The 55,697-nt window shown below is 73.7% G+C and carries 57 protein-coding genes (2 of these 57 running past the window's edge); 17 read left to right on the forward strand and 40 right to left on the reverse strand.

The features are described from left to right. On the reverse strand, positions 1-510 hold the start of the coding sequence (aceA, locus tag KPL60_RS17830) for an isocitrate lyase (protein WP_226366533.1). It extends 795 nt beyond the left edge of the window; 510 of the gene's 1,305 nt are visible here — the first part of the coding sequence; it begins with the start codon at positions 508-510; its stop codon lies beyond the left edge, outside the window. 210 nt (positions 511-720) lie between these two features. On the opposite strand from aceA, the gene KPL60_RS17835 reads away from it, so the two are divergent. Continuing rightward, the gene (locus tag KPL60_RS17835) at positions 721-2,148 is read left to right on the forward strand and encodes a short-chain fatty acyl-CoA regulator family protein (protein ID WP_226366534.1); all 1,428 of its coding nucleotides are present in this window, start codon (positions 721-723) and stop codon (positions 2,146-2,148) included. Positions 2,149-2,166: 18 nt separating this feature from the next. Here KPL60_RS17835 and KPL60_RS17840 read toward each other — a convergent pair whose 3' ends face one another. The 24 genes from KPL60_RS17840 to KPL60_RS17955 form a co-directional block, all read right to left on the reverse strand. Continuing rightward, positions 2,167-2,973 (reverse strand): enoyl-CoA hydratase/isomerase family protein, encoded by an 807-nt coding sequence (locus KPL60_RS17840; protein WP_226366535.1) that lies wholly within the window; start codon positions 2,971-2,973, stop codon positions 2,167-2,169. A 99-nt stretch (positions 2,974-3,072) separates the two neighbouring features. After that, complete coding sequence (locus tag KPL60_RS17845) at positions 3,073-4,200, reverse strand: bifunctional 2-methylcitrate synthase/citrate synthase (RefSeq protein WP_226350418.1); 1,128 nt, start codon at positions 4,198-4,200, stop codon at positions 3,073-3,075. Beyond that, positions 4,197-5,102, reverse strand: a complete 906-nt coding sequence (gene prpB, locus KPL60_RS17850; RefSeq protein ID WP_226366536.1) for a methylisocitrate lyase — start codon at positions 5,100-5,102, stop codon at positions 4,197-4,199. Before prpB ends, KPL60_RS17845 begins: the two co-directional genes overlap by 4 nt. Beyond that, the gene (locus KPL60_RS17855; RefSeq protein ID WP_226366537.1) at positions 5,102-6,613 is read right to left on the reverse strand and encodes an MmgE/PrpD family protein; all 1,512 of its coding nucleotides are present in this window, start codon (positions 6,611-6,613) and stop codon (positions 5,102-5,104) included. The genes prpB and KPL60_RS17855 overlap by 1 nt, the downstream gene beginning before the upstream one ends. 137 nt (positions 6,614-6,750) lie before the next feature. Beyond that, positions 6,751-7,542 (reverse strand): ABC transporter ATP-binding protein, encoded by a 792-nt coding sequence (locus KPL60_RS17860; protein ID WP_226366538.1) that lies wholly within the window; start codon positions 7,540-7,542, stop codon positions 6,751-6,753. Further along, positions 7,539-8,576, reverse strand: a complete 1,038-nt coding sequence (locus tag KPL60_RS17865; RefSeq protein ID WP_226350414.1) for an iron chelate uptake ABC transporter family permease subunit — start codon at positions 8,574-8,576, stop codon at positions 7,539-7,541. Before KPL60_RS17865 ends, KPL60_RS17860 begins: the two co-directional genes overlap by 4 nt. Beyond that, on the reverse strand, positions 8,573-9,589 hold the full coding sequence (locus tag KPL60_RS17870; protein ID WP_226366539.1) for an iron ABC transporter permease: 1,017 nt from the start codon (positions 9,587-9,589) through the stop codon (positions 8,573-8,575). Before KPL60_RS17870 ends, KPL60_RS17865 begins: the two co-directional genes overlap by 4 nt. Continuing rightward, positions 9,586-10,614, reverse strand: coding sequence for an ABC transporter substrate-binding protein (locus tag KPL60_RS17875; RefSeq protein ID WP_226350412.1), 1,029 nt, complete (start codon positions 10,612-10,614; stop codon positions 9,586-9,588). Before KPL60_RS17875 ends, KPL60_RS17870 begins: the two co-directional genes overlap by 4 nt. A gap of 116 nt (positions 10,615-10,730) precedes the next feature. Then, positions 10,731-11,804, reverse strand: a complete 1,074-nt coding sequence (locus tag KPL60_RS17880; protein ID WP_226350411.1) for an ABC transporter ATP-binding protein — start codon at positions 11,802-11,804, stop codon at positions 10,731-10,733. A 21-nt stretch (positions 11,805-11,825) separates the two neighbouring features. Continuing rightward, entirely contained in the window at positions 11,826-12,479 is a 654-nt protein-coding gene (locus KPL60_RS17885; protein ID WP_226350410.1) for a hypothetical protein, read from the reverse strand. Then, entirely contained in the window at positions 12,476-13,135 is a 660-nt protein-coding gene (locus tag KPL60_RS17890; RefSeq protein ID WP_226366540.1) for a hypothetical protein, read from the reverse strand. Before KPL60_RS17890 ends, KPL60_RS17885 begins: the two co-directional genes overlap by 4 nt. After that, entirely contained in the window at positions 13,132-13,692 is a 561-nt protein-coding gene (locus KPL60_RS17895; RefSeq protein WP_226366541.1) for a hypothetical protein, read from the reverse strand. The genes KPL60_RS17890 and KPL60_RS17895 overlap by 4 nt, the downstream gene beginning before the upstream one ends. Continuing rightward, positions 13,689-14,186, reverse strand: coding sequence for a hypothetical protein (locus KPL60_RS17900; protein ID WP_226350407.1), 498 nt, complete (start codon positions 14,184-14,186; stop codon positions 13,689-13,691). Before KPL60_RS17900 ends, KPL60_RS17895 begins: the two co-directional genes overlap by 4 nt. Then, complete coding sequence (locus KPL60_RS17905) at positions 14,183-15,688, reverse strand: MCE family protein (protein WP_226350406.1); 1,506 nt, start codon at positions 15,686-15,688, stop codon at positions 14,183-14,185. Before KPL60_RS17905 ends, KPL60_RS17900 begins: the two co-directional genes overlap by 4 nt. Beyond that, on the reverse strand, positions 15,685-16,920 hold the full coding sequence (locus KPL60_RS17910; protein ID WP_226366542.1) for an MCE family protein: 1,236 nt from the start codon (positions 16,918-16,920) through the stop codon (positions 15,685-15,687). Before KPL60_RS17910 ends, KPL60_RS17905 begins: the two co-directional genes overlap by 4 nt. Then, positions 16,920-18,083 (reverse strand): MCE family protein, encoded by a 1,164-nt coding sequence (locus KPL60_RS17915; RefSeq protein WP_226366543.1) that lies wholly within the window; start codon positions 18,081-18,083, stop codon positions 16,920-16,922. Before KPL60_RS17915 ends, KPL60_RS17910 begins: the two co-directional genes overlap by 1 nt. After that, entirely contained in the window at positions 18,083-19,147 is a 1,065-nt protein-coding gene (locus KPL60_RS17920) for an MCE family protein (RefSeq protein WP_178373040.1), read from the reverse strand. The genes KPL60_RS17915 and KPL60_RS17920 overlap by 1 nt, the downstream gene beginning before the upstream one ends. Further along, a complete protein-coding gene (locus KPL60_RS17925) occupies positions 19,135-20,157 on the reverse strand; it encodes an MCE family protein (RefSeq protein ID WP_226366544.1) in 1,023 nt (340 codons plus the stop codon). The genes KPL60_RS17920 and KPL60_RS17925 overlap by 13 nt, the downstream gene beginning before the upstream one ends. Then, positions 20,154-21,401 (reverse strand): MCE family protein, encoded by a 1,248-nt coding sequence (locus tag KPL60_RS17930; RefSeq protein ID WP_226366545.1) that lies wholly within the window; start codon positions 21,399-21,401, stop codon positions 20,154-20,156. The genes KPL60_RS17925 and KPL60_RS17930 overlap by 4 nt, the downstream gene beginning before the upstream one ends. Continuing rightward, entirely contained in the window at positions 21,398-22,240 is an 843-nt protein-coding gene (locus KPL60_RS17935) for an ABC transporter permease (RefSeq protein ID WP_178373043.1), read from the reverse strand. Before KPL60_RS17935 ends, KPL60_RS17930 begins: the two co-directional genes overlap by 4 nt. A 10-nt stretch (positions 22,241-22,250) precedes the next feature. After that, positions 22,251-23,033, reverse strand: coding sequence for an ABC transporter permease (locus tag KPL60_RS17940; protein WP_202968228.1), 783 nt, complete (start codon positions 23,031-23,033; stop codon positions 22,251-22,253). Between the two features lie 415 nt (positions 23,034-23,448). Then, the gene (locus tag KPL60_RS17945; protein ID WP_226350402.1) at positions 23,449-23,712 is read right to left on the reverse strand and encodes a cytochrome C oxidase subunit IV family protein; all 264 of its coding nucleotides are present in this window, start codon (positions 23,710-23,712) and stop codon (positions 23,449-23,451) included. Next, positions 23,709-24,359: a cytochrome c oxidase subunit 3 gene (locus KPL60_RS17950; RefSeq protein ID WP_226366546.1), complete on the reverse strand. Its 651-nt coding sequence runs from the start codon at positions 24,357-24,359 to the stop codon at positions 23,709-23,711. The genes KPL60_RS17945 and KPL60_RS17950 overlap by 4 nt, the downstream gene beginning before the upstream one ends. After that, the gene (locus tag KPL60_RS17955) at positions 24,356-25,084 is read right to left on the reverse strand and encodes a hypothetical protein (RefSeq protein ID WP_226366547.1); all 729 of its coding nucleotides are present in this window, start codon (positions 25,082-25,084) and stop codon (positions 24,356-24,358) included. The genes KPL60_RS17950 and KPL60_RS17955 overlap by 4 nt, the downstream gene beginning before the upstream one ends. A 167-nt stretch (positions 25,085-25,251) precedes the next feature. On the opposite strand from KPL60_RS17955, the gene KPL60_RS17960 reads away from it, so the two are divergent. Further along, positions 25,252-26,412 (forward strand): acyl-CoA dehydrogenase family protein, encoded by a 1,161-nt coding sequence (locus tag KPL60_RS17960; protein WP_226366548.1) that lies wholly within the window; start codon positions 25,252-25,254, stop codon positions 26,410-26,412. Positions 26,413-26,506: 94 nt separating this feature from the next. Beyond that, a complete protein-coding gene (locus KPL60_RS17965; protein ID WP_226366549.1) occupies positions 26,507-27,148 on the forward strand; it encodes a TetR/AcrR family transcriptional regulator in 642 nt (213 codons plus the stop codon). A gap of 27 nt (positions 27,149-27,175) precedes the next feature. On the opposite strand, the gene KPL60_RS17970 is transcribed toward KPL60_RS17965, so the two are convergent. Further along, on the reverse strand, positions 27,176-28,714 hold the full coding sequence (locus KPL60_RS17970; RefSeq protein WP_226366550.1) for an acyl-CoA synthetase: 1,539 nt from the start codon (positions 28,712-28,714) through the stop codon (positions 27,176-27,178). A gap of 137 nt (positions 28,715-28,851) precedes the next feature. Here KPL60_RS17970 and KPL60_RS17975 point away from each other — a divergent pair, with 137 nt between their 5' ends. Continuing rightward, the gene (locus KPL60_RS17975; protein WP_226366551.1) at positions 28,852-30,036 is read left to right on the forward strand and encodes a TetR/AcrR family transcriptional regulator; all 1,185 of its coding nucleotides are present in this window, start codon (positions 28,852-28,854) and stop codon (positions 30,034-30,036) included. An 11-nt stretch (positions 30,037-30,047) separates the two neighbouring features. On the opposite strand, the gene KPL60_RS17980 is transcribed toward KPL60_RS17975, so the two are convergent. Then, positions 30,048-31,328: a cytochrome P450 gene (locus KPL60_RS17980; protein ID WP_226366552.1), complete on the reverse strand. Its 1,281-nt coding sequence runs from the start codon at positions 31,326-31,328 to the stop codon at positions 30,048-30,050. Position 31,329: 1 nt separating this feature from the next. Continuing rightward, positions 31,330-31,740 (reverse strand): SCP2 sterol-binding domain-containing protein, encoded by a 411-nt coding sequence (locus KPL60_RS17985; protein ID WP_226350394.1) that lies wholly within the window; start codon positions 31,738-31,740, stop codon positions 31,330-31,332. Positions 31,741-31,865: 125 nt separating this feature from the next. Here KPL60_RS17985 and KPL60_RS17990 point away from each other — a divergent pair, with 125 nt between their 5' ends. The 7 genes from KPL60_RS17990 to KPL60_RS18020 all read left to right on the forward strand — a co-directional run bounded on the left by KPL60_RS17990 (position 31,866) and on the right by KPL60_RS18020 (position 37,708). Continuing rightward, complete coding sequence (locus tag KPL60_RS17990) at positions 31,866-32,408, forward strand: TetR/AcrR family transcriptional regulator (RefSeq protein ID WP_226366553.1); 543 nt, start codon at positions 31,866-31,868, stop codon at positions 32,406-32,408. 65 nt (positions 32,409-32,473) lie between these two features. Then, positions 32,474-32,968 (forward strand): nuclear transport factor 2 family protein, encoded by a 495-nt coding sequence (locus tag KPL60_RS17995; protein ID WP_226350392.1) that lies wholly within the window; start codon positions 32,474-32,476, stop codon positions 32,966-32,968. A 44-nt stretch (positions 32,969-33,012) separates the two neighbouring features. After that, the gene (locus KPL60_RS18000; protein WP_226350391.1) at positions 33,013-33,774 is read left to right on the forward strand and encodes an enoyl-CoA hydratase/isomerase family protein; all 762 of its coding nucleotides are present in this window, start codon (positions 33,013-33,015) and stop codon (positions 33,772-33,774) included. 82 nt (positions 33,775-33,856) lie between these two features. Then, positions 33,857-35,497 carry a class I adenylate-forming enzyme family protein gene (locus KPL60_RS18005; protein ID WP_226350390.1) on the forward strand — a complete coding sequence of 547 codons (1,641 nt, stop codon included), beginning with the start codon at positions 33,857-33,859 and terminating at the stop codon, positions 35,495-35,497. Continuing rightward, positions 35,494-36,423: an SDR family NAD(P)-dependent oxidoreductase gene (locus KPL60_RS18010; protein WP_226366554.1), complete on the forward strand. Its 930-nt coding sequence runs from the start codon at positions 35,494-35,496 to the stop codon at positions 36,421-36,423. Before KPL60_RS18005 ends, KPL60_RS18010 begins: the two co-directional genes overlap by 4 nt. Positions 36,424-36,452: 29 nt before the next feature. Continuing rightward, on the forward strand, positions 36,453-37,247 hold the full coding sequence (locus KPL60_RS18015; RefSeq protein WP_178373052.1) for an enoyl-CoA hydratase/isomerase family protein: 795 nt from the start codon (positions 36,453-36,455) through the stop codon (positions 37,245-37,247). Continuing rightward, positions 37,244-37,708: a nuclear transport factor 2 family protein gene (locus KPL60_RS18020; protein ID WP_226366555.1), complete on the forward strand. Its 465-nt coding sequence runs from the start codon at positions 37,244-37,246 to the stop codon at positions 37,706-37,708. Before KPL60_RS18015 ends, KPL60_RS18020 begins: the two co-directional genes overlap by 4 nt. Here KPL60_RS18020 and KPL60_RS18025 read toward each other — a convergent pair. Both KPL60_RS18025 and KPL60_RS18030 read right to left on the reverse strand, forming a co-directional pair. After that, a complete protein-coding gene (locus KPL60_RS18025; RefSeq protein WP_178373054.1) occupies positions 37,614-38,696 on the reverse strand; it encodes a phosphotransferase family protein in 1,083 nt (360 codons plus the stop codon). The two genes, KPL60_RS18020 and KPL60_RS18025, sit on opposite strands and share 95 nt — an antisense overlap. Beyond that, entirely contained in the window at positions 38,693-39,940 is a 1,248-nt protein-coding gene (locus tag KPL60_RS18030) for an acyl-CoA dehydrogenase family protein (protein ID WP_226366556.1), read from the reverse strand. The genes KPL60_RS18025 and KPL60_RS18030 overlap by 4 nt, the downstream gene beginning before the upstream one ends. A gap of 138 nt (positions 39,941-40,078) precedes the next feature. On the opposite strand from KPL60_RS18030, the gene KPL60_RS18035 reads away from it, so the two are divergent. Both KPL60_RS18035 and KPL60_RS18040 read left to right on the forward strand, forming a co-directional pair. Next, complete coding sequence (locus KPL60_RS18035; RefSeq protein WP_226350386.1) at positions 40,079-40,909, forward strand: IclR family transcriptional regulator; 831 nt, start codon at positions 40,079-40,081, stop codon at positions 40,907-40,909. Beyond that, positions 40,906-42,096 (forward strand): aminoglycoside phosphotransferase family protein, encoded by a 1,191-nt coding sequence (locus tag KPL60_RS18040; protein WP_062396870.1) that lies wholly within the window; start codon positions 40,906-40,908, stop codon positions 42,094-42,096. The genes KPL60_RS18035 and KPL60_RS18040 overlap by 4 nt, the downstream gene beginning before the upstream one ends. A gap of 16 nt (positions 42,097-42,112) precedes the next feature. Here KPL60_RS18040 and KPL60_RS18045 read toward each other — a convergent pair whose 3' ends face one another. Continuing rightward, the gene (locus KPL60_RS18045; RefSeq protein WP_226350385.1) at positions 42,113-43,087 is read right to left on the reverse strand and encodes a nitronate monooxygenase family protein; all 975 of its coding nucleotides are present in this window, start codon (positions 43,085-43,087) and stop codon (positions 42,113-42,115) included. A gap of 103 nt (positions 43,088-43,190) precedes the next feature. Between KPL60_RS18045 and KPL60_RS18050 the strand changes: the two genes are divergently transcribed. After that, a complete protein-coding gene (locus KPL60_RS18050; RefSeq protein ID WP_226366557.1) occupies positions 43,191-43,982 on the forward strand; it encodes a coniferyl-alcohol dehydrogenase in 792 nt (263 codons plus the stop codon). Here the strand turns inward: KPL60_RS18050 and KPL60_RS18055 are convergent. Next, on the reverse strand, positions 43,979-45,229 hold the full coding sequence (locus KPL60_RS18055; protein ID WP_308016776.1) for a bifunctional 3,4-dihydroxy-2-butanone-4-phosphate synthase/GTP cyclohydrolase II: 1,251 nt from the start codon (positions 45,227-45,229) through the stop codon (positions 43,979-43,981). The two genes, KPL60_RS18050 and KPL60_RS18055, sit on opposite strands and share 4 nt — an antisense overlap. A 177-nt stretch (positions 45,230-45,406) precedes the next feature. Between KPL60_RS18055 and KPL60_RS18060 the strand changes: the two genes are divergently transcribed. After that, complete coding sequence (locus KPL60_RS18060) at positions 45,407-45,910, forward strand: flavin reductase family protein (RefSeq protein ID WP_062396876.1); 504 nt, start codon at positions 45,407-45,409, stop codon at positions 45,908-45,910. Here KPL60_RS18060 and KPL60_RS18065 read toward each other — a convergent pair. Together KPL60_RS18065 and KPL60_RS18070 are read right to left on the reverse strand one after the other, a co-directional pair. Next, complete coding sequence (locus KPL60_RS18065) at positions 45,899-46,894, reverse strand: helix-turn-helix domain-containing protein (protein ID WP_226350383.1); 996 nt, start codon at positions 46,892-46,894, stop codon at positions 45,899-45,901. The two genes, KPL60_RS18060 and KPL60_RS18065, sit on opposite strands and share 12 nt — an antisense overlap. Before the next feature lie 154 nt (positions 46,895-47,048). Continuing rightward, positions 47,049-48,059 carry an IS481 family transposase gene (locus tag KPL60_RS18070; protein ID WP_226366137.1) on the reverse strand — a complete coding sequence of 337 codons (1,011 nt, stop codon included), beginning with the start codon at positions 48,057-48,059 and terminating at the stop codon, positions 47,049-47,051. 191 nt (positions 48,060-48,250) lie between these two features. Between KPL60_RS18070 and KPL60_RS18075 the strand changes: the two genes are divergently transcribed. Both KPL60_RS18075 and KPL60_RS18080 read left to right on the forward strand, forming a co-directional pair. Continuing rightward, positions 48,251-49,729, forward strand: coding sequence for an aldehyde dehydrogenase (locus KPL60_RS18075; protein WP_226350382.1), 1,479 nt, complete (start codon positions 48,251-48,253; stop codon positions 49,727-49,729). Between the two features lie 50 nt (positions 49,730-49,779). Next, complete coding sequence (locus tag KPL60_RS18080; RefSeq protein WP_178373061.1) at positions 49,780-50,958, forward strand: LLM class flavin-dependent oxidoreductase; 1,179 nt, start codon at positions 49,780-49,782, stop codon at positions 50,956-50,958. On the opposite strand, the gene KPL60_RS18085 is transcribed toward KPL60_RS18080, so the two are convergent. The 6 genes in view from KPL60_RS18085 to KPL60_RS18110 are tightly spaced (at most 43 nt apart) and all read right to left on the reverse strand, a layout consistent with a single transcriptional unit that may run on beyond the window. Then, positions 50,933-51,778 carry an alpha/beta fold hydrolase gene (locus KPL60_RS18085; protein ID WP_226366558.1) on the reverse strand — a complete coding sequence of 282 codons (846 nt, stop codon included), beginning with the start codon at positions 51,776-51,778 and terminating at the stop codon, positions 50,933-50,935. The genes KPL60_RS18080 and KPL60_RS18085 overlap by 26 nt on opposite strands. Positions 51,779-51,791: 13 nt before the next feature. Beyond that, a complete protein-coding gene (locus KPL60_RS18090; RefSeq protein WP_226350380.1) occupies positions 51,792-53,180 on the reverse strand; it encodes an aldehyde dehydrogenase family protein in 1,389 nt (462 codons plus the stop codon). Between the two features lie 7 nt (positions 53,181-53,187). Further along, complete coding sequence (locus tag KPL60_RS18095; protein WP_226350379.1) at positions 53,188-54,051, reverse strand: SDR family oxidoreductase; 864 nt, start codon at positions 54,049-54,051, stop codon at positions 53,188-53,190. 43 nt (positions 54,052-54,094) lie between these two features. Then, positions 54,095-54,913: an enoyl-CoA hydratase/isomerase family protein gene (locus tag KPL60_RS18100; RefSeq protein ID WP_226366559.1), complete on the reverse strand. Its 819-nt coding sequence runs from the start codon at positions 54,911-54,913 to the stop codon at positions 54,095-54,097. After that, positions 54,910-55,683, reverse strand: coding sequence for an enoyl-CoA hydratase/isomerase family protein (locus KPL60_RS18105; RefSeq protein ID WP_226366560.1), 774 nt, complete (start codon positions 55,681-55,683; stop codon positions 54,910-54,912). Before KPL60_RS18105 ends, KPL60_RS18100 begins: the two co-directional genes overlap by 4 nt. Then, a protein-coding gene (locus KPL60_RS18110; RefSeq protein ID WP_178373065.1) for a hypothetical protein crosses the window boundary here: on the reverse strand, positions 55,680-55,697 show its end. 201 nt of this gene lie beyond the right edge of the window; the window shows 18 of its 219 coding nt (coding positions 202-219); its start codon lies beyond the right edge, outside the window — the gene reads right to left on this strand; its stop codon occupies positions 55,680-55,682. Before KPL60_RS18110 ends, KPL60_RS18105 begins: the two co-directional genes overlap by 4 nt.

Raw genomic sequence — 55,697 nt, forward strand, 5'->3', positions numbered from 1 at the left:
GAAGGCGTTGAGCGGACCGCCGAAGCCCGCCTCGGCGTCGGCGACGATCGGCACCAGCCAGTGCGGGTCGTCCCCGCCGTCGGCGGCGGCACGGCCCTCCAGGGTGCTGATCTGGTCGGCCCGCAGCAGCGCGTTGTTGATCCGGCGCACCACCGACGGCACCGAGTTCGCCGGGTAGAGGCTCTGGTCGGGGTAGGTCTGCCCGGCCAGGTTGGCGTCGGCCGCCACCTGCCAGCCGGACAGGTAGATCGCCTCCAACCCGGCGCGCACGCTCTGCACCGCCTGGTTGCCGGTCAGCGCGCCGAGTGCGTGCACGTAGTCGCGCTCGTGCAGCAGCCGCCACAGCCGCTCGGAGCCCAGACGGGCCAGGGTGTGCTCCTCGCGGACGCTGCCGGCCAGCGCCACCACCTCCTGTGCGGAGTGCCCGCGGGTGGTCCCGGCCCAGCGCGGGTCCTGCGCCCACTGCCGCTCCAGCTCGTCGATCCGCTCCTGGCGATGGGTCCCGGTCATGTCGTGCTCCTCTGCGAAGGTCTCGTCCGTGTCCGCGCTCACGGCCCGGCCGGTGGTGACCGGAGGGTGTGGCGATCTCTCGAACGGAGCGCGACCAGCATCGGAGCCGGGACCGGGGTCCGGCGACGGTGGCGACCTGCCAACTCCTGCGCATCTTCCGGCCGGATTCTGCGAAGGTTGCGAAGGGTGTCCTCGGCTACAGTCCGCAGCATGGCGACCTCAGGCATCCCGGGGACCCGGTTGCGCGCGCTGCGCGAGACCCGCTCGATGAGCCAGGCCCAGCTGGCCCGCAACCTGGAGATCTCGCCCAGCTACCTCAACCAGATCGAGCACGGCTCGCGCCCGCTGACGGTGCCGGTCCTGCTACGGATCACCGAGGTGTTCGGCGTCGACGCGGCGTTCTTCGCGGCCCGGCGGCCCGAGCGTCTCGTCGCCGAGCTGCACGAGGTGTTCGCCGAGACCACCTCGGCCGCCGGGTCGGTCCCGGTGGGCCAGATCGAACGGCTGGCCGCGGAGCTGCCCTCGGCCGCCGACGCGGTGCTGGAGCTCTACCGGCGCTGGCGGCGCGCCGACGAGCACCTGGCCGCGGCGGCCGACGGCCCGCGCGACGGCAGCGACCGGGTCCGGTCGGCGTCCCCGCACGAGCAGGTGCGCGACTACTTCTACCGGCGCCGCAACCACGTCGCCGAGCTCGACGACGCCGCCGAGACCCTGGCCACCGGGATCGGGGTCCGGCGCGGCGAGGTGCGGCGCGCGCTGGCGGAACGGCTGCGCAGCATGCACGGCGTCGGCATCGCCGGGCTGGAGGACGACCGCGGCGGCGCCGGCGAGCTGCACCGCTACGACCCCGTCGACCGGGTGCTGCGGCTCTCGCCCACGCTGCGCGCCGGGCAGCAGGCGTTCCGGATGGCGACCCAGCTCGCCCTGCTGGAACACGACGACACGATCGAGGGCCTCGCCGCGCAGGAGCCCGTCGACGCCGACACCCACACGCTCACCCGGATCGGCCTGGCCCGGTACTTCGCCGCCGCCCTGACCCTGCCCTACGGCGAGTTCCGCACGACGGCGGAGACCTTCCGCTACGACATCGAGCGCCTGTCCGACCACTTCGGACAGGGCTTCGAGACGATCGCGCACCGGCTGTCGACGCTGCAGCGCCCGTCGGAGCCCGGGGTCCCGTTCTCGTTCGTGCGGGTGGACCGGGCGGGGAACATGTCCAAGCGCCAGTCCGCGACCGGCTTCCACTTCTCCCGCGGCGGCGGGACGTGTCCGCTGTGGAACGTCTACCGCGCCTTCGCCTCCCCCGGCGAGATCGACGTGCAGGTCGCGGCCATGCCCGACGACGCCCGCTACCTCTGGGTCGCGCGCACCGTCACCGGCTCGCAGCGCCGCTGGGGGCGGCCGGGCAAGACGTTCGCGATCGCGTTGGGCTGCGAGCTGCGCCATGCCCACCGGCTCGTCTACTCCGACGGGCTCGACCTCGACAACCCCGCGGCGGCCACCCCGATCGGCGCGGGGTGCCGGGTCTGCAGCCGGACCCGCTGCCCCCAGCGGGCCTTCCCGCGGCTCGACCACGCGACCCAGATCCTGGAGGACCGCAGCACCTTCGTGCCCTATCCGGTGTCGACCGGCGGCTGAGCGGCCGGAGCAGCGGGGTCAGCGCCTGCCGAACTCCACGGGGTGGCGGTTCAGGACGCCGCAGACCGCGTGCTCGTGGTCGCGGGTCGCGGCCAGCCGGGTGAAGTGCGAGGCCTGCAGCGCGCGGGCGCCGTCGGCGTCGAGGTCGTGCGCACGGCCGACCGCGGCCTTGGTCGCCTCGACCGCCAGCGGTGCCCGCGTGGCGATCCGGTGCGCGCGCCCGCACGCGGTCCGCAGCAGGTCACGCGCCGGGACGACCGTGCCGACCAGCCCGGTCCGCAGCGCGGTCGCCGCGTCGCAGCGCTCCCCGGTCAGCAGCATCTCCCGGGCCGGACCGAGACCGATGAGCCGCGGCAGCCGCCAGACGCTCATGATCAGCCCGACGTTCACGCCCGCCGCGACGAAGAACGCGTCGTCGGCCGCGACGCGGATGTCGCAGGCCAGCGCGAGCTCGAGCCCACCGCCGACCGCTCCCCCGGTGACGGCGGCGACCACCGGGACCCGCAACTCCTCGATCCGGTCGGTGAGCCGCAGGACCCCGTCCAGGAAGTCCGCGGAGGTGCCGTCGTCGCGGGCCCGTCGTTCCTCGCCGAGGTGCCCGCCCGCACTGAAGTGGCCGACCCCGGTGAGGACGAGCGCCCGGACCGCGGTGTCGGCCTCCACCGCGTCGAGCGCGCGCCCGACCGCCGCCCGTACCGGGGCGGAGAGCGCGTTGGCGGGCGGATGGTCCAGGGTGAGGACGGCGACGTACGGGCCGTCACGGGTCAGTCGCACCCCCGGTGGGTCCACCGGGTACTCGGTCGGGGCGGTCGGGTGGAGGCTCATGGGCACCTTCCGGGCGACGGCACCCCGGCCCGCCCGTGATCGACGGGCGGGCCGGGGTGCGGGGAACCGGCGGTCGGCCGGTGGCGGGACGGCACCGGGTCAGGCCGGGCCGGGCACCTCGCGGCGGGCGGCGCCCTCGTACGCCGCGAGCGGGCGGATCAGCGAGTTCGCGGCCAGCTGCTCGGAGATGTGGGCGGTCCACCCGGTGATCCGCGACATCACGAACAGCGGCGTGAACATCGGGATGTCGAACCCCATCAGGTGGTAGAGCGGGCCCGCCGGATAGTCGAGGTTGGGGTGCAGGCCCTTCTCCCGCAGCATCGCCGCGGCCAGCGCCGAGTGGGTGGCCAGCAGCGTGCCGGCGCCGCGGAGCTCGACGACCTGTTCCAGCGCCGCCTGCAGGGTCGGCACCCGCGAGTCGCCGCGCTTGTAGACGCGGTGCCCGAAGCCCATGATCTTCTTCTTCTGCGCGAGCGCGTCGGCCAGCCACGCCTGCGCGGCGTCCGGGCCGTCGATCCCGGCGAGCATGTGCATCACGGCCTCGTTCGCGCCGCCGTGCAACGGCCCCTTGAGCGCACCGATCCCGGCGACGACGGCGCTGTAGAGGTCCGACAGCGTCGAGGTCACCACGCGCGCGGTGAACGTGGAGGCGTTGAAGCTGTGCTCGGCGTAGAGGATCATCGAGACCTCGAATGCCCGGACGACCTCCGGTTCCGGGACCTCCCCGAAGGTCATCCGGAAGAAGTTCGCCGCGTAGCCCAGGTCCGGGTCGGGCGCGATCGGGTCCAGTCCGCGCCGGCGCCGCTGGTCGATCGCGACGACGGTCGGCAGTGCGGCCAGCAGCCGCAGCGACTTCTGCGCGTCGGCGGTCGGGTCGTCCTCCTGGGCGTCCTCGGAGCCGAGCCAGCTCACCGCGGTGCGCAGGGTGTCCATCGGGTGGCAGGTGGTGGGCGTCGACAGCAGCAGCGCCTGCAGGCTGCGGTCGATCGGGCGCAGTGCCCGCTCCTGCGCCTCCAGCCGGGCCAGCGCCGCCGGGTCGGGCAGCTCGCCGTGCCACAGCAGGTGGGCGACGTCGAGGAAGCCGCGGTGCGCGCAGAGGTCCTGCACCGGGTAGCCGCGGTAGAGCAGCGAGTTCGTGTCGGCGTCGACCTTCGAGATCGCCGTGGTGTCGGCGACGACGCCGGCCAGTCCCTTGCGGACCTCGGGCGGGGTGTCGATGACGGTCATGCGGGGTCCTCCTCCTGATATCCGGCGAGGCGGGCGTCGAAGGCCGCGTACTCGTCGTAGCCGAGCAGCTCGTAGAGGCGTGCGCGGGTCTGCATCCGGTCGACGACGCCGGACTGGGTGCCGGTGCGCCGGATCTCGGCGAGCCCGGCCTCGGCGGCGCCCATGGCCAGACGCAGCAGGGTCACCGGGTAGATGACGACGTTCATCCCGAGCCGGGCCAGGGTGTCCGCCGTGAGCAGCGGGCTCCTGCCGAACTCGGTCATGTTCGCCAGCAGCGGGACGTCGAGCGCGTCGCGGAACGCCGCGTACTCGCTCTCCGAGGTCAGCGCCTCGACGAACACCATGTCCGCGCCGGCGTCCACGTAGGACCGGGCACGGGCGACGGCGGCGTCGAGCCCCTCGACGGCGCGGGCGTCGGTGCGCGCGCAGAGCACGAGGGCGTCGTCGCGGCGGCCCCGCACGGCGGCCCGGATCCGGGTGCACATGTCCTCGGTGGACACGAGCTCCTTGCCCGCGAGGTGGCCGCAGCGCTTCGGGTCGACCTGGTCCTCCAGGTGCAGGCCGGAGACGCCGGCGTCCTCGAAGGACTGCACGGTGCGCGCGACGCACGCCGGGCCGCCCCAGCCGGTGTCGGCGTCGACGAGGGTCGGCAGGTCGGTCTGCCGGGCGATCGTCGCGGCCCGGGCGGCGACCTCGGTGGCCGTCGTCAGCCCGACGTCGGGCAGCCCCAGCTCCGCCGACAGCACCGCACCGGAGACGTAGGCGCCGTCGAAGCCCTGGTCGGCGACGAGCATCGCCGACAGCGCGTTGAACGCCCCGGGGAACTGCAGCAGCCGCCCGCTCGCCAGCGCCTCGCGGAACGCCACCCGGCGCCCGTGCGCGGTGGTGGTCGTGCCGAGCATCAGAACACCCCGCGGCCCGGGGCGCCCGCGAGCGACACCGGGACGACGGTCAGCTCCCCCAGCTCGCCCGCGTCCAGCTCGGGCAGCCGCAGGGCGTGGTCGAGGAAGCGGTCCTGCTCGACGCGGTCGACGGTGTCGCGGGCCAGGTCGCGGAACTTGCCGACGTACTGCTCGCGGCCGAACGGGCGGGCGCCGAGCGGGTGCGCGTCGGCGACGGCGATCTCGTCGACCAGGGTCGACCCGTCGGTGAGGGTGATCTCCACCCGGCCGCCGAACGCCTTCTCCGCGGGGTCGTGGGAGTGGTAGCGGCGGGTCCACTCCGGATCCTCGACGGTCGAGATCGCGTGCCACAGGCGGACCAGCTCGCCGTCGGCGGCACGGTGCGGCGGGTAGGAGCGCTCGTGGTGGAAGCCGCCGTCGAGCAGCGCGACCGCGACGATGTAGGGGATCGAGTGGTCCAGGGTCTCCCGGGACGCCTGCGGATCGTACTTCTGCGGGTCCCCGGAGCCGGAGCCGATCACGTAGTGGGTGTGGTGGCTGGTGTGGATGACGATGCTGCGCACCGCGTCCGGGCCACCGGCCTCGCGCAGCCGCGGGCCGAGCCGGCGGGCCAGGTCGATCAGCGCCTGGCTCTGGTACTCGGCGGAGTGCTCCTTGGTGTAGGTCTGCAGGATCGCCTGCGGCGCCTCGCCCGGCGCCGGGAGCGGCACCGTGTAGCCGGCGTCCGGGCCGTCGAGCAGCCAGGCGATCACGCCGTCCTCGCCCTCGTAGATCGGCGACGGCGCGCCCTCCCCGAGCATCGCCCGGTCGACGGCCTCGATGGCGACCTTGCCCGCGAAGGCGGGGGCGAACGCCTTCCACGACGAGATCTCGCCCTTGCGCGACTGCCGGGTGGCGGTCGTCGTGTGCAGGGCCTGCTGCACGGCCTGGTAGGTGACCTCGGTCGGCAGGTCGAGCAGCGCGCCGATGCCCGCGGCGACCGAGGGGCCGAGGTGGGCGACGTGGTCGATCTTGTGCTGGTGCAGGCAGATCCCGGTGACGAGCGCGACCTGCACCTCGTAGGCGACCGCGATCGCCCGGGTGAGCGCGGCGCCGTCGGCACCGGTGTGCTGGGCGACGGCCAGCAGCGGCGGGATGTTGTCCCCGGGGTGGGAGTAGTCGGCCGCCAGGAACGTGTCGTGGAAGTCCAGCTCCCGCACCGCGACGCCGTTCGCCCATGCCGCCCACTCCGGCGAGACCCGCTCCCGGGTGCCGAACACGACCGAGCCCGCACGGTCCGCGGCCGCCGCGTGCCGCAGCGCCTGCGCCCGGGCGGCGACGACCGGGCCGCGGTCCAGCGACGCCGTCGCCACACCGGCGTTGTCGACGAGCCGGTTCACGACCATGTCGGCGACCTCGGCGGGCGGGGCGACCGGGTCGGCGGCCACCTCCGCGATCTTCCAGGCGAGCTGGTCGGTGCGGGCGAGGTTCTCCTCGCTGCGGTGCACCCGGACCTTGTGGTCGACGGTCATGCGGGCTCCTCCTCGTGAACGGCCGGTCGGCCGTGGGACCGACACTCGCGCAGCGGGGAGGTGGGGGGCCAGGACGTGTACGTGGTGAATCCGAACCGGGTAGCCGGGCCGATCTGCGAAGGGTGCGAAGACCCGGCTCAGGAGCGGCGGCCTCCCGGGCGGGGAAGGACCAGCGGGGTCCCGGTGAGCGGGTCCGGCATCACCAGCGCGTCCACCCCGAACACCGAGGAGACGAGCTCCTCGGTCACGACGGCGGACGGCACCCCCTCCGCGACGATCCGCCCGTCGCGCACGGCGATCAGGTGGTCGGCGTAGCGGGCGGCGAGCTCCAGGTCGTGCAGCACCATCACGACGGTGCGGCCCTGCTCGGCGTTGACCACGCGCAGCAGGTCGAGCACGTCGAGCTGGTGGGCGAGGTCGAGGAAGGTGGTCGGCTCGTCGAGCAGCATCGTCCCGGGCCCCTGGGCCAGGACCAGCGCGATCCAGGCCCGCTGCCGCTGCCCGCCGGAGAGCTCGGCGACCGGCCGGTCGGCCAGCCCGGTCAGGCCGGTCGCCGCGAGCGCGCCGGAGACGGCGGCCTCGTCCTCGGCCGACCACTGCCGGAACCAGCGCTGGTGGGGATGGCGCCCGCGTCCGACGAGGTCGGCGACGGTGATGCCGTCCGGGGTCGTCGGCTGCTGCGGGAGCACCCCGAGCCGGCGGGCCAGGTCGGTCGCCGGGAGCCGCGCGATCTCGGCGCCGTCGAGCAGGACACGTCCCGCGGCGGGCCGCAGCAGACCGGCGAGCCCCCGCAGCAGGGTGGACTTGCCCGAGGCGTTGGGCCCGACGATCACGGTGATCCGCGACGCCGGGACGGTCACGGACTGGTCGTCGATCACGACCTGCCCCGGGTGGTGGCCGAGGGTCAGCCGTTCACCGGACAGGGTCATCCGCTCGCTCCGATCCGGTTGGCGCGCACCAGCAGCGCGATGAGTACGGGCGCCCCGACGACGGCGGTGACGACCCCGACCGGCAGCTCCCGCGGCGCGAACACGGTCCGGGCCGCGAGATCGGCGACGACGACCACGAGCGCGCCCGTCCCGGCCGAGGCGAGCAGGCCGGGGCTGCGTTCCCGGAGCACCCTGCGCACGATCTGCGGCGCGACCAGCGCGACGAACCCGACCGGCCCGGCCGACGCCGTCGCCAGCGCGGACAGCCCCACCGCCGCGGCCAGCATCACGGTGCGGGCCCGCCCCGCGCGGGGGGACAGCGACCTCGCCAGGTCGTCCCCCAGCTCCAGGACCTGGAGCCGGCGGGCCGCGGCGAGCACGACGGGCAGCAGCAGGCACAGCCCCGCGGCGACCGGCGCCACGTCCGGCCACGAGCGGCCGGACAGGCTGCCGACCAGCCAGACCGCCGCCGAGTAGGCCACGTTGACGTCGGCGCGGCTCAGCAGGAACGTCGCGGCCGAGCCCAGCATCGCCGCGACGCCGATCCCGACCAGCACGAGCCGGTAGCCGGAGAACCCGCCCCGCCAGGCGACCGCGTACACGGTGAGCGCGGCGAGCAGCGCACCGGTGAGCGCACCGCCGGTCACCCACGCCGCCGAGGCCCCCCACACGACGATCATCACGACGGCGCCCGCGGACGCCCCCGCGTTGATCCCGATGACGTCCGGGCTGACCAGCGGGTTGTGGGCGAGCCGCTGCAGCACGGCCCCGGCGACGCCGAAGGCCGCGCCGACCAGGACCCCGGTCAGCGCCCGCGGGAGCCGGTGGGTGACGACGAGGTCGTAGGAGATCAGGGTGCCGTTCCCGGCGAGGGTGTCGAGCACGGTCCCGAGCGGGAGCGGGTACTCCCCGACCGTGACCGCGACCAGCCCGACGGCCACCGCCGCCGTCCACGTCGCGAGGCCCAGGACCAGGCCACGGACGCCGATCCGGGCCGACACCGGCCCGCGGCGCAGGACCAGGGTCGCGCTCACAGGGCCGCCACCCTCCGGGTCCGGACCAGGTACAGGAACGCGGGCCCGCCGAGCAGGGCCGCGGTCACCCCGAGATGGACCTCCTCGGGGGCGATGACGACCCGGCCGACGACGTCGGCGAGCAGCGCGACGCCGGCCGCGAGCAGCGCCGAGAGCGGCAGCACCCACCGGTGGGCGGCACCGACCAGCGCCCGCGCCGCGTGCGGGGCGACGAGCCCGAGGAACACGACCGGCCCGGCCAGCGCGGTCGCCGTCCCCGCCAGGACGACGACGGCGACGAGACCGGCCATCCGCGTCGGGCCGGGACGGGCGCCGAGGCCGCGCGCGGCGTCCTCCCCCAGCGCGACGGCGTCGAGGCGCCGGACCAGTGCGACCGCCAGCACGACCCCCACCAGGGCGAACGGCAGCGCCTGGCCGACGGTGGCGAGGTCCGCCCGGGCCAGCGACCCGATCACCCAGTACCGGTAGCGGGCGAACAGGTCCCGGTCCAGCAGCACGAACGCCGAGGTGACGGCCGTGAGCAGCGCGGAGACCGCGGCACCGGCCAGCGCGAGCTTGACCGGTGTCACGCCGTCGCGGCCCGACCCGCCGATCGCGTACACGGCCACCGCCGCGCACGCCCCGCCGAGGAAGCCGAACCACACGTACCCGGTGAGCGACCCGACCCCGGCGGTCATCGTCGCGATCATCGCCGCCGCCGCGCCGGCGTTGATCCCGAGCGTGTCCGGGCCGGCGAGCGGGTTGCGTGTGATGCCCTGGGCCACCGCGCCGGCGAGCCCGAGGCAGGCTCCCGCGAGCAGACCGCACAGGGTGCGGGGCAGCCGGACGTGCCGGACGACGAAGTCGGTCCGGCTCCCGGTGAAGTGCAGCAGGCCGGTCGACAGCTCGGACCAGGTCAGTGGCCGGGCCCCGACCTTCATCGACAGCACCGTGGCCACGAGGACGACGGCCACCGCGCCGGGCAGGGCCCAGGGCGCGGCGGACCGGACCCGGACCGCGGACGCCGGGCTCACTCCGGATGGACGAGGTCGGCGACCCGCTCCGCCGCGTAGGGCCCCCGGATGCCGGCGGCACGGTCGGCGAACAGGAACGGGTACACGCGTCCCTCGCGGACCGCCGTGCTCCCGGCGAGCGCCGGGTCGGCCCGGATCTGCGCCACGTCGGCCTCGCCGTCGGCGACGGTGGTGGCGGCGTCGCAGCAGGTCGAGGTCAGGATGACGTCCGGGTCCCGGGCGATCAGCTCCTCCTTGGACACCGCGACGTGCCGGCGCTCGGTGAGGTCGCCGAAGGCGTTCTCGGCACCGGCCATCTCGAGGACCCGGGTGCCGAAGTCGATGCCCGAGGCGACCCGGTAGCTGCCGTCGTCGTCGTTGAGCAGGATCGCGACGCGGGGCCGCGGCGCCCCCGCCACCCGCTCCTGCACCGCGGTGACCTTGGCCTGCAGCTCACCGACCAACTCCTCGGACCGTTCCGCGGCGCCGAGGACCCGGCCGAGCGAGCGCAGGTCGGCGTAGACCGTCTCCATCGACACCTGTCCCGGGTCGATGGCCTCGTCGGACAGCCCGTCGGCCGACGGGCACAGCGGTGCGTTGACCCAGGTCCGGACGCCCAGCGCCGCCAGGTCGGCCCGGGTGCTGATCGACTCGTCCCCGGTGGTGGCGAACACGTTGTTGTAGCCGGCGAGCACGAAGTCCGGCTCCGCCGCGAGCAGTGCCTCGCGCTGGGGCAGGTCCTGGGTGTAGGGCTTTCCCTGCTGTGCCGCGGCGTACGGCTCGACGACCTGCGCGTCGAGGAACGCGGTGCCCACCAGCCGGTCGGACAGTCCCAGGGCGTGGACGGTCTCGATCGCGGGCTGGTAGAGCGCGTAGATGCGCTCGGGCGGCGCCGGGACCGTCACCTCGATCCCGCAGTTGACCTCGGTGACGGCACCGGCCGCGTCCGGCGCGGCCGCCGGGGCAGGCGGCCCGCCGCAGGCGGACAGGGCGAGCACCGCGGCGGACAGGACGGCGACCGGCAGGACCCGGCGGGGGACGGACATCGCAGCTCCTCGTCGATCGGCGACAGCCGAAGGTTGACGAACTGTTCATATGTCACGGTGTGGTGCGGGCGCCACCGTTCCCGGATGTCCGGAACATCACTCCTGTCCGGCTGCGGTCAGCCGCTGACCCGCGGGTGGACGTCGGTGGGCCAGTTGTCGTCCGCCGCCCCGCGCGCCTCCTGCCGGGTCGTCCCGTCCCGCGACGGGTCGGTGGACGCGGCGTCGGCGTCGGCGTACTGCTCCCGGATCGCCTCCTGCGCCGACTCCGGCAGCTCGTGCAGCATCGCCTGGACCCGCTCACGGCGGCGGTGCACCGCCTGCCGGTCCGGCATCCCGGTCGAGGCCACGAGCTGCGGCTTCATCTCGGGACGCCCCTCCAGCTCACCGCCGGCCTCCTCCATCTCCCGGGCGGCCTGGGCGGCGTCCTTCTCCTCCGACATCCCGATCGGCCCCTCGCGACGCCCGTTGAGGAACTGCGCCACGACCGGCTCGTCGGAGGTCAGCAGCACCTCCCGCGGACCGAACATCGACAGGTGCTTGCGGTAGAGCAGCCCGATGTTGTCCGGGACCGTCTGCGCCGAGTTGATGTCGTGGGTGACGATCAGGAACGTCGAGTCCGTCATCGCGTTCAGATCGATGATCAGCTGGTTCAGGTACGCCGTCCGCACCGGGTCCAGACCCGAGTCCGGCTCGTCGAACAGAATGATCTTCGGATCCAGCACCAACGCCCGCGCCAGCCCCGCCCGCTTACGCATACCGCCCGAGATCTCACCCGGCAGCTTGCCCTCGGCACCGACCAGACCGACCATGTCGATCTTCTCCATGACGATGTCGCGGATCGCCGACTCCGACTTGCGCGTGTGCTCCCGCAACGGGAACGCGATGTTGTCGAACAGGTTCATCGACCCGAACAACGCACCGTCCTGGAACAGCACCCCGAACAGCTTCCGGATCTCGTACAGCTCGGACTCCGAGCACTTGCACAGGTCGACGCCCTCGATCACGATCGACCCCCGCTCCGGCTTGAGCAGCCCGATCAGGGACTTCAGGAACACCGACTTACCGGTACCCGACGGTCCGAGCAGCACCGACACCTCGCCCGCGGGCAGCGTCAGGGTCACGTCCGACCAGATGTTGGCCCGACCGAAGGACTTCGTCAGTCCCTCGACCTTCACCTCGACACCCGTCATGGGGTCACGTCTCCTTCTCGCCTAGAAGTTGCGCAGGTCGGACACGAGCCACCGGCCGTCGACCCGCTGGACCGTGACCTCGGCGCGGCCCGCGGTGGTGCGCGGCGGCTCGCCGGTGCGGGCGGCCTCCTGCGTGAAGTAGAGCAGGGCGGTGACCCGGTCGGCGTCGGCGGACACCACGCCGGCCCGGGTGACGACGGTCCGTGTCCCCACCCCGCGGTCCAGGGCCGGTCGGACGACGGAGTCGAGCACCGAGTCGAACTGGCGTCCGAAGTCGCCGGTGACCAGGCCGCGGGCGCGTGCGACGTCGGCGTCCTTCGACGCCGGCTGGTAGCTGAGGACCTGCTCGACACCGGTGCGGGCCGCCGCCAGTCCGTCCACCCGGGCCTGTTCGGTCTGCTGCGCAGGCCGGACGACGGCGGCGTACAGCACCGCCGCGGCCACGAGCAGCAGCACGGAGACCACCGTCGTCGTCCACAGCAGCGTCCGGCGACGCCGGGACAGGCCGCGCCGGGCGGCGCCGAGCGCGGCGCGCAGGCGGGCACCGCGGCCGGGACGGGTCCCGGTGGTGTCCCCGCCCCCGCCGGCGTCCGCGGCGGGGGTCGTGGCGGGCCCGGGGTCGGTCACCGCGACCGCACCGGCGCGGTCCGTGCCGGTCTCGTCGTCGTGCGTCACGGGGCCACCTCCACGGTCGACACCTTCCACGCCCCGTCCTCGTGCCGCAGCCCGAGCAGCAGCCGGAAGTCGCGCGGGGCGCCGTTGGGGACCTCGGTGTTGCGGACCGTGGTGCTGGCGCTGACCAGCACGGTCGCCGTGTCGGCGTCGATGTGCTCGATGCCCACCGCGTCGATCCCTCCCTCGGCCTTGACCTTCCCCTGCGCCAGGATGGCCCCGAACACCTCCGAGAAGCGACCCAGCTCGGTCCGGAACGGGTCGGTCGCGACGGCGAGCATGTTGTCGACGTTGCCCTTCGCGTTGTCGGCGTCGATGCCGATGAAGTCCCGCACGACCTGCGACGCGACGGCGGTCGCCTCGTCCCGGTCGGCGACGGTGCCGGCGGTGCCCCGCCACGCCAACACCGACAGGACCGCCGCGGCGAGGGCGACGACCAGCAGCAGCGCGACGGCCGCCACGGCGAGCCGCCCGCGCCGTCGCGGGGCGTCCGCGGGAGCGGCCCCGTCCGGCTCCGCACCGACCGGGCCGGCGCCGGCGGGCGCGGTGTCCGTCGGGTCGGTGTCCGTCGGGTCGGCGTCCGTCGGGGCGGCGTCCGCCGTGTCGGCGTCCGTCGGGGCGGCGTCCGCCGTGTCGGGGTCGGTCGCCGTGTCGGTCACACCTGGTCCAGTCCGGCGATCAGCCATCGGCCGTCCACCTCCCGCATCGTGAGCGTCGCCTGGACGGTGTCCACGCGCTCGCCGGCGTTCGTCGTCGTGCTCTGGTTCAGGAACACCAGCACCTGGGCGTCCGAGCCGGACCAGCCGACCCAGCCGGCCCCGACGACCCGGGCGATCGTCCGCGCGCCGAGCCGTTCCGCGTTGGGCCGGACCTTCTCGTCGAACAGACGCCGGTAGTCGTCGTGGAAGTTCCCGGTCGTGGTGTCGTCGACGACGGTGGACGCCGCGTCGAGCTTGCGTCCGTCGTAGGACAGCAGGGTCTGGGCGCCGGCCGTGGCCGCGGCCAGGACGTCGTCGCGGGTGCGCTGGTCGTCCGACCGCGCGACGAGCAGCCACGCGCACACCCCGGCGGCGACGGCGAGCAGCGCGATCACCACGAGCAGTGCCACCACGAGGCCCCGTCGCGAGCGCGGCCGCGCCCCCGGGCCCGGGGTGTCCGCGGCGTCGGTGTCCGGCGCGCCCGCGGTGTCCGTGCCCGTCGTGTCCGCGCCGGTCACGGCACGAACTCCAGCCTCGACACCAGCCATCGTCCGTCCTCCTGCTCGACCGTCATCCGCATCCGGTACTGGCGGGGTTCGCCGTCGGGGACCTGCGCGTTGTGCACCGTGGAGTCGGCGGACACCAGCACGACCGCGCGGCCGGGTCCGCGTTCGGCGACGCCGGCCGCGGACACCTCACCGGTCGAGCTCACCTTCGCGTCGCGGATGGTCCCGGCGAAGGTCCCGGACCGGCTGCCCAGCTGCTCGTGGAACTCCCCCGTCGTCGCGTCCTCCAGCCGGCGCAGCGTCGCGTCCGCGGTGTCCGGGGCGATGGTGAGCAGGTCGGTCGCGGTCTGCCGGGCCGCGACCAGTGCCGGCTCGTCGTCGCCGGTCCCGCCGACGAGACGGACGGCCAGCACCGTGACCAGCGCGGCGAGCAGGAGCGCGACCACGCCCAGCCCGATCGGCAGGGCGAGCGACCGCGGCGGCAGCCGGAACCGGGGGCGGCTCATCCCTCCACCCCCAGCGGGTCGAGCACGATGGCCTGCCACCCGCGGTTCGACGACCGGACCCTGTTCCCGTCGACGATCGGGGTGTTGCTGCCGGGGGCGAGGAAGACGCCGTCCAGCGACGCGGCGTCGGAGGGGGTGTAGCCCTCCTCCCCCGGCGAGAACGGCTGGTTCTCCTCCGGGTTCGTGTTCCCGTCACCGGTGGTCGGCAGGTTCCCGGGTCGCAACGGGTTGTCCTCGACCCGGTCACTCTGGCGGCCCGCCACCTCGAGCTGGGTCGCGACCGCCGCCTCGCGCGCCGCGGCCGCCTCCTCCGGGCTCTGGAAGCGGAAGCCGCAGGACGCGGCGTCGGGGCCGCGGCCGTCGGGGATCGGGGAGCCCGGCGGGCAGAGGTAGGCCTTCCCGCCACGGGCCGCCTTGAGCGGGTCCGGGTCGGTGCAGCGCACGCCCACGCCCGGGCGGGCCGGGGAGACGTCGGTCGGCGGCCGCCGGTCGACGATGAACCCGTCCAGGCAGGGCGCCGGGTCGTTCACCTGCGTCTGCAGGTTGATCATGATCGTGCCCGGGACGGGCGAGCCGCTGACCGCGCCGATCGAGGCGTCGAAGGTCGACGGCAGCAGGGTCAGCGTCTGCTCCAGGTGCGGGACGTAGACGCGGGCGACCTCGCCGACCGAGGTCAGGTTGTTCAGCAGGTCCGGGAGCGGGTCCCCGATCTGCTTCACGAACCCGGCCACCTCGTCGAGCGCCGGCGGGAAGCGGTCGAGGGTGCCGCGCAGCGCGGGGTCGGCCTCGGTCAGCCGCCCGGTGAACGACGCCAGGTTCGCGACGTAGGTGCGGATGTCGCCGGAGGTCGCGTTCTGGGTGGCGAGGACCGGGTCGAGGTCGTCGATCAGCCGCACCGTCGGGTCGAGGTTGGCGGTCGCCTCCCGGGTCAGCAGGTCGAAGGAGTCGATCAGGCGGCCGAGGTCCTCGCCGCCACCGGCGAACGCCTCGCCGAGCTCACCGACCGTGGTGTTCAGCTTCTGCCCCGGCACCGACGCGGCGAGCGCGTTGGCCTGCGAGAGCAGCTCCCCCGTCGTCGTCGGGAGGGAGACCTGCTGCACCGGGACGACCGCGCCGTCGGTCAGGAACGGGCCGCCCGTCGTGCGCGGCTCGAAGTTGATGTACTGCTCGCCGACCGCGGAGATGCTGCGGACCTCGACCGCGGAGTCCACCGGGATCGGGTGGTCGTCGAGCACCTGGATGTCGGCCTCGACACCGTCGCGGGTCAGCCGCACCGCGTCGACCTGGCCGACGGTCACCCCGCGCAGGCTCACCACGCCGTTGACGTAGAGGCCCGCGCCGGCGGGGAGCTGGACGGTGACCGCGTTCCGCCCGATGCCCAGCATCCGCGGGACGTTGAGGTAGGTGACCGCGCCCCAGCCGACGGCGATCGCGGCGATCACCAGGAAGGCGACCAGCTTGCGTGCGGTCGTGCGGGAGATCCGCACCGACGAGGCCCTCATCGGCCACCTCCCAGGAGTCCGCCGAGGATGCCGTCGGACCCGGACCCGGACCCGTCCGGCGGGTCCGCGGGCCGGTCGGCGCCCGGCAGCGGCAGCACGCCGTCGAGCGGCTTCGTCAGGTCCTGGAACGGGGCCAGTGGCGCCGTCAGGGCCGGCGGCGCGCCCAGCGGCGGGACGGCCAGCACGCCGGGCCCGTCCGGGCCGGGCAGCTGGAAGCCGTCGAGCAGGTTGCGCCGCAGGACCTCCGGGGTGAGGTCCAGGGTCAGGAACAGGTTGCCGTAGTCGCCCTTGAACATTCCCGGGAACGCGGTCGACGCCGGGAACGGGAAGGTGAGCAGCAGCTCGATGCCCTGGGTGAGGTCGGTGCCCGCGTCGGCCAGCCGGGCGACGGCGGGCCGGATCTGCCGCAGGTTCGCCAGCAGGTCCTCCTTGGACCGGTCGGACAGCGTCCCGACCGCGGAGTCGAGCCGCTGCACCTGCTCCAGGGTGCGGACCAGGTTCTCCCGGTCCTCGTTGAGCACCTTCAGCGCCCCGGGGATCGTGTCGATGCCGCGGGCGAGGGTGGCGTTGTCGGCGTTCAGCGTGCCGCCGAGCCGGTTCACCGCGTCGAGGGCGCGGACGATGTCGTCGCGCTGGGCGTCGAGCCCGCCGACGAACTGCTCCAGGTTCCCCACGAGGGAGCGCAGGTCGTCCTGGCGACCGTCGAACACCCGGTTGAGCTCGGTGGTGATCGTGCGGACCTGCTGCAGCCCGCTGCCGTTGAGCACGACCGACAGCGCGCCGAGGAGCTCCTCGGTCTCGGGGTAGCGCCCCGACCGGTCGAGCCCGATCACGGCGCCGTCGGTGAGGCGGCCCTCGGGGGCGGCCCCGTCCGGCGGGGCCAGCTCGAGGTACTCGGCGCCGAGCAGGCTCTTCTGCGCGACCCGGGCGACGGCGTTGGCCGGCAGCACGGCGGCCTTGTCCAGGCTGACGGTGAGGACCGCCTTCCAGTCCTTCACCTCGGTGCGCACGACCGACCCGACGGGCACGTCGGCGACCATGACCTCCGCGTTCGGGACGAGGTTCGCGACCTGCTCCATCTCCACGGTGACCTGGTAGGCGTCCGGGCCCGTCCCGGCACGCAGCGGGAGGGGCAGCTCGCCCAGGCTGGAGAACCCGCAGGCACTCGTCGCGACGGCGACGGTGGCCAGGGCCGCCACCACCCGGGCGGTGCGCGCGGCTCGGCGCGTCATCAGTTGCCTCCCAGCGACGGGATGGACGGGAGCGCCGGGGCCGACGGGTCGCCGTACTGCAGCGGGTTGACCGCCACCGGCGGCGAGTCGACCCGGGCGAGGTCGAGCAGCGGGCCCAGGCCCGCCCGGCAGGCGTAGGCCGCGGCCGGGTCGGCCTCGCGGGACGGCGCGACGGCGGCCGCCGCGTCGCAGACGAACGCGGCCGGGCTGCGCAGGTTGGTCACGGCGACGTTCGCGGTGACCGCGCCGGTCTTCTCGTCGATGAAGTTGGCGAAGTTCGACACCAGGAACGGCGCCTTCTGCAGGAGGTCGCCCAGCGCCTGCCGGTTCTGCGACACGGTGCGGACGACGTCGTCGGCCTTGCGCAGGTCCTCGGTGAGCTGGTCGCGGTTGTCGGCGACGAAGCGCTGCACGACGGGCGCGGCCCGGTCGAGGCTCTCCAGCACCCTGGCCAGGGCGTCGCGGTTGTCGGCGAGGATCCCCGACACGTCCGCGAGCTGGCCCTGGAAGCGCTGGACCTGGGCGTCGGCGTCCTTGAGCGCGGTGACGAAGGTCTGCAGGTTCCGGACGGTGGCGAAGATGTCCTCGCGTCCGTTCGCCAGCGTCGACGCCGCGTCGGAGAGCTTCCGGATGGTGTCGCGGATCAGCGGGCCCTGGCCCTGCAGGTTCGCCGAGGTCGTGTCGAGGAGCCGGTTCAGCGCACCCTCGGTCTCGGCGGACTGCGGCGCGAGCGCCTTCGCCAGCCCGGCGACCTCGGTCTTGATCCGGTCGAACTCGACCGGGGCGACCGTGCGCTCGCGGGGGATCTCGGCGTCGTCGGCGAGCTGCGGGCCGCCGTCGTAGGGCGGTCCGAGCTGCACGTACCGGACGCCCACCAGGGTCGGGGAGATGATCGCCGCGGTCGCGTCGGCCGGGAGCGGGACGTCGGCGTCGTAGCTCATGACGACCTTCACCGCGTCCGGCCGCGGCTCCACCGACTCGATGGTGCCGACCTGCACGCCGAGGACGCGGACCTCGTCGTGCGGGTAGAGGTTCACGGTCTGGTCGAAGTACGCGGTGACGGTGCGGGTACCGGGGCTCACCAGGGCCCAGACGGCCGCACCGGCCGCGACGACGAGGACCACCACGAGCAGCAGCACGCGGTTGCGGGTCACGAGGGCCATCAGTTCCCGCCTCCCTGCGGGGTACCCGGCGCCGGGCCGACGGCCGGGGAGACCGGGGTCAGCTGGTCGAGCACCGAGGGCAGGTTCTGCTGGGCCAGGTTCGTGGGCACCAGGTTCGGCACGAGGGCGAAGAACCACGGTCCGCTGGAGATCGCCTCGCCGAGGCTGCCGGCGTAGGTGTCCAGGCCGGTGATCGCGGCGGCGAGGTTGCGGTCGTTGGCCCGCAGCAGGTCGAGGGTCTTCTCCAGCTCGTCGAGCATCGGGCGCAACTGCTGCTGGTTGTCGCGGGCGAGCCCCTCGACCTCCTGGACGGCGCCGGTGACGTTCAGCAGCAGCGACCGGATCACCTCGCGACGGGCCCGCAGCTCCTCGAGCAGCAGGTTCCCGTCCGAGACGAGCGTGGTGATGGAGCTGCTCCGCTCGGCGAGGACGCCGGAGACGCTCGCGGTGTGCGAGAGCAGCTCCTGCAGCTCCGCGTCCCGCGAGGAGATCGTCTGGGACAGCCTGCCCAGCCCCTCCAGCGCCGAGCGCAGCTCCGGCGGGGTGTCGGCGAAGGTGTCGGCGACGGTGTTCAGGGACTCCGCGACGCGGGGGACGTCGAGGTCCTCGGTCTTGCGGGTGAGGGTGTCCAGCAGCTCCTGGACGTCGTAGGGCGCGGACGTCCGGTCGAGCGGGATCTGCGCCCCGTCGTCCAGCCGTCCCGGCCCGGACGGGCGGACCTCGAGGAACTTCGCGCCGAGCACCGTCGCCGTCTTGATCGACGCGCCGGTGGACTCGCCGAGGGTGCTGCCGTCGAAGACGGTGAACCCCACGTCGACGGCCTTGCCGGCGAGCTCGACGGAGTCGACCTTGCCGACGACGACGCCGGCCAGCCGGACCTCGTCGCCGGTCTTGAGGCCCGCGGCCTCGGAGAACAGCGCGGAGTAGGTGCCGGAGGTGAGCTGGCGGTAGAGGTAGCCGGAGTTCAGCGCGGTGACGGTCGCGACCACCGCGATCACCAGCGCGACGGCCCCGATCCTGAGGAGGTTCATCTCCTCGAAGCGGCGGCGGGTCAGAACTGGCATCTCGCCTCCTGGCTCGCGATGGTGTCGGTCATGATCGGCGGGCCGACCCCGGGGTCGAGGCGGACCTGCACGCCGCAGAGGTAGAACTGGAAGCCCTGCTGGTAGATCCCGGCGCGGCCGAGCAGCTGGTAGTAGCCGGGCAGCTGCTGGAAGTAGACGTTGAGCCGGTCGGAGTCGTCGTTGACCAGCCGGGTCAGGCGGTCGAGCTCGTGCACGGTGCCGGCGACGGCGGGCCGGGCCTCGCGGACCAGGCTCTCGACGGTGCCGGCCAGGTGGTCGGCGCGCTCCAGCGACCGCCCGATCGAGCCGCGGTCGGCGGCGAGCCCGCTGACCAGCGTCTGCAGCTGGGTGACCAGCTCGTGCACGTTGTCCTTGCGCGCGTCGAGCGTGCCGAGCACACCGTTGAGGTTGGTGACGACCTCGCCGATGACGCGGTCGCGGTCGGCCAGGGTGCCGGTCAGCGTGCCGATCTGGCCGAGCAGCGTGCGGACGGAGCCGCCCTGCCCCTGCAGCACCGAGATCAGCGACTCGGCGAGCTGGTTGACCTGCGCCGGCTGGAGGCCCTCGAACAGCGGGGTGAAGCCGTTGTAGAGCTCGTCGAGGTCGATCGCGGGCCGGGTCCGGGACGCCGGGATCACGCCGCCGTCGGCCAGCTGCGGGGTCGGCTGTGCGCCCCGCAGCAGCTCCAGGTAGCGCTGCCCGAGCAGGTTCTTGTAGCGGACCGCGCCCTCCGACGCCTGCTCGACGGGGACGTCGGAGCGCAGCGAGAACTCGACCCGAGCGAGGTTGTCGGCGCCGACGTCGACGGACTCGACACGACCGACGGTCACGCCGGCCACCCGGACGTCGTCCTTGGCCTTCAGGCCGGAGGCGTCGACGAACTCGGCGGTGTAGCGGGCCGTCTCGCCGAACCGGACCGAGCCGTAGGCGACGACGACGAAGGCCGCGCACAGGGCCGCGACCACGGCGAAGACCACGACCCGGACGAGGTTGCCCCGGATGCCGCTCATCGGCCTCCTCCTTCCGCGGTCGGGCCGGCGGGGGCGGTGAGCGCACCGAGTGCGGCCGGGGCCCCGCCGAGGCGTTCCTGGATGGTCGGGCCGAGCTCGTCGCCGCCGATCAGGACCGCGATCGGGGTGTCCCGGACCTGCACCGGTGCGTCGCGGGTGTCCAGACGCGGGGAGCCGTCGGGGTAGAAGGCGTGCCGCGGGAACGTGCCCGGTGCGGGGATCCCGGTGCCGCAGTTGGGCTGGTCGATGCCGAGGGACGGCGCGTTCTCGGGGGTGTAGCCCTGCTCGCCCGGCTGGAACGTGGTGAGCGAGCGCAGGCCCGGCTGGGCGCCGCCGAAGGTCGGCAGCAGCAGCTTCTGCAGGTAGTTGAGGCTGTCGAAGGTGCAGGGGAAGGTCGGCGCGTAGCGGCCGAGCACCTCGGTGGTCGGGCGGAGCGTCTTCAGGGTCCGGTCGAGGCCGTCGGTGTTGGCCTCCAGCACCCCGGAGACGTCGGTCGCGAACATCGACAGCGACGCGAGCGTGGCGTCGATCCCCGCCTGCTTCTCGACGATGGTGCCGCCGGTGGTCGTGACGTTGCGGACCACGTCGAGCAGCTGCGGGCTGACGTCGGCGTAGGTGTCGAACACCGGGGCCGCGGCCTGCAGGTCGCGCTGCAGCGCGGGCAGCGACGGGTTGATCCGCTCCAGGTACCGGTTGAACGACACCAGCGTGGCGCCGAGCTTGTCGCCGCGGCCGTTGAGCGAGGTCGACAGGGCGCCCAGCGCCGTGTTGACCTTCGCCGGGTCGATCGTGGTGAGCAACCGGTTCAGGTTGTCGAAGACCAGGTTGGCCTCGGTCTGCACCGCGGCGGCCGGGACGACGGCGCCGGCGGCCAGGGTCGTCGTCGACGGCGAGGCCGGCGGGACGAGGTCGACGTACTTGGGGCCGAACACCGTCGGCGAGATGATCTGCGCGGTCACGTCGCCCGGGATGAGGTCCAGCTTGGACGAGTCGATCGCGAGGCTGACCACCGCGCCGCCGTTCCCGTCCGGCTCGACGGCCGAGACGCGCCCGACCCGCACGTCGCGCAGGGCGACGTCGGCGTCGGGCTGCATCAGCAGACCGGCCCGGTCGGTGCGGACGGTGGCGGGCACACCCGGGGTGAAGACGTCCAGGTAGGACGCCACCACGAGCGCGGCGCACAGCAGCAGCACCCCGATCGCGGCGAGGCCGCGGACCTCGTGCCGTGTCTCCGCCCCGCTCATCGGGACAGGTGGAGGGTCTCGGGGTCCGCGTAGAGCAGGACCGCGGTCACCAGCGCCGTCACCATGACCGCGATCAGCGACAGCCGGACCGCGCGCCCGACCGCGGCGCCCACCCCGGCGGGACCGCCGGAGGCGGTGAAGCCGTAGAAGGCGTGGATCGACATCACCACGAAGGCGATCAGGGTGACCTGCAGGACCGAGGTGAGCACGTCGGTCGGGACCAGGAAGGTGGAGAAGTAGTGGTTGTAGGTGCCGACCGACTGGCCGTAGCCGAGCACCACGATCAGCTGAGTGGTGGCGAAGCAGGCGATCAGCGCCAGTGCGTAGAGCGGGACGATCGCGATCGTGCCGGCCAGGATCCGGGTCGTGACCAGGTAGGGCACGGCGGGGACCGCCATGACCTCGATCGCGTCGATCTCCTCGCTGATCCGCTGGGCGCCGATCTCGGCGGTGAACGCGGCACCGATGGTGGAGACCAGCGCGACCCCGCCGATCAGCGGGGCGGCCAGCCGGATGTTGATGTAGCTGGCGAGGAAGCCGGTCAGGGCGTCGGTGCCGACGGCGTTCAGGGCCTCGTAGCCCTGGAGGCCGACGATCGCGCCGGCGCTCGCGGTCAGGATCGACACGACGACGACGCTGCCGCCGATCAGGACCAGCGCGCCGGTGCCGAAGCTGATGGCGGTGAGCTGGCGCAGCACCTCGCCGAGGTAGCGGCGGACCACGACCGGGATGCCGGCGTAGGCCTTCAGGTAGAACTCGACCTGCTCGCCGACGACGCGCAGGCCGGCCCGGGGGCGGTCCACGGCGCGCCGCAGGGCGGAGCCTTCGGATGTGTTCACGAGCGGGTCCTCAGATCCTTTCCAGCTTCAGCTGGATGTCGACCGCGGTCAGCAGGGCGTTGATGATGAAGAGCAGGACGAAGGAGATGACGACGGTCTCGGTGACGGCCTGGCCGACGCCCTTCGGGCCGCCCTCGGTCTTGAGCCCGCGGTAGGAGGCGACGAGACCGGCCAGGGTGCCGAACAGCAGCGCCTTGAACGAGCTGACCAGGAAGTCACCCTCGTCGGTGAGCAGCGTCAGCGTCGCGACGAACTGCCCGGCCGAGGCGCCCTGCAGCCCGACCGACACCACGTAGGCCACGATCTCGCCGACCACGGTGATCACCGCGTTGAGGCAGAGGGCGACCACCGCCGAGGCCAGCACGCGGGGCATCACGAGCCGGTGCAGCGGGTCGATGCCCATGACGTTCATGGCGTCGATCTCGTCGCGGATCTTGCGGGCGCCCAGGTCCGCCGCGATCGCGGTGGCGCCGGCGCCCGCGGTGACGAGCACCGCGGCGACGGGTCCGATCTGGCGGAGCACCGCGAGGCCGGTCACCGCGCCCGCCACGTCCAGCGCACCGATCTCGGCGAGCAGCTGGTTGATCAGCAGGATGACGACGCCGACGAACGGGATCGTCACCATGATCGCCGGCGCGAGGGAGACCGAGGCGATGAACCGCGTCTGGGACAGGAACTCGCCCAGCGGGAACGGCCGCTTGGTCACCGTGCGGGCGGTGTCCAGGACGAACGCGGTGAAGCTGCCGGTCGTCTGCACGATCCCCCGCAGCGACGGCGCCCGGGTGCCGCTCACCGGCGACCCCCCGTCGTCGCCCCGCGGGGAGTCCCCGTGGGGGCGGTACGCGTCCTCGTCATCGAGTGACCTCCGTCATCGGCCCGGCCTAGTCCTGACTTCTTAAACGAGGATTAGATTCGGGGGTTACGGCGGCCGCGGAGGTTTTTCCGTGCGGCCGCTTGTTCACCCGACGGTGTCGCGCGACGGGCCGCCGGTCCGGCGGAGCGGACCCGGACATCCCGGACCCCGCGCCGCACGAGGGCACGTTCCCGCAGCTCGGAGCCCCTGCCCGGAACGGAGGCCGGGACGGCGGCCCACGGCGACGGGCGGCACGGCGGGGCACCCGACCGGGGCCGCGCCGGCACCGGCGCCGGGCCCGCGCGGACGCGACACCCTCCCGCCACCTACCTAGTGATGATTCACCTACGAGCAGTCAGAGCAGGACGAGTAGACCGAGCGCGACGCCGAACACCAGCACCCAGGCGTCGAAGGCGCGGCGCAGCGCCACCGGTGCGTGCCGCAGCTCCATGAACTCCCGTCCGACGACCCAGGCCTTGCCGAACGCCACCGCCAGGACGAGGGCGAACACCGCACGGGCGCCGTCGCCGTCCGCCGGGTGGTGCGCCCCCGCCCACCAGGACAGCAGGGTCACCACGACCAGCCCGGCCCACACGAGTGCCGGTCGCACGGCGCTCATCGCGGGAAGCCCAGGTAGAGCAGGGCGAACAGCACGAGCCACAGCAGGTCGACCATGTGCCAGTAGGCCGCGGCGCCCTCGGTCGTGCGCACCCGGCCCGCGGTCCCCGCGCGCAGCCGCCACCACACGACGCCGAGCAGCACCAGCCCGACCGCCACGTGGAACAGGTGGATCCCGGTCAGCACGAACCAGTAGGTGAACAGCAGCGACGTGGTCGGGGTGTTCCCCGCGGCGACCTCGGCGGCGTACTCACCGGTCTTGAGGACGGCGAAGCCGGCACCACAGGCGACGGTGCCCGCCAGCAGGACACGGGCGACGCCGGCCCGCCCCTCCCGGACCGCGCGCACCGCGTAGGCGACGAGCAGCGAGCTCGTCAGCAGGACCAGCGTGTTGACGCCGCCGGTCGTCGTGCCCAGCGCGGCCGCGCCGTCGGCGAACCCGGCCGGGTCGGCGCGGCCCTGCACGACGAAGGCCACGAAGAACGCGCCGAACAACGTCATGTCACCGAGCAGGAACACCCAGAGCCCCGCCTCGCCGGGCACGTGGCCGTCCGCCCGGGGCGCCTCGGCGGGCGCCGTCGCCGGGGCGGCGGCCCGGGCCGGTGGGGCTCCGGCCGGGAGGAGGAAGTCGGGGAGGTCCGCGGTCACGACGCGGGCGCCGTCGCGACCGGGGTGGGTGTCACGACGCCGGTCGGGTCGGTGAGCACGGCCCGGCGGACGAGCAGGAACATCCCGGCCAGCCAGGCCCCGTAGACGACGGTGCCGAGCCAGAAGACGAAGACGCCGTTCCAGGCGAACGGGCCGCGGAGGAAGAAGAAGGCGAGCACGGCGGGGCAGAACAGGAACGCCGCCCAGAAGTTCGCGTACGCGCTCCACCGCGGGAAGACCTGCACCCCCGAGCGGTCACCGAGGACGGCGAGACCGATCGTGATGTTCTGCAGGGCGAACGGCGCGACCGGGGTGAGGAAGAGCAGCCAGGCCGTGTCGTGCAGCAGCTGCACCAGCTCCGGTGCGCGGTCGGCGCGCAGCCCGGCGACACCCAGCAGCAGCATCGGCACGAGCAGCAGCACGACCGTGACCGCGCCCAGGAGGAGCTGCAGGAACGACAGGATCGGCACCCGCCCCTCCATCCGCAGCATCTGCACCGAGATCGCCGCCAGCAGCGGCGCGGGCAGGCACATCCCGACCGAGGTCACGACCAGCCCGGCCCGGGTCGTCGGCGAGCCGTAGAAGGCCACAATCCCGGCGAGCCCGTCGGTGGGCCCGGGTGGCAGCGGGAGGATCCCTGCCAGCGCCCAGCCGCCCAGCGCGACGACCAGCGTCGCCGGGCCGGCCCAGGCGCACAGCAGCTGCACGCGTCGCACGTCGGTCATGGCGGTCACGCCTCCCCGCTCCGGACGGGCCCCGGCACCGTCGCCGACGATCGACCCTTTTGTTAACCTACATTAGAATAGTGACGCTCCGGTTCGCCGGATCGGGTGCCGGCGCCCCGGCCCGGCCGCGTCACCACCGGGCCCCGCCCGCCGACCGAGGAGACCCCATGCGCCGAGAGCTCTACACCGACGACCACGAGCAGTACCGCGCCACCGTGCGCGAGTTCCTGGCCCGCGAGGTCGAGCCGCACTACCTGGACTGGGAGCGCGCGCACGCCATCGACCCGGCGGTGTTCCGCACCGCCGCCGAGCAGGGCGTCTACGCGCTCTCCGTGCCGGAGGAGTTCGGCGGCGCGGGCGAGACCGACTACCGGTACCGGATGGTGGTGAACGAGGAGGTCGCGCGGGTCGGCGCGACCTCCTTCGGGATGACCCTGGGCCTGCAGGACGACCTGGTGCTCGCCTACCTGCTCGACCTCACCACCGACGAACAGAAGAAGCGCTGGCTGGTCCCGTTCGCCCGCGGCGAGATGCTCGGCGCACTGGCGATGACCGAGCCCGGCACCGGCAGCGACCTGCAGGGCATCCGCACCTCGGCCCGCCGCGACGGCGACGGCTGGGTGCTCGACGGCTCCAAGACCTTCATCTCCAGCGCCCTGTCGGCCGACTTCGTGATCGTCGCCGCGCGCACCGACCCGGAGGCGGGCTCGCGCGGGTTCAGCCTGTTCGTCGTCGAGCGGGACATGTACGGCTTCCGGCGCGGGCGCCGTCTGGAGAAGGTCGGCCTGCACGCCCAGGACACCGGCGAGCTGTTCTTCGACTCCGTCCGGCTGCCCGCCGAGAACCTGATCGGCACCGAGGGCCACGGCCTGATGCACCTCCTGAGCCACCTGCCGCAGGAGCGGCTCGGCCTGATCTCCTCCGCGGTGACCGCGGCGCGGGCGGTCTACGAGCACACCGCCCGCTACTGCTTCGAGCGCCAGGCGTTCGGGCAGGCCATCGGCGACTTCCAGAACTCGCGGTTCGTGCTGGCCGAGATGGAGACCGAGCTCGAGGTCGCCGAGTCGTGGACCGACCGCGCGGTGCTGGCGTTCAACCGGGGCGAGCTGACGCCGGTCGAGGCCGCGAAGGGCAAGTGGTACCTGACCGAGCTGCAGAAGCGGATCACCGACCGGTGCGTGCAGCTGCACGGCGGCTACGGCTTCATGCTCGAGTACCCGGTGGCCCGTGCCTTCGCCGACGGCCGCATCCAGACCATCTACGGCGGAACGACCGAGATCATGAAGGAGATCGTCGGGCGGGACATCGCCGCCCGCTACCGCGGCTGAGCGGGTCGCCGGCGGCCGGTCCTCCGGCCGTCGGCGACACCGGCCGGGTGCGCCGAACCCGGCCCGCGGGAACGGCTCGGACTATCCTTCCCCGGTGGCACGGAAGACGAACGCGGTCGCACCGGCCGAGCCGGACGGCACCGACAGCAGCGACAGCAAGTCGGCCCGCACCCGGGCCCGCCTGCTGGACGCCGCGGCACAGGTGCTGAGCCAGAAGGGCTTCGCGGGGACCCGGCTGTCGGACATCGCGCAGGTCGCGAAGATCCAGGCGCCGGCGATCTACTACTACTACCCCTCGCGTGAGGACCTCATCGAGGACGTCGTGGCGACCGGGGCGGCGTCGATGCGCGAGCACCTGACCGCGGTGCTCGGGGCGCTGCCCGACGGCACCCCGCCCGCCGACCGGCTCGCCGCCGCGGTCGAGGCCCAGCTCCGCCACGAGCTGCAGCTCTCGGACTACGCGCGGGCCGTCGTCCGCAACGCCAACCAGCTGCCCGAGCACCTGTCCGCGCGGGCCCGGGAGCAGATCGCCGAGTACCACGAGATCTGGCGCGGACTGATCGAGGACCTGCGCGCGGCCGGACAGCTCCGCCCGGACGTCGACCCGTCGATCGGCCGGATGCTGATCATGGGGTCGCTGAACTGGACCGTGGAGTGGTGGGACCCGGAGCGCGGCGAGATCGACCGGACCATCGCCGTCGCCCAGTCGATGATCCTCTACTCGCTGCGCCCCTGATCCCACCTCCCCGGTGGAGCGGGCCGCTCAGGCGGTCGCGTAGCGGGCGCGCAGCTCACCCTTGACGAGTTTGCCGGTCTCGGTGCGCGGCAGGTCGTCGACGAACCGGACGCTGCGCGGGGCCTTGTACCCGGCGATCCGCGACTTCACGAACGCGATGATCTCCTGCTCCAGCTCCGGGCCGGTCGCGACGCCGGCGCGCGGCTGGACGAACGCGGTGACCCGCTCCCCCATCTCCGGGTCCGGCAGCCCGATCACGGCGACGTCGTACACGGCCGGGTGCAGGGCGAGGGCGTTCTCGGTCTCCTGCGGGTAGATGTTCACCCCGCCCGAGATGATCATGAACGACTTGCGGTCGGTGAGGAACAGGAAGCCGTCCCCGTCGACGTAGCCGATGTCGCCGAGCGTCGTCCAGGTCTCGTGCTCGGGGTGCTGCGAGGCCTTCGTCTTCTCCGGGTCGTTGTGGTACTCGAAGGGCACGGTCTCGCGCTCGACGTAGACCGTGCCGATCTCGCCGGTGGGCAGCTCGCGGCCGTCCTCGTCGCAGATGTGCAGGACACCCAGCAGCGGCCTGCCGACGGTGCCCGGCTTGGTCAGCCAGGTCTTGCTGTCGGTCATGGTGAGGCCGTTGCCCTCGGTCCCGGCGTAGTACTCGACCAGGATCGGGCCCCACCAGTCGATCATCGCCTGCTTGACGTCGACCGGGCACGGCGCCGCCGCGTGCACGGCCACCCGCAGCGAGGAGACGTCGGCCGCGTCCCGCTGCTCCTGCGGCAGGTGCAGCATGCGCACGAACATCGTCGGCACGAACTGGGCGTGGGTGACGCGGTGCCGGGCGATGGCGTCCAGTGCGGCGGCCGCGTCGAAGCGGCGCAGCATCACCACGGTCCCGCCGTGCGCGTGCACGGCGCCGCACCAGCGCAGCGGCGCGGCGTGGTAGATCGGGGCCGGGGTGAGGTAGACGGCGTCCGGGCCGACGCCGAACGCCTGGCCGATCAGGCCGACCAGCGGGTCCCCGATCTCGGTGAAGGGCACCGGCGGCAGCGGCGGGCGCACGCCCTTCGGGCGCCCGGTCGTGCCCGACGAGTAGAGCATCGGGGCGCCGTGCGGCTGCTCGGCCGGTGCGACGTCCGACGCCGCGGCCAGCGCGTCCTCGTAGGAGCCGAAGCCGTCGACCGGGCCGTCGTAGGACAGGAGCAGCCCGGGCCGGACGCCGGTGGCCAGCACCGCCTTCGCGACGTCGGCCTTGCCCGCCGAGACGACGAGCGCGGCCGCCCCGGAGTCGGCGACGATGTAGCCCGCCTCCTCGGCGACGAGGTTGTGGTTGATCGCGGTGACGTAGAGCCCCGAGCGCATCGCGGCCCAGTAGACCTCGAAGACCCGCAGGTTGTTCTCGCTCAGCAGGGCGACGACGTCGCCGGGACGCAGGCCGGCCTCCCGCAGGACGTTCGCGAGCCTGACCGAGCGCTCCTCCAGCTCCGCGTAGGTCACCCGCTCGCCCGTCTCGGCGAGGATCGCGGCGATCTTGTCCGGGTTCTGTGCGGCATGGGCGCCGGGATGGGTCACGGATCCTCCACGTCGGTGTGGTCGCCGTCGACGACGACAGTTTCCAATTCGGATAAAATAGTGCGGACGGGCCGCACCGGCAACGGTCCGGCGGTGCCGGGTCTTCTAGAGTCGTCCCGGCCGGAGGGGGGTGGGACGTGGCCGCACCGCATGCAGCACCGCGGCGCCGGATGCAGGCCGACGCACGTCGTGCCCAGCTCGCGCGCACCGCGGCCGCACGCTTCCACCTGCTCGGGTACCACCAGGTGTCCCTCGGCGACGTCGCCGCCGACGTCGGGCTGACCGGCCCGGCCGTCTACCGGCACTTCCGCAACAAGGAGGCGCTCCTCGTCGCCGCCCTGGAGAGCGGTCTGGACGAGGTCACCGCCGCGCTGGACGAGCACCTCGACGGCCCGCTCGACGTGCTGGTCGAGGCCCTGGCCCGGGTGGCCACCGAGCGGGCGGACCTGTGGACGCTGCTCCAGCGCGAGAGCCGCTTCCTCGGCGACGACGCCCGCGACGCGGTCCTCGGCCGGCTCCGCAGCGGGCTCGAACGGCTGTCGCGGCGGCTGCGCCGGGCCCGGCCCGAGCTGACCGACCGGGCCGCCGGGGTGCTGGTGACCGGCGCGCTCGGGGCGATGGCGACGCCGTCGTCGACCGGGACCAGCCTCGACGACGACCAGGTCCGCACCGTGCTCGCCGCCGCGGCACTGGCCTGCCTGCTCTCCGACCCCCCGGACCCGGCGACGGCCGCCGCCGAGCCGCCCGGCGACGTGGTCGCCGACCCCGGGCCCGGGTCGCGCCGGGAGGAGATCGTCGCCCGCGCGGTGGAGCTGTTCCACGTGCACGGCTACGCCGGGGTCAGCCTCGACGACATCGGCGCCGCCGTCGGGATGGCGGGCCCGAGCCTGCTGCACCACTTCGCGACCAAGGCCGACATCCTCACCGCCGCCTTCGACCTGGCCTCGGAACGGCTGCACGCCGAGCAGCGCTCCCGGCGCCGGCACCCCGGCTCGGTCGACCTGGCCGGGATGCTCGACCGCTACGTGGGGTTCTGCCAGGCCAACCGGTCGCTGCTCGGGGTGTACGTGACCGAGTTCCACCACCTCACCGACGACGCCCGGCGCCGGACCGCGACGACGATCCGCACCGAGCTGCAGGACTGGACCCGGTCGCTGCTGGCCTACGCGCTCGACCTCGACGAGCCGACCGCCCGGCTGCGGGTGCGGGCCGCGCTGTCGGTGGCCCACGACCTGACCCGGCTCGCGTCGTCGTCGCACGACCGGCCGGCCACCCGGGCGGAGGTCACGGCGGTCGCGCTGGCCGTGCTCCGCACCGGCTGACCGGTCGTCGCTCAGCGGGGCGTGAACACGCACCGCTGCCGTCGGATCCCGTTGATGAACGTGCTGACCAGCCGGTCCGGCTCGCCGTCGGCGCGCAGGTCGGGCAGCCGGTCGTAGAGCTCGCGGACGATCCAGCGCAGCTGGGCCTTCGCCAGGTGCGAGCCGAGGCAGAAGTGCGGCCCGCCGCCGCCGAAGGCCACGTGCGGGTTCGGCGTGCGGGACAGGTCGAACTCCAGCGGCCGCTCGAACACCTGCTCGTCGCGGTTGCCCGAGCCGTAGAACAGCGTGACCCTGTCCCCGGGCTCGATCACCTGTCCGCCCAGCTCGAAGCGCTCCAGCGCGGTCCGCCGGAACGTCATCACCGGGCTCGCCCAGCGCACGAACTCCTCGACCGCCGTCCCGATCCGGGCGTCGTAGTCGGCGAACAGCCACTCCCGCTGCTCCGGGTGCTCGGTCAGGGCGCGGACCGTGTGCGTGGTGGTCTGCTTGGTGGTGTCGTTGCCGGCCACGCACAGCAGCACGAAGAACGACCGGATGTCGTCGTCGGTGAGGTGCTCGCCGTCGACCTCGGCGGCCACCAGCGCCGAGACGAGGTCGTCGCGGGGGCTCTCCCGCCGGGCGTCGATGACGTCCTGGCAGGCGCCGTGCAGCGTGACGATGCCGTTGAGCATCACCGTCGCCGCGTCGGAGCCCTCGGTGCCCTCGTCGTCGCCCCAGGCGACCATCGACTCGGCGGCCGCGGCCACCTCGTCGCGGCGGTCGGGCGGGATGCCGATCATCTCCGAGATCGTCCACATCGGCAGCCGCGCCGACACCGCGGAGACCAGCTCGACCTCGCCCCGGTCCCCGAGGTCCGCGACGATCTCGCGGGCCTGCCGGGCGATCTGCTCCTCGATCCGCTGCACCCGTCGCGGGGTGAACACCGACGCGACCAGCCTGCGGATCTTGCGGTGCCGGGGGTCGTCCATGGTGAGGATCGAGGTGGCCATCTCCAGGACCTCCTCGGGGAACTCCTCGACGAGCACCCCGCCGGTGGCCGAGGAGAAGACGTCGGCCCGGCGGCTCACCGTCGCGATGTCCGCCGCGCGCACGACCGCCCAGTAGCCGGGCGAGCCGTCGTCGCCGTCCATCATCGGGCTGTGCACCGGTCGCTGCCAGGAGACCGGCGCCTCGGCGCGCAGCCGGGCGAAGGTGTGCTCCCGCTCCTCGGGGGCCAGCCGCCAGAACTCCTCGGACGAGACGTCGAGCGGGTGGTGGGCGCGCCCGGTCGCGGGCGCGGCGGTGCCGCCCACCTCAGCCCACGACCAGGTCGGCGCGCCCGCGGTCGGTGAGCATCGCCGTGTAGCGGGGGTAGAGGCTCTTCGCGATCGGCGAGAGCTTCAGCAGCTGCGCCGCCGAGCCGCCGACGGTGATCTTCCCGCGGGCCATCGCCAGCGGCAGGCTGACCTTGCCCTGCCAGTACTGGTTGGCGGTGTCGGCGCTCATCGACAGCGTCGCGTCGGAGTCGACCGCGGCCGCCGGGCCGGTGGTGATCTCCTTCGTCGCGAAGTCGACACGGACCGTCGTCTCCGGGTCGGTGTAGTCCATCCGCAGGCTCATGCCGGTCGCGGCCAGCTTCGGTCCGATGGTCTCGTCGGCCATCGCCTCCTCGAAGATCCCACCCAGGAACTCGTGCACCTCGTCCGGCGACCGGAACCCACCCATGACGTCTCCTTCGACATCTCTGCGGCTGTGACCTAGCGGAAGTTAACATAGAGGCCTCTATGTCGGAAGGGTCCGCGCGCGGCTGCGATGCTGACCCGGCCCGACCCGCACCCGAGGAGCCGCCCGTGCCGCAGTACGTCGGCCGCGAGGACTACTACGCGGCAGCCGTCGAGATCCTGTCCGGATCCGGCTCCCGCGACCTGTCGATGACCGCCCTGCACCGCCGCCTCGGGGTGTCGAGCGGGTCGTTCTACAACTGGTTCCGCAACTGGCCGGACTTCGTCGCGCAGTTCCTGGAGCACTGGGCCGCGCGGACCGAGGAGATCGCCCGCGAGGCCGCGGCACCGCTCGCGCCGCTGGAGCGCCTGGAGCTCCTGCGCCAGCTCGCCCGGACGGTCCCGCACGACGCGGAGGCCGCGATCCGGGTATGGAGCACCGGTGACCCGGCCGTCGCGGCGGCACAGCGGGAGGTCGACCGCCGCCGCCGGGAGGTCGTCCGGGCCGCCGTCGTCGAGGCCGGGGCGGGCGCGGACGCCGACGAGCTGGCCGAACTGTGCCTGTCGATGATCGTCGGCGCCCAGCTGCTGCACCGCCCGGTCGACGTCGACGCGCTGGACCGGCTGCTCGCCCGGTTCGTCGAGCTGGTCCGCACTTCCGCCGGAAGTTAATCACCGCTAGGGTGGTGTCACGCGGCCCGCATCGGCGCGGGCCTCCGAGCCGACGAGGAGCCATCGTGCCGGCACCCCAGACCGAGGCCTTCCTGCGCGACTTCTCCCGCCGCTGGCTGGCGGCGTGGAACTCCCACGACACCGAGCGCGTGCTCGAGATCCTGCACCCCGGCATCCGCTGGGAGGACACCGTCTTCTGGCCGGAGGTGATCGACGGGCGTGACGGCATGCGCGCCTACGTCGACCGGATCTGGGAGGTCATGCCCGACGTCGCCTTCGACGAGGTCCAGACCTTCACCGCACCGGAGGACGGCCGGGCCCTGTGCCTGTTCCGCCAGTACGGCCACGGCCCGGCGAAGCTCGCCCCCGACGCCACCTTCAGCACCTACGGCTGCGACATCTTCCTGGAGTTCACCGACGGGCTGCTGTCGTCCTACCTCGCCCAGTACGAGATCACCGAGATGATGCGCCAGCTCGGCGCGCTCCCGCCCCGCGAGGACCGCGTCGGCGGCGCCTACCTGATGTCGCTGCTGGGCCGCAGCCCCGCGGCCACCCGCTGACCCGACCCCTCCCCCACCGTTCCCCGCACCCGAGGAGTACCCCCATGGCCGACGACGAGGCCGTCCGCACCACCGTCGCCGACGGCGTCGGCACGATCACCTTCAACCGCATGCACCGGCGCAACGCGCTCAGCCTGGAGCTGTTCGCCGCGCTGGGCGACCAGCTCGACGCGTGGCGGGCCGACGACGACGTCGCCGCCGTCGTGATCACCGGCGGCGAGGAGGCGTTCTCCGCGGGCCTCGACCTCGACCTGCAGTCGGCGTTCACCGAGGACTCCCGCGACGAGTACTCCGCCATGTGCCTGCGGGTCTACGGCGCGCTGCTCGACTACGCCAAGCCCACCATCGCCGCCTGCGCGGGCCCGACCCTGGGCGGCGGCTGCGACATCGCCGTGTTCTGCGACATCCGGATCGGCGCGGAGAACGCCGTGTTCGGGTTCCCGCAGATCAAGTTCGGGCTGACCCCGTACTTCTCCCCGCTGTGGAAGATCGTCGGGCTGAGCCAGGCCAAGCTGCTCACCTTCTCCGGGGACCGGATCGACGCCGCGGAGGCGCTGCGGATCGGACTGGTCGACCGCCTGGTGCCCACCGGTGGCGTGGTCGGCGCCGCGACGGAGCTGGCCCGGTCGATCGCGGCCACCACCACGCGCTCGGCGATGATCAACAAGGAGCTGGCGCTGCGCTCGCCCACGATGGACCCGATCAGTGCGCTGTCGTTCGAGACCTCCGCCTACCGGGAGGTCATCCGCCACCCCGAGGTGCTGGAGCGGATCGGCGAGGCGTTCGGTCGCCTCCGCCGCCGCTGATCGGCCGTTCGGACCCTGACCGAGTGATCCGTCACTAGATACGGTGACGGATCACGTCGGTTCGAGCCGTAGGAGCACGTCGATGACGACTGCCACCCCCTCCGCCAGCACCGCCTACCGGTACGCCGGCTATCGCGCGTCGGGTCTGTGGACCGCGACCACACTGGCCGACCTCGTCCCCGCGGCGGCCGCCCGCCACCCCGAGCGGGAGCTGTTCTGCTTCGAGGGCCGCCGTGTGAGCTACGGCGAGTTCGAGCGCTGGACCCGCGCGATCGCCCAGGACCTCGTCCGGCGCGGCGTGGCCCCGGGCGACCGGGTCCTGGTCCAGCTGCCCAACCGGCTCGAGGCGCTCGCGGTGCAGGTCGCGGCGTTCCGGGCGGGCGCGGTGGACGTGCCCGTCATCCCGATCTACCGCGAGCACGAGATGCGCCAGATCGTCGCCGACTGCCGCCCCGCGGTGGTGTGCACGGTCGACGCCCTCGGCCCGCGCGACCCGGCCGCCGAGCTCGACGGGCTGCTCGACGAGGCGGGCCTGGACCCGGTGGTGCGCTACCTCGTCGGCGGCGGGCGCCCCGGCTGGGTCGCGGTCCCCGACGCGGCGACGGCCGTCGACGAGCCGCTCACCGTCACCCGTGGGCCCGCCGACCCGGCGCTGCTGCTCTACACCTCCGGGACCACCGCGGCGCCGAAGGGGGCGCTGCTGTCGCACCGCGCCGTCGTCGCGCACCTGGTGAACTTCCGCGACGCGCTGGGCGCCGGGGAGCACACCGTCACCCTCGCCGCGACGCCGCTGTCGCACCTGGGCGGCTTCGTCGCGGCCGTGGTGTTCCCGGTCTTCCTGGGCGGCCGCTCGGTGGTGATGTCCGGCTGGCGGCCCGACGACGCCGTCGAGCTGATCGAGGCCGAGCGGGTCACGCTGATGATGGGCGCGACCGTGTTCGTCGCCGACCTCGTCGAGCGCTACCGGACCCGTCCCGAGGGCCACCGTCTCGACACCTACGCCTGCGCGGGCGCCGCGATCGCCCCGGAGATCGTCGACCGGGCGTCGGAGGCGGGTGTGCGGGTGGTGCGGGCCTACGGGATGACCGAGACCGCGGGCGTCCTCGCGATCGCCGCCGCGGACGACCCGCTGGAGCGCAGGCGGGCCTGGGACGGTCGGCTGCTGCGCGGGATGGAGATGACCGTCGTCGACGAGGACGGGGCGCTCGTCCCGCCAGGCACCGTCGGCAGGCTGCGGATCCGCGGCCCCCAGCTGCTGGAGTGCTACACCGACCCGGTCGTCACCGCCGAGCAGGTCGACGACGACGGCTGGTTCTCCCCCGGCGACGTCGGCCGGGTCGACGACGAGGGCTGGGTCCAGATCGTCGGGCGCACCAAGGACATCGTGAACCGGGGCGGCGAGAAGTTCTCCACGATGGACATCGAGCTGGCGATCGCCTCGGCCCCCGGGGTCCGGCGGGTCGCGGTCACCGCCGTGCCCGACGAGCGTCTCGGGGAGGCCGTCGGCGCCTGGGTGGTCCTCGACGACGACGCCCGCGCCGCCGGCGTCGACCCGCTGCTCGACCACGTCGCCGGGCAGCGGCTCGCGCGGGCGAAGACCCCCGTCGAGTGGCACGTCGTCGCCGACATCCCGGTCACCGCGACCGGCAAGATCCGCAAGCACACCCTGGCGGGGCTGCCCGACCTCGACCTCTGGCTCGCCCACCGCACGGCGCCCGCGTGAGCACGACGGACACCGCCCGGTTCGCCGAGGGCACGGTCGCGCTGGTCACCGGCGCCGGCCGGGGGCTGGGCGCGGAGTACGCGACCGCGCTGGCCGCGGCCGGCGCCACGGTCGCCGTGCACGCCCGCGCCGCCGACGCGGCGGGCGCCGTCGTCGCGCGGATCCGCTCCGGCGGCGGCCGCGCGCACCCGGTGACCGGCGACGCCCGTGACGGACGCGCCCTGGTCGCCGACACCGTCGACGCGCTCGGCCGGCTCGACGTGCTCGTCGTCAACGCCGGGGCGACCCGCGACCGCGCGGTCTCCCGGCTCACCGACGACGACTGGGACGCCGTCGTCGACGTGCACCTGCGCGGCAGCTGGACGGCCTGCTCGGCGGCCTGGCCGCACCTGCGGCTCCGGGGCGGGTCGATCGTGCTGACCACCTCGGGCGCCGGGCTGCACGGCAACCCCGGCCAGGCCGCCTACGCCGCGGCGAAGGCCGGGGTCCTCGGGCTGGCCCGGACGCTGGCCGCCGAGGGCGACCGGTTCGGGATCCGGGTCAACGCCGTCGCCCCGATGGCGCTGACCTCGATGACCGAGGAGGTCTTCCGCGACCGCCCCGCGCAGGCACTGCGGGCCGCCGACGTCGCCCCGGTCGTCGTCGCCCTGGCGCTGCCGTCGTGCCCGCTGACCGGCGAGGTCGTCGAGACCGGCGGCGGCTGGGCCTCGGTGCTGCGCTGGGAGCGCTCGCACGGCGTCCGCCTCACCGGCCCCGACGGCCGGCCGCCCGGACCGGCCGACGTCGCCGCGCACTGGGCCGGGGTGACCGACTTCGCCGGTCGCCCGCCCGACCACCCCACCGGCACCGCCGACTCCCTCGCCGCCGCCTGCGACGCGGCCCGCGGGACCGGCGCCACCCGACCCGGAACCGAGGCCTGCTGCTGAGCGCGGCGGGCGACACTGGAAGGACACGCGTGACCGAGTACCGCTACCTGAGGACCTCCGTCGAGAACGGGGTCGGCATCCTGCAGCTCGACCACCCGGAGAAGCGCAACGCGCTGGGCTGGGAGCTGCACGAGGAGATCGTCGCCGCGCTCGCGGCCTGGGCCGAGGACGACGACGTCGCCTGCGTCCTGTTCATCGGCAACGAGGACTTCTTCTGCGCCGGCTGGGCGCTCGACGTCCTGCAGGACACCACCGGCGACGACCGGACCCGGTTCACCGACCTGGCCTACAAGCTGATGGTCGCGATCTACGACTACCGCAAGCCCACCGTGGCGGCGGTCGCCGGCGTCGCCCCCGGCTACGGGATGGACCTGGCCAACATGTGCGACATCACGATCGCCTCGGAGAACGCCGCGTTCGGGTCCACGCAGGTCAAGTACGCGATGAACGGCTTCTACCACGCGATCCTGCGCAAGACGAACACGCAGCGGGCCCGCCGGATGTTCTTCACCGGCGACCCGATCGACGCCCAGGAGGCGCTGCGCTGCGGGCTCGTCGACGAGGTCGTGCCGGTGGGGACGCTGCGCGAGTCGGCCCTGACGCTGGCGACGCAGATCGCCGAGCACGGCAGCGAGCTGACCACGGTGCTCAAGGAGGTCGCGCTGCGCGCGTCGCACATGGACCACGTCGCCGCGACCGCCTACGAGCTGCGGGTCACCCACGACCTGCTCCAGCGCGGGCTGTTCACCCGGCGGATCGCCGAGGGCCTGGACCGGCTGCGCTCGGGCACCAGCAAGGCCACCGAGCGGCTGGCCCGGCCGTGAGCTCCCTGCACCCGGCCGACCCGGCCTTCGCCTCGGCCTACGGCGCCGCGTGGACCGCCGACCCGGACGCGCTGCTGTCCTTCTTCGCCCCGGACGGCGTGTACCGCGACATCGCGCTCGACGGCACCTACCGCGGCCGCGACGAGATCGCCCGGTTCCACCGGTTCATGCTCGTCTTCGCCCCGGACTCGCACATCGAGTTCGGCGAGACCTGGGCGGGCGACGGACGGCTCACCTCGCGTTGGGTGTGGTCGGGCACGGTCCGCGGGCCGCTGAAGCTGCGGTCCGGGGAGCTCGTCGACGTGGCGGGCGCCCGGTTCTCCGTGCCGGGCGTCGCCGTCGGCACCTACGACGACGACGGCCTGCTCACCTCGCACGACGACTACTGGGACCTGGCGAGCGTGCTGCACCAGGTCGGGGCGCGGATCGGGTCACCGACGCGGTCGCCGGCAGCAGGCTGAGGGAGCCCTCGACCAGGTCGCGGACGGACCGCTCCACCGCGGCCGGGTCGAGCACCCCGTGCCCCCCGAGCGCCCCGGACCGCCGCCGGACGAGGACCCCCTGCAGCAGCGTCGCCGCCGTCCAGTGGGTCAGCGCCCGGTAGCGGTCCAGCCCGGACAGGTCCAGGCCGGTGCGGGCGGCGTAGTCGGCCGCGAGCTCCGCGCGGTCGCCGAAGCCGCCGGCCCGGGTCGGGCTCGGGATCGCGACGGCGGCCTCGCCGGGGCCGCGCCAGTCGTCGAGGAGCCAGGCGAGGTCGACCAGCGGGTCGCCGTGGGTGCACAGCTCCCAGTCCAGGACGGCGGTGACCCGGCCGCCGTCGACGAGCAGGTTCGCGAGCCGGTAGTCCCCGTGGACGACGGTGAGCCGCTGGGCCCGCGGCGGCGCGGCGGCGATCCGCCGGTGCGCCTCCCGCCAGGCGGCGTCGACGCTCCCGGGCGCCGACCCCGCCCAGGCCTCCCAGTTGCGGGCGGCGCGCCGGACGCGGCGCGCGAACAGGTCGTCGGCGTCGCCGCGGACCGGCCCGATCCGCTCCGGGTCGACGCCGTGCAGCCGGGCCAGCACCGCGACCACGTCACCGGCCAGCGCGCGCCGCCGCGGCACGGGCAGCGCGTCGGCGTCGGCCTCCCGGGCCAGGACCGTGCCCGGCGACCGTTCCATCACGAAGAACTCCCCCGGCACGCCGTCGACACCGGATCCCGACGCGACGACGGCCGGGACCGGGACCGGCCCGCCGGCCAGCCCGCGCAGGACCCCGGCCTCCCGCAGCGCGTCGTCGGCGGCCGCCCCGGCCGGGCGGTGGCGCAGGACCCACGCGCGACCGGCCGCGTCGGTGACCAGGCTGGTGACGTTGGACTGGCCGTCGCCGATCCGGTCGACCCGCAGCGGCCCGGTGACCTCGACCCGGTCCCCCAGCCACCGCGCGAGCGCGGCGGGGTCCGGTCCGCTCACGACGTGCCCGCCCGCCGGCCGAAGCCGAACAGCTCGCGGGCGATGGTGCGGACCTGGATCTCCTCGGTGCCCTCGGTGATGCGGTACCGGCGGTGGTGGCGGTAGATGTGCTCGAACGGCACGTCGCGGGTGTAGCCGAGCCCGCCGTGCACCTGCATCGCCCGGTCCGCGGCCTCGCAGGCGAGCCGGTTGGCCCGCAGGTTGCACATCGACACCTGCTCCGACAGCGCGACCTTGCCGTCGGTGTCCATCGCCGCCGCGGTCGCCCGGACCAGCGCGCGCACCAGGGTGGCCTCGGTGTGCAGCTCGACCAGGGGCCACTGGACCGCCTGGTTCGACGCCAGCGCGCGCCCGAAGACCTCCCGCTCGCGGGCGTAGGTCACCGCCGCGTCGATGCAGAACCGGGCCGCGCCGAGGCTGGACGCGGCCTGCCGGATGCGGTTCTCGTGCACGAACAGCAGCGCGAGGTCGAGCCCGGCGCCCGGCTCGCCGAGCACCGCGGAGTCCGGGACGCGGACGCCGTCGAGGGTCACGTCGGAGTGGTCGGTCGGCATGGCCATCGTCCAGGCGTGCCGCTCGACCCGGAACCCGGGTGTGTCGGTCGGGACGACGAACGCGGTGATGCCGCGGGCGTCGCCGGGCTCGCCGCCGGTGCGGGCGAAGACGACGTCGATCCCCGGGCGGTGCATGCCGGTGTTGAACCGCTTCGCCCCGTCGATCACCCAGTCGCCGTCGCGGCGCACCGCGCGGGTGCCCATCCAGGTCGCGGCGCTGCCGTGGCCGGGCTCTGTCAGCCCGAACCCGCCGCTCACCTCGCGCCGGACCAGCGGCTCGATCCAGTCGCGCTGCTCGGCGGTGCCCGCCCGCCACAGCAGCTCCACCAGCGGGAAGTTCCCGACGCAGCTGGTCTCGGACTGCAGGTCGCTGTGCAGCCCGACGGGCCTTGCCGCGAGGTGCTCACGGACCTGCGCCATCGCGAGGTTGGCCCCGTCGGCGCCGCCGAGTGCGGCGGGCAGCGCGAACCGGTACAGCCCGGCCCGGTCCGCGCGGCGGGTCATCTCGGTCAGCAGCTCCTCCCACTCCCGCGCCGGGACACCGCCGTGGTCGAGGTCGGTGCGGGCGAACTCGCGGCGGTGGTCGAAGAACTGCGGGTGCTCGCGTTCGAGCGGGGCCAGCTCGTCGGCGGCGAAGCGGTCGATGCGGTCGAGCAGGTCCTGCGTGGCCGGGTCGGGCGTCGGGGTCATGGTCGAGGTCTAGCGGCCCGGAGCACCGGCGACGCACCATCGTCCGGTTATCCCGGACGGCGCTCGTCGTCGCCGGTCCGGTTCCGCCACGCTCCGCAGCGCCGGCTCGACGCGGAGCCGTACCGCCAGGGAGGACCCGTGCTGAGCACGATCGCCAGAGCCGGATCGGTGCTGGGGCTGTTCACCCACGACCGTCCGGAGTGGGGTCCCCGCGAGGTCGCCGCGCGGCTGGAGCTGCCGCGCTCCACCGCGCAGGAGCTGCTCGCGAGCCTCGCCGGGATCGGGCTGCTGGAGCGCACCGCCACCGGCCGCTACCGGCTGGGCTGGCGGCTGCTGGCGCTGTCGCGCACCCTCGTGCACGGCGCGGGCTTCGACGGCGGCGCCGGTGCGGTGCTGCGCGAGCTGGCCGCGGCGACGGGTGCGACGAGCCGCCTCGGCGTCTGGGACGGCCGCTACGTCGTCCCGGTGTCTGCGGTGCACCCCGAGGGTGGGGTCCGGCTGCCGGGCGTCGGCAACGGCGGCCGGCTGCCCGCGCACTCCACCGCGCTGGGCAAGACGATCCTCGCCCACCGCCCGCGCGGCGAGGCGGTCGAACGCGCCCACCAGGGTTTCTCGGTGTTCACCCCGCACACGATCCACCGGCTGGACGCCCTGCACGCCGAGCTGGACCGGATCGTCCGCGACGGCGTCGGCGTCGACGCGCAGGAGACCTTCCTGGGCGTCGGCTGCGTGGCCGCCCCGGTGCGCGACGGCTCCGGGCGGGTCGTCGCGGCCGTCAGCGTCTGCGTCGCCGACGACCGGCTCGCCGCCCGCAGGCCCGCCCTCGCCACCGCCGTGCTCGGCGCCGCCCGGCGCCTCGGCTCCGTCCCGTGGGACACCGGCCCCGAGCTCGGGCCGGTCATCCGCGAGGTGGTGCCCACGCTCCCCCGCCCCGACGACCCCGAACCGCCTCCGGAGGACCCCCGATGACCAGCCCCCTGACCGACATCGCCGGCTCGATCGGCCGCGTCGTCGTCCACATCACCCGCGAACGGCTCGGCGCGGACCGCCGGACCTCGGACCCCGCCGTCGTGCCGCCGTCGGCGCGGGCGGTCACCCCGCAGTGGCTGACCGGCGTGCTCTGCCGGGACGTCCCGGGCGCGATGGTGATCGACGTCGAGGCGGGCGAGGGCCACAACGGGACCAGCGCCCGGCTGCCGCTGCGGGTCGTGTACAACTCCGTCGGCCAGGCCGCGGGCCTGCCGACCAGCCTGTTCACCAAGGCCACGTCGACGTTCACCTCGCGGCTGCTGATGGGCGTCACCGAGATCGTCGAGGGCGAGGCGATCTTCTACAACCGCGCCCGGCCGACCCTGGACCTGCGCAGCCCGCGCGCCTTCTACGCCGGCTACGACCCGCACACCTACCGCTCGCTGCTGCTGCTGGAGGACCTCGGCCCGCAGGGCTGGACGTTCCCGGCGCCGATGACCAACACCGTCACCCGCCGCGACGCCGAGACGATGGTGGAGCAGCTCGCGACCTACCACGGCGGGCTGTGGGACAGCCCCCGGCTGCGCGCCGGCGGGGACCTCGCCGGGCTGCGCGGGGCGACGGCGTGGCAGGAGAAGCTGAACCCGATCTCCTACCGCAAGCGCACCCTGGTCGGCCTCGAACGCGCCCGGCACGTGGTGCCCGACGAGGTGTACGCCCGGCGCGGCGGGATGCACGACGCGTTCATGCGGGCGCTGCACCTGCACGACCTGGCCCCGCAGACGCTGCTGCACCAGGACGTGCACCTGGGCAACTGGCTGCGGGACCCGGACGGCGCGATGGGTCTCTACGACTGGCAGTGCGTCGCGCGCGGGAACTGGGCCCTCGACGTGTCCTACGCGCTGAGCGTCGCACTGCCGATCGAGGACCGCCGCGCCTGGGAGGCCGACCTGCTGCGGCACTACCTCGACCGGCTGCGCGCGCACGGGGTGGCCGAGCCGCCGTCGTTCGACGAGGCGATGCTCGCCTACCGGCGGCAGCCCCTGCACGCACTGACCCTGGCGCTGTTCTCGATCGGCGGGACCCGGTTCGAGAACAAGCTCCAGCCGCAGGGCTACATGATGTGGGCGATCGAGCGGATCGCCCGCTTCGTCGCCGACATGGAGACCTTCGACGTGCTGCGCTGAGCCGGGCGGGGCCCGCTCAGCGGGCCCCGGCCATCCCGGCCAGCCGACCGGCGATGATCTCCTCCGCCTCGGCGACCATCCGGCCGATCAGCTCGGCGCAGGTCGGCACGTCGCGGATGATCCCCTGCACCATCCCGACCGACCAGATGCCCGCGTCGAGGTCGCCGGTCTCGTAGACGGTGGCGCCGCGGCTGCCCGCGACCAGGTGCCGGATGTCGTCGAACCGGGCACCCGCCGCCAGCTTCTCCACGACCTCGGCGGACACCGCGTTGGCCGCCACCCGGGCGGTGTTGCGCAGCTGCCGGAAGATCAGCGCCGTGTCGCGCTCGCCCGCCTCGACGATGCGGGCCTTGACCGCGTCGTGCACACCGGACTCCCGCGTGCACAGGAAGCGGGTGCCCATGTTGACCCCGTCCGCGCCGAGCGCGAGCGCCGCGACCAGGCCGCGGGCGTCGGCGATGCCGCCGGAGGCGAGGAACGGGACGTCGAGGACGTCGGCCGCGGCGGGCAGCAGCACCAGCCCGGGGACGTCGTCCTCGCCGGGGTGCCCGGCGCACTCGAAGCCGTCGATCGACAGCGCGTCGACGCCGAGGTCCTGGGCCTTCTGCGCGTGCCGGACCGAGGTGCACTTGTGCACGACGACGATCCCCGCGTCGTGCAGCGGCCCCAGGTGCGCGACCGGGTTGGCGCCCGCCGTCTCCACCACCGGGACACCCTCGTCGATGATCACCTGGCGGTACTCGTCGTAGGGCGGGGCGTCGATGGTCGGCAGGATGGTCAGGTTCACCCCGAACGGCTTCGCGGTCAGCTCCCGGCAGCGGCGGATCTCGGCCCGCAGGTCCTCCGGGGTGGGCTGGGTGAGGGCGGTCAGGAAGCCCAGCCCGCCCGCCTCGGCGACCGCCGCGACCAGCGGCGCCCGGCCGACCCACTGCATGCCGCCCTGGACCACGGGGTGTTCCACCCCGACGAGCTCGGTGAATCGCGTCCGCATCGACGTCTCCCTCGGTGGGTCGTGGTCGAGGGTCGTTGACCCTCCTCGCCGGTTAATCTAGTTTAAAAACAACGGGCGTCACCGGCGACATCGGAGGGATCACATGGACGTACAGGGACTGCGCTGCCTGGTGACGGGCACCGCGTCGGGGATCGGCGACGCCGTCACCCGACGGCTCGTCGAGGGCGGCGCGACCGTCGTCAGCCTCGACCGCAACAAGCCCTCCGCCGAGGTGGACCAGCACGTCGAGGTCGACCTGGCCGACCCCGCGAGCATCGACTCGGCGCTGGAGCGGATCGAGGGCACCTTCGACGTCCTCGCCAACATCGCGGGCGTCCCCGGCACGGCCCCGGGCGACGTGGTGTTCAAGGTGAACTTCCTCGGGATGCGGCACCTGACCGAGTCGATGTTCGACCGGATGAACACCGGCGGGTCGATCGTCGTGGTGTCCTCGACCGCCGGTTTCGGCTGGCCGGCCCGGCTGGAGACGATCCGCGAGGTGATGGCCACCGACACCTTCGACGAGGGCGCGGCCTGGTTCGCGGCGCACCCGCAGCAGGGCAACGCCTACAACTTCTCCAAGGAGGCGGCGACCGTCTACACCCTGGCCATGGGCGGGGCGGTGCGCGAGATGAACGAGCTGCGCATCAACGCGCTGCTGCCCGGCCCGGTGGAGACGCCGATCCTCGCCGACTTCGAGGAGAGCATGGGCAAGGACACCCTCGACGGGGTGCGCGAGTTCCTGGGCCGGCACGCGACGGTCGACGACATCGCGCCCGCCGTGGTCTTCCTCGCCTCGCGCGACTCGCGCTGGCTGAACGGGTCGACCGTCACCGCCGACGGCGGCATCACCGGTGCGGTCGCGGCCGGGCTGGTGCCCGCGCCGGAGATCTAGCCCGTGTGCTCGCCCAGCCCCAGGGCGTGGCCCATCCGCTGCTGCTTGGTGCGCAGGTAGCGCAGGTTCTGTGCGGTGGGCTCGGACGGCAGCTCCACACGGCCGACGATCTCGAGGCCGTGCCCGTCGAGCCCGCCGTACTTGGCCGGGTTGTTGGTGATCAGCCGGAGCCGGGTGATCCCCAGGTCGGCGAGGATCTGCGCACCGACGCCGTAGGAGCGCGAGTCGACGGGCAGGCCCTGGACGGTGTTGGCGTCGAGGGTGTCCAGGCCCGTCTCCTGCAGGGCGTAGGCCCGGATCTTGTGGGCCAGGCCGATCCCCCGCCCCTCGTGTCCACGCAGGTAGACCACGGCTCCCGCGCCCTCGTCGGCGATCGCGCGCAGCGCCCGTTCCAGCTGCTGACCGCAGTCACAGCGCAGCGACCCGATGATGTCGCCGGTGAGGCACTCGCTGTGCACCCGCACGAGCGCGCCGCCGGGGCGGCGGGACGCCTCGGCGACGTCACCGTGGACCAGCGCGAGGTGCTCGGTGCCGTCGACCAGGGAGCGGTGGGCGACCGCGCGGAACTCGCCGAACACGGTCGGCATGGCGGCCGACGCGACCTGCTCGACCAGCCGCTCGGTCGCCCGCCGGTGCCGCACGAGATCGGCGATCGCGAGCACCGGCAGGTCGTGCTCGGCCGCGAACGCCCGCAGCACCCCGCCCCGGGCCATCGACCCGTCCGGGGCGACGATCTCACCGATCACCCCGACCGGCTCCCGCCCCGCGAGCCGCAGCAGGTCGACCGTCGCCTCGGTGTGCCCGGCCCGGACCAGCACCCCGCCCGCGCGGGCGCGCAGCGGGAACACGTGCCCCGGCCTGCGCAGGTCCGCGGGCCGGGTCGCCGGGTCCGCCAGCGCCCGCAGCGTCGCCGCACGGTCGGCGGCCGAGACCCCGGTCCCGGCACCGGTGTGGTCGACCGACACCGTGAACGCGGTGCCGTGGGCGTCGGCGTTGTCCTCGACCATCGTGGGCAGCGCCAGCGCGTCCGCGCGCTCCGCGGGCATCGGGGCGCACACGTTGCCGGTCGTGTGCCGGACGACGAACGCGAGCTGCTCGGCCGTCGCGGTCGCCGCGGACAGCACGAGGTCGCCCTCGTCCTCCCGGTCGGCGTCGTCGGTGACGATCACCATGCCGCCTGCCGCGAGCGCCGCCACGGCGCGCCGGACGGCGGCGGCACCTGGCAGGGACATCGGGTTCGGGTTCACGTCCGGCTCCTCACATCGGGCACGTCATCGGGCCGGGCGACCGTAGGACGCGACGGCGACGGACCGATATCCGCAGGCGGACGGCGCACAGCCGCTGCGCGCGGCCTGCGGTCGGCGGCTGTACCGCGGCCACGCACGGATATCGGGCGGCCGCGCCGCGGCCCTACCGTTCGCTCCATGGACGAGACCCCGCACACCGAGGTGCCCCCGATCGACCCCGGCCGCATGCGCTCGGTGCTGGGTCACTTCGCGTCGGGGATCGTGGTGGTCACCGCGCTCACCGCGGACGGGCCGGTCGGGTTCACCTGCCAGTCCTTCAGCTCGCTGTCGCTGGAGCCACCGCTGGTCAGCTTCTGTCCCGCCCTGACCTCGACCACCTGGCCGCGGATCCGTGAGGTGGGTGCGTTCTGCGTGAACGTGCTGGCCGACGGCCACCGCGAGCTGAGCTCCGCCTTCGCCCGCTCGGGCACCGACAAGTTCGCCGGCGTCACCTGGGACCCGGCGCCGTCGGGTGCACCGGTGCTCGCCGGTGTGGCCGCGTGGATCGACTGCACCCTGGAGGAGCAGTACCCGGGCGGGGACCACACGATCGTCGTCGCCCGGGTGCACGACCTGGGCGCCGACCCCGTCCGCGCGCCGCTGCTGTTCCACCGCGGCGGCTACGGCGCCCTAGCCCCGTAGCGTGTCGCGCGGGAGCTCCCCGAACCGTTCCCGGTACTGCTGGGCGAACCGGCTCGGGTGGAAGAAGCCCCAGCGCAGCGCGATCTCCTTCACCCCGGTGACGGTGGGGTCGCTGCGCAGCAGCTCCCCGCGGACGTGGTCGAGCCGCACCCGGCGCAGGTAGGCCATCGGGGACTCCCCGAGCTCCTGGGCGAAGGACGCGTGCAGCGTGCGGACGCTCATGCAGCCGACCCGCGCGAGCTCCTGCGGGGTGAGCGGCTCGTCCGCGTGCTGCTCCATGTAGTCGAGCACCGGGCCGAGCCGCCCCCGGCGGACCGGGTCGTCCGGCGCGGCGAGGGCGTCGGAGTACTGGTGACGGCCGGCGTACAGGAGCTGGCTCATCACGAACGCCTCGAGCTGCTCACGGGCGATCGGCATCTCGGCCAGACCCCCCGGCCGGTTCAGCTCCTGGGCCAGGAACTGCACCGAGGACAGCAGGGTGCGCCCCGCGGGCGAGGAGAAGTCGAGACCGAAGTCGAACTCCACCACGTCGTGCACCGGCTGGTTCAGCTGCTCGCTCAGGTGGGTCTCCAGGCTGCGCCGCGGGATCTTGAGGATGTACTGCTCGGCGTCGGGTGACCAGCGCACCGTCGTCGTCCGGTCCGGCAACAGCGTGACCCCGGACGCCCCGGCGGCCGTGGCGGCCCGCGACCCGTCGCTGCGCTGGGCGATCGTGTTCCCGGCGACCGTGAGGTTGATGTGGTACGCGTCCTCGGTCGGCGGCATCACGAGCTTGGCCGCGGACTTGTAGGTCAGGAAGCCGAGGGTGAACATCCGGTCCGAGGTGGCGTTCAGCGTCATCTCGAGCTGGTCGGTCGGTGCCGTCAGGTCGTGGTCGAGATAGACCCGGGACACCGCCTCGCGCGCCTGCTCGAGGTTGCGCGTGTCGAGGACCGGGTAGCGGCCGAGGTGGTGAGCGGCCGCGCGTGCGTCGAGGGCGTCCATCGGCTCCTCCTGATGCCGTCCCGTCACCGGTGGCGAGCGGTCGAAGAGTTCCTTGACGATAGTGCCCGACCGGCGGGCCGCCCAGCCGCTGAACGCAGGCCCCGATCCGTTCCGTGCAGCTCGCGCGGAACGGCTGCACGCGTGCCACCTACGGCTAGTTGTGATGCCCAGCCAGGTTGTTCAACCTGGTGATGGGTGTGGCCTTTCCGATTGCCGAGTGGGGCCTGTGGTGGTTGTAGTCGTGGACCCATGCTGGCAGAGCCGCGAGTCGGGCTGACTCGGAGTTGTAGAGCTTCTTGAAGGCCCAGCCCTCGGCCAGGGTCCTGTGGAAGCGCTCGATCTTCCCGTTCGTCTGCGGCCGGTAGGGCCGTGTCTTTTTCGGGGTGATGCCCAGCTCGGCACAGGTGTCGCGCCAGAGATGAGACTTGTAGCAGCCGCCGTTGTCGCTGAGCACGCGTTTGACCGTGACACCGCGGCAGGCGAACCAGGCGACCGCGTTACGCAGGACCGCGGCCGCGGTCTGCTTGGTCTCGTCCTCGTGTGCTTCGACATAGGCGACTCGAGAGTGATCGTCGATGACGGTGTGCAGGTAGCAGGTGCCCAGCAGAGGCTGGTGGTACCGACTCCTGGGCAGACCGGTTCGTGTCGAGGTCACCGCACGGTTCTTCTCGCCTTGTCGACGACCGACGTAGCGCCATCCGCCTCCGTCGGGGACCTTGCCGAGCTTCTTGACATCGACGTGGATCAAGTCGCCGGGCGCCTCGTGCTCGTAGCGGCGGATCGGCTCGCCAGTAGCCCGGTCGATGTGGGTGAGCCGGTTGATGCGACAGCGCACGAGCACGGCGTGCACGGTCGAGGACGCCATGTCGAGCCGGTCGCCGATCTCGACCGGTCCCAGGCGCTGCTTCCAGCGCAGGTGCACGATCTTGCGGACCACCGGCGCCGGCGTGCGGTTCGGCTGGTGACGGGGGGCCGAGGACCGGTCGTGCATCCCGGCCGGGCCTTCATCGCGGTAGCGCTGGGCCCACTTGTTCGCAGTCCGCCACGAGACGTCGTAGCGCTCGGCGGCGCGGGCCACAGACCAGCCTAGATCGACGACCAAGCGAGCGAGTCGGAGTCGGGCACGACAGGTGAGCGCGGCATTGGAGTGGGTAGCGTGGGACACGAAGGCCTCCTGGGTGCGGAGCGGTTCCTCGACAGCTCCACTCCACACCCGGGAGGCCTTCGCCCATCTACAGATCAGACCGTGTCGTCACACGATCTCGACCAACGTGCCTGGGCATCACAGCTAGTCGGCCACGGAGACCCGCTCGTAGCGTCGCCACCCATCAGACGGCACGCGCCAGGAGGTCGACGATGACATCGCCGCTGCAGGAGTTCCGGCAGTTCGTCCATGGGAAGGCGGTGGACGCCCGGTCCGGTGCGACGTTCGAGTCGCTGAACCCGTACACCGGGGAACCGTGGGCGCGGCTGGCCGACGGCGGCGCGGACGACGTCGACGAGGCCGTCGCCTCGGCGCGCGCCGCGTTCGAGGGCGAGTGGGGCGCCATGACCGGCTTCCAGCGCGCCGCGATCCTGCGCCGGTGCGGGGACGCGATCGCCGCGAACGCCGAGCGCCTGGCCCGTCTGGAGGTCAACGACTCCGGCAAGCTGCTGCGCGAGATGCTCGGCCAGCTCAACGCCCTGCCCCAGTGGTACTACTACTTCTCCGGGCTGGCGGACAAGATCGAGGGCCGCACCGTCCCGCCGGTGAACCCGAACTACTTCGGCTTCACCACCCGCGAGCCCGTGGGCGTCGTCGCCGCGATCACGCCGTGGAACAGCCCGCTGCTGCTGCTGACCTTCAAGCTCGCCCCCGCGCTCGCCGCGGGCTGCACGATGGTCGTCAAGCCGTCCGAGCACGCCCCGGCCTCCACCGTCGCGTTCGCCGAGATCCTGCACGAGGCCGGGCTGCCCGCCGGGGTGCTCAACGTCGTCACCGGCTGGGACCGCGCCTGCGGCGAGGCGCTGGCGTCGCACCCCGGGGTGGACAAGGTCGCGTTCACCGGCTCGTCGGCGACCGGGGCGAAGGTCGCGCAGGCGGCGGTGGCCAACTACAACCGGGTCACCCTGGAGCTGGGCGGCAAGTCCCCGCAGATCGTCTTCCCCGACGCCGACCTCGACGCCGCCGCGAACGGCCTGGTGGCGGGCGTGTTCGCGGCCACCGGGCAGACCTGCATGGCCGGCTCCCGGCTGATCGTGCACGCCGACGTGCACGACGCCCTGGTGGAGAAGGTCGTCGCGCGGGCCGAGGCCATCGTGCTCGGCGACCCCACCGAGGCCGGCACCGAGATGGGCCCGGTCGCGAACCGGCCGCAGTACGAGAAGGTGCTCGGCTACCTGCAGGGCGCGGCCGCCGAGGGCGCGACCTTCGCCTGCGGCGGCGAGCCCGACGCCGAGCGCGGCGGGCTGTTCGTCCGGCCCACGGTCGTCACGAACGTGTCCCCGGAGAACACGATCGTCCGCGAGGAGGTGTTCGGGCCGGTGCTCGCCGCCTACACCTTCACCGACGAGGACGAGGCGCTGAAGCTCGCCAACGACACCCCGTACGGGCTCGCCGGCGCCGTGTGGACCAAGGACGTCCACCGCGCCCACCGCGTCGCGAAGAAGCTGCGCGCGGGCACCGTCTGGGTCAACGCCTACCGCGTGATCGCCCCCAACATGCCGTTCGGCGGCTTCGGTGCCTCCGGCATCGGCCGGGAGAACGGCGTCGACGCGGTCAACGAGTACACCGAGAACAAGTCCGTGTTCGTCGAGCTGACCGGCGGGACGCGCGACCCGTTCCAGCTCGGCTGACACCCCTCCCCGCGCACGACTCCCCCCGCACGACGTCGAAGGAGACGACCATGACCGTGACCGCCAACGAGCGCCTCGGGCTCGCCCCCACCGATCCCCGCCCCGCCTCGGAGACCCGGCCCGCGGCCGACCGCACGACGACGAACCCGCTGTTCGGCGACCAGAAGATGAAGCTGGGCCTGTTCGGCAGCAACTGCTCGTACGGGCTGATCATGAGCCACGCCCCGTCCAGCTACGAGATCACCTGGGAGCACACCAAGGAGATCGCCCAGCGCGCCGACCGGCTCGGGTTCGACGTGCTCGTCCCCGTCGCCCGCTGGAAGGGCTTCGGCGGGTCCACCAACTTCAACGGCAACTGCTTCGAGACCTACACCTGGGCCGCCGGGATCGCCGAGGCGACCGAGCGGATCGCCGTCGCCGCGACCTCGCACCTGCCGACCATGCACCCGATCGTCGCGGCCAAGCAGGCGACGACCGTCGACCGCATCTCCGGCGGCCGGTTCGCGCTGAACATGGTGATGGGCTGGGTGCCGCCGGAGATGGAGATGTTCGGCTCCGAGCAGCGCGAGCACGACGAGCGTTACGCCTACGGCCAGGAGTGGCTGGACTTCGTGAGCAAGCTCTGGACCGAGGAGGGCACCTTCGCGATCCACTCCAAGTACTTCGACGCCGAGCTGCTCGAGGCCTACCCCAAGCCGCACCAGGGGCCGCGGCCCGCGCTGATCAACGCGGGCAACAGCCCGTCGGGCATCGAGTTCTCCGCCCGCAACGTCGACTTCAACTTCGCCTCGCTCGACACCCTGGAGAACATCAAGGCCTACACGACGGCGCTGAAGGAGAAGGCCCGCACCGAGTACCAGCGCACGATCCACGCCATGACCTACGGCCTCGTCGTCTGCCGGGACACCGAGGCGGAGGCGAAGCGCGACTTCCAGCAGGTCGTCGACGAGGGCGACTGGGGCGCGGCGGGCAACGTCATCAAGATCGCCGGCTCCGGTGCGTCGCAGTCCTTCGACCACGCGGTGAAGAAGATGCAGGAGCGCTTCATCGCCGGGTGGGGCGGCTACCCGATCGTCGGGACCCCGGAGCAGGTCACCGAGGAGCTCGGCAGGCTCAACGAGGCGGGCATGGAGGGCATGATCTTCGGCCTCGTCGACTACAACGAGGAGCTGAAGTACTTCGGCGACAACGTCATGCCGCTGCTCAAGCAGGCCGGCCTGCGCCACTGACCGGTCCCGGCACCTCCGCCGCCCGGGCCGCACGGTCGGCCCGGGCGGTGAACCGCAGGACCAGCGACGACACCAGCCGGGGCGCGTCGCCCATCGGCACGTGCCCGACGCCCGGGACGCGGACGAGCTGCGCGCCGTGCACGGCGTCGAGCATCGGCCGCCCGTAGCGGGCGAAGGGCAGCATCCGGTCCCGCTCGCCCCAGGCGATCAGCACCGGACAGTCCGGGGTGAACGGGCGCAGCGCCCCCGCCCGCGACGCCCCGGCGAGCAGGTCGGCCAGCACCTCGCAGCCGGCGAGGTCGTCGACCAGGTCGTCGACGTCGAACCGGGTGAGCAGCTCGGGGTGCTCGGCGACCTGCCGCAGCAGGAGCCGCCGCAGCGGCCGCACCCCGAGCACGACCCGGGCCCCCGGCACGCGGCCGAGCCGCCCGCCCGCGCGGAACAGCCGCAGCAGCCGGTCCAGGTCGGCCGGTTCGGCCCACGCCCCGGCGGGCGAGAGCGCGACGACCGAGCGTGCCCGGCCGCGCCGGGCGAGCTCGAGCGCGACCCAGCCGCCGAGCGAGTTGCCGACCAGGTGCGCGGTGCCGACGCCGGCGTCGTCCATCGCGGTGGCGACGGCGTCGACGATGGCGGGGACCACCTGGTCCGGGCGCCCGGTGACGGCGGGCCCGCCGTGGTGACCGGCCAGGTTCGGGGCCAGCACCCGGTGCCGGCGCTCCAGCGCGGGCAGCACCGGCCGCCACGCCCGCCAGGACGACGTCGCCCCGTGGAGCAGGACCAGCGGGGTCCCCGCCCCGCCGACGTGGACGGCCTCGATCACGGTGTCCCCCCGGTCAGAAGAAGCGGCGCAGCAACGCCATCTTCCGGTCCGTGTAGGGCGGGTACATCAGCGCGGGGTCCGGCTTCGCGGGCTTGGCCAGCACCGCTTTGCGGTGGCTGAACGCGTGGAAGCCCCACTCGCCGTGATAGGCACCCATCCCGCTGGTGCCGACGCCGCCGAAGGGCAGCTGCGGAACCAGGCAGTGCATGGCCAGGTGGTTGATCACCACGCCGCCCGAGCTGGTCCCGGCGAGCACCTTCTCCTGCGCTGCCCTCGACCCGGTGAACAGGTACAGGCCCAGCGGTTTGGGCCGGGCGTTGACGAAGCGCATCGCCTCGTCGAGCGAGCCGACGGTGAGCACCGGCAGGATCGGGCCGAAGATCTCGTCGGCCATCACCGCGGAGTCCGGGTCGGGGTCGACGACCACGGTCGGCTCGATGGAGTGCGTGGCCGCGTCGGTGCCGCCGCCGGCCGCCACCTCGCCGCCGTGACCGTCGAGCAGGGCGGCCAGGCGGCCGAACTGCCGGTCGTCGACGATCGGCTGCGCGGCCGGTTCCCCGGCCCGGAACTCCCTCAGCGTGGCGACGATGCCGGCGACCAGACGGTCGCGCACACCGGCCTCGACCAGGACGTAGTCGGGGGCGATGCAGGTCTGCCCGGAGTTGAGCAGCTTGACCCAGGCGATCCGCCGGGCCGCGACGTCGATGTCGGCGTCCGCGGTCACGATCACCGGGCTCTTGCCGCCCAGCTCCAGCACCACCGGGGTGAGGTGCGCCGACGCCGCCTCCATCACCTTCTTCCCGATCCCCGGCCCGCCGGTGAAGAACGCCAGGTCCAGGCCCTGCGCCAGCAGGTCCTGGGTGACCACGGCGTCGCCCTCCAGCACGGCGACGGCCTCCGGGTCGAGGTACTCCGGGATCAGCCGGGCGAGCAGCGCCGAGGTCGCGGGCGCGTGCTCCGACGGCTTGACCACGACGGTGTTCCCGGCCGCGACGGCGGCGACCAGGGGGCCGAGGGTCAGGTAGACGGGGTAGTTCCAGGGGCCGATGACCAGCACCGTGCCGAGGGGTTCGTACTGGTAGAAGCCGCGACCGGGCAGCATCGACAGCGGGAGCGAGGTCCGCCGCCTGCGCATCCACCGCTTCAGGTGCTTGCGCGCGAAGGCGGCCTCGGCCGCGGTCGAGGCGATGTCGCCGAGCCAGGCGTACGGGGCGGGTCTGCCGAGGTCCTGCGCGAGGGCCGCGGCGATGTCCGGCTCCCGCTCGGTCACCAGACGCTCGATGCCGCGCAGCTGGCGCAGCCGCCAGGCCAGGGGCCGGGTCCGCCCGGAGGAGAAGGTGCGGCGCAGCCGGGCCACGGTGGCCGCGGCGTCGCCCTCGACGTGGGTCACGGTGCTGGTCACGGCGGGATCAGCCGACCGGGTTGGTGCCGGGGACGGCGCCGTCGAGGTCGACGATCTCGGCGAACCGGTCGCCGACCTGGTCGATCGTGGGCACCTCGGCGAAGGTGACGCCCTTGGTGCGGAACTGGGCGACCCGGTGCACCTCGCCGCCGCCGGCGACCAGGACGCTGCCGGTCTCGGTGCACTCGTCGCTGACCAGGTGCCCGACGACCGGTGCGACGTGCGCCGGGGAGAGCTTCGCCAGCATCTCCGGCGGCGCGATGTCCTCGGTCATCCGGGTCGCCGCCATCGGCGCGATCGCGTTGGCGGTGATGCCGCGCTTGCGGCCCTCGATGGCCAGGGTGTTGATCAGGCCGATCAGCCCGCCCTTGGCGGCACCGTAGTTGGCCTGGCCGAAGTTGCCGTAGATCCCCGAGGTGGAGGTGGCGACGACGACGCGGCCGTGGCCCTGCTCGCGGAAGTGCGGCCAGGCCGCGTGGATCACGTGGAACCCGCCGTAGAGGTGCACGCGCTGGACGGCGTCCCAGTCGTCGTCGGTCATGGTGTGGAACGACCGGTCCCGCAGGATGCCGGCGTTGGCCACCACCCCGTCGATCCGGCCGTAGGCGTCCAGCGCAGTGGCCACGACCGCCGCGCCGCCCTCGGGGGTCGCGACGCTGTCGTGGTTCGCCGTGGCCTCGCCGCCCTCGGCCCGGATCTCGGCGACGACGGCGTCCGCCGCGGTCGACCCGCTGCCCGTGCCGTCGCGGGACCCGCCCAGGTCGTTGACGACGACCTTCGCGCCCGCCCGGGCCAGGACCAGCGCGTACTCACGACCGAGGCCGTTGCCCGCCCCGGTGATCGCGACGACGCGCCCCTCGACTCCTGCCATGCCTGCCGTACTCCTTCGTCGTGGATGGATGGATGCGGCCGCGTCAGCGGCCGGTGAAGCGCGGGCTGCGCCGCTCCAGGACGGCGGCCAGCCCCTCGCGGGCGTCGGCGGTGCCGGACAGCTCGGAGACCGTGCGGGCCTCCTCCGGCAGCTGGGCCTCGACCCGGTTGCCGAGCCCGGACCAGACCAGGCGCTTGACCGCGCCGAGCGCGCGCGGCGCCCCGGCCGCCAGGGTCCGGGCGACGGCGAGTGCCTCGTCGTGCAGCGCGTCGTCGGCGACGACGCGGGTGATCAGGCCGATCTCGGCGGCCTCGGCCGCGGTCAGGGTCGGGTTGAGCAGCAGGATCTCCATCGCCTTGCGCAGCCCGACCAGCTGCGGGAGCGTCACCGACGACCCGCCGTCGGGGGCCATCCCGACCCGGGCGGCGCCGGACATGAACCGCGCCGACTCCCCGGCGAGCACGATGTCCGAGGCGCACACCAGGCCCAGTCCCCCGCCGCCCGCGGCGAAGCCGTGCACGGCCGCGACGACCGGGACGGGCAGCGCGAGCAGGGCCGCCGCGACGTTCTGCAGCCAGGCGGTGGCCTCGCGCAGGTAGTCGGGCAGCGCCTCGCCCTTGGCGGCGAAGGTCTTGACGTCGCCGCCCGCGCAGAAGTTCTTCCCCTCCCCGGTCAGCAGGAGCACCCGCAGCTCGGGGCGGCCGGTGGCGGTCATGACGGCCTCGTGCAGCGCCCGCAGGAACGGCACGTCCATGCCGTTGGAGGCCTCGGGCCGGTTGAGCCGCAGCCGGCCGACGCCGTCGTCGTCGAGGTCGAAGAGCACCTGTGCGGTGCCGGTGTGGGTCGTGTCGGTGGTCGTCACGTCCGTGTCCTTCCGGTGAACCGGTCGATGCCCGCGCCGGCCCGTTCCCCGCCCAGATGGGCGAGGGTCGAGGAGAGCTCGGCGGCGAGGCCGTCGGTCAGGGTCCCGTGCAGCCCGCCGCGGACGAGGTGCTTGATCCGGGCGAGCGCGTCGCGGTCCTTGCCGAGCAGGTTGGCGACGGTGCGCTCGACGAGCGCGTCGAGCTCGGCGGCCGGGGCGCAGGCCCAGGCCAGCCCCCAGTCGACGGCGTCGCGGCCGGAGAGCCGGTCGCCGAGCAGGATGTGGCCGAGCGCGCGGGGCGTCCCGACGATGCGGGGCAGCCGCTGCGACCCGCCGCCGCCGGGGATCATCCCGAAGTTCGCGTGGTTGTCGGCGAGCACCGCGTCGTCGCGGACGAGGGCGATGTCGACGGACTGGAGCAGCTCGAACCCGCCCGCCATCGCGTACCCCTCGACGACGGCGACGACCGGCACCGGCAGCGTCGCGATCAGCTCGCAGGCGCCGACGAAGGTCTCGAACAGCGGCCGCAGCGCCTCGGGTCCCTGCTCGCGGAGCCGGGAGACCTCGTGGAAGTCCCCGCCCGCGCAGAAGTGGCCGCCCGCGCCGCGGACCACGACGACGTCGGCGGTCTCCGCGGCCGCGGCGAGCCCGTCGTGCAGGGCGCGGGCCAGCTCGACGGTGATCGCGTTGCGGGCCTGCGGCCGGTTGAGGGTCAGGGTCGCGACGCGGCCGTCGGCACGGTCGTCGAACCGGGTCAGGACGGTGCTCACGTGTCCTCCCGCCA

The organism is Pseudonocardia sp. ICBG162 (genome assembly GCF_020496225.1).
In the GTDB taxonomy this organism is placed as follows: domain Bacteria; phylum Actinomycetota; class Actinomycetes; order Mycobacteriales; family Pseudonocardiaceae; genus Pseudonocardia; species Pseudonocardia alni.

What these genes read in the sequence shown, in the direction of transcription:
- KPL60_RS17835 (WP_226366534.1), top strand. Translation starts at nt 721, where the DNA reads ATGGCGACCTCAGGCATCCCGGGGACCCGGTTGCGCGCGCTGCGCGAG.
- KPL60_RS17840 (WP_226366535.1), bottom strand. Translation starts at nt 2,973, where the DNA reads ATGAGCCTCCACCCGACCGCCCCGACCGAGTACCCGGTGGACCCACCG.
- KPL60_RS17845 (WP_226350418.1), bottom strand. Translation starts at nt 4,200, where the DNA reads ATGACCGTCATCGACACCCCGCCCGAGGTCCGCAAGGGACTGGCCGGC.
- prpB (WP_226366536.1), bottom strand. Translation starts at nt 5,102, where the DNA reads ATGCTCGGCACGACCACCACCGCGCACGGGCGCCGGGTGGCGTTCCGC.
- KPL60_RS17855 (WP_226366537.1), bottom strand. Translation starts at nt 6,613, where the DNA reads ATGACCGTCGACCACAAGGTCCGGGTGCACCGCAGCGAGGAGAACCTC.
- KPL60_RS17860 (WP_226366538.1), bottom strand. Translation starts at nt 7,542, where the DNA reads ATGACCCTGTCCGGTGAACGGCTGACCCTCGGCCACCACCCGGGGCAG.
- KPL60_RS17875 (WP_226350412.1), bottom strand. Translation starts at nt 10,614, where the DNA reads ATGTCCGTCCCCCGCCGGGTCCTGCCGGTCGCCGTCCTGTCCGCCGCG.
- KPL60_RS17880 (WP_226350411.1), bottom strand. Translation starts at nt 11,804, where the DNA reads ATGACGGGTGTCGAGGTGAAGGTCGAGGGACTGACGAAGTCCTTCGGT.
- KPL60_RS17900 (WP_226350407.1), bottom strand. Translation starts at nt 14,186, where the DNA reads ATGAGCCGCCCCCGGTTCCGGCTGCCGCCGCGGTCGCTCGCCCTGCCG.
- KPL60_RS17905 (WP_226350406.1), bottom strand. Translation starts at nt 15,688, where the DNA reads ATGAGGGCCTCGTCGGTGCGGATCTCCCGCACGACCGCACGCAAGCTG.
- KPL60_RS17910 (WP_226366542.1), bottom strand. Translation starts at nt 16,920, where the DNA reads ATGACGCGCCGAGCCGCGCGCACCGCCCGGGTGGTGGCGGCCCTGGCC.
- KPL60_RS17915 (WP_226366543.1), bottom strand. Translation starts at nt 18,083, where the DNA reads ATGGCCCTCGTGACCCGCAACCGCGTGCTGCTGCTCGTGGTGGTCCTC.
- KPL60_RS17920 (WP_178373040.1), bottom strand. Translation starts at nt 19,147, where the DNA reads ATGCCAGTTCTGACCCGCCGCCGCTTCGAGGAGATGAACCTCCTCAGG.
- KPL60_RS17925 (WP_226366544.1), bottom strand. Translation starts at nt 20,157, where the DNA reads ATGAGCGGCATCCGGGGCAACCTCGTCCGGGTCGTGGTCTTCGCCGTG.
- KPL60_RS17930 (WP_226366545.1), bottom strand. Translation starts at nt 21,401, where the DNA reads ATGAGCGGGGCGGAGACACGGCACGAGGTCCGCGGCCTCGCCGCGATC.
- KPL60_RS17945 (WP_226350402.1), bottom strand. Translation starts at nt 23,712, where the DNA reads ATGAGCGCCGTGCGACCGGCACTCGTGTGGGCCGGGCTGGTCGTGGTG.
- KPL60_RS17955 (WP_226366547.1), bottom strand. Translation starts at nt 25,084, where the DNA reads ATGACCGACGTGCGACGCGTGCAGCTGCTGTGCGCCTGGGCCGGCCCG.
- KPL60_RS17960 (WP_226366548.1), top strand. Translation starts at nt 25,252, where the DNA reads ATGCGCCGAGAGCTCTACACCGACGACCACGAGCAGTACCGCGCCACC.
- KPL60_RS17985 (WP_226350394.1), bottom strand. Translation starts at nt 31,740, where the DNA reads ATGGGTGGGTTCCGGTCGCCGGACGAGGTGCACGAGTTCCTGGGTGGG.
- KPL60_RS18000 (WP_226350391.1), top strand. Translation starts at nt 33,013, where the DNA reads ATGGCCGACGACGAGGCCGTCCGCACCACCGTCGCCGACGGCGTCGGC.
- KPL60_RS18005 (WP_226350390.1), top strand. Translation starts at nt 33,857, where the DNA reads ATGACGACTGCCACCCCCTCCGCCAGCACCGCCTACCGGTACGCCGGC.
- KPL60_RS18030 (WP_226366556.1), bottom strand. Translation starts at nt 39,940, where the DNA reads ATGACCCCGACGCCCGACCCGGCCACGCAGGACCTGCTCGACCGCATC.
- KPL60_RS18040 (WP_062396870.1), top strand. Translation starts at nt 40,906, where the DNA reads ATGACCAGCCCCCTGACCGACATCGCCGGCTCGATCGGCCGCGTCGTC.
- KPL60_RS18045 (WP_226350385.1), bottom strand. Translation starts at nt 43,087, where the DNA reads ATGCGGACGCGATTCACCGAGCTCGTCGGGGTGGAACACCCCGTGGTC.
- KPL60_RS18050 (WP_226366557.1), top strand. Translation starts at nt 43,191, where the DNA reads ATGGACGTACAGGGACTGCGCTGCCTGGTGACGGGCACCGCGTCGGGG.
- KPL60_RS18060 (WP_062396876.1), top strand. Translation starts at nt 45,407, where the DNA reads ATGGACGAGACCCCGCACACCGAGGTGCCCCCGATCGACCCCGGCCGC.
- KPL60_RS18065 (WP_226350383.1), bottom strand. Translation starts at nt 46,894, where the DNA reads ATGGACGCCCTCGACGCACGCGCGGCCGCTCACCACCTCGGCCGCTAC.
- KPL60_RS18075 (WP_226350382.1), top strand. Translation starts at nt 48,251, where the DNA reads ATGACATCGCCGCTGCAGGAGTTCCGGCAGTTCGTCCATGGGAAGGCG.
- KPL60_RS18080 (WP_178373061.1), top strand. Translation starts at nt 49,780, where the DNA reads ATGACCGTGACCGCCAACGAGCGCCTCGGGCTCGCCCCCACCGATCCC.
- KPL60_RS18095 (WP_226350379.1), bottom strand. Translation starts at nt 54,051, where the DNA reads ATGGCAGGAGTCGAGGGGCGCGTCGTCGCGATCACCGGGGCGGGCAAC.